Here is a 56,836-nt window from a genome sequence, read left to right as displayed (position 1 = left end):
TTCCCGCGCGCACGGGTGGTGCTCAACGAGATCGCGAAGGACCCGCGGCGGTCGATGATCGTCATCGACCCGGTCATCACCGACACGGCGAAGCTGGCGGACTTCCACCTGCGCGTGCGGCCCGGCACCGACGCGTGGTGTCTTGCCGCCCTCGCCGCGGTGCTGGTGACCGAGGACCTCTGTGATGAGGCGTTCCTGGACGCGCACGTGACGGGCTCGGATGCCGTGCGCGCTGTGCTGCGTGAGGTGCCCATCGCGGACTACGCGCAGGAGTGCGGTGTCGACGAGGAGTTGATCCGGGCCGCCGCCCGCCGGATCGCCGCCGCCGCCAGCGTGTCGGTGTTCGAGGATCTGGGCATTCAGCAGGCGCCCAACAGCACGGTGTGCTCCTACCTCAACAAGATGCTGTGGATCCTCACCGGAAACTTCGCCAAACGCGGTGGACAGCATCTTCACTCGTCGTTCGCGCCGCTGTTCAGCAGCGGAGGTGTCGGACGAACGCCCGTCACGGGAGCGCCCATCATCGCGGGACTGGTCCCGAGCAATGTGGTGCCGCAGGAGATCCTCACCGACCACCCGGACCGGTTCCGCGCGATGATCGTCGAGAGCAGCAATCCGGCCCACTCGGTGGCCGATTCGGCGGCCGTGCGTGAAGCGCTGCAATCGCTGGAGCTACTGGTGGTCATCGATGTCGCGATGACCGAGACGGCGCGCCTCGCCGACTACGTCCTTCCCGCGGCGAGCCAGTTCGAGAAGCCCGAGGCGACGTTCTTCAATCTCGAGTTCCCGCACAACGCCTTCCACCTCCGGCACCCCCTGATGGATCCGCTACCCGGAACCCTGGCCGAGCCGGAGATCTGGGCCCGGCTGGTCCGTGCACTCGGTGTCGTGAGCGACGAGGAACTCCGACCGCTACGCGCCGCTGCCCAACGCGGTCTGGAGGCGTACACCGAGGCCTTCCTCGTCGCGGTCAGTGGCAACCCGGCACTGGGTCGGGTGCTGCCGTTCGTGCTCTACGAGACGTTGGGGCCGAGCCTTCCCGACGGACTGTCCGGGGCCGCGGCGCTGTGGGGGCTAGCCCAGAAGGCGGCGATGACGTATCCCGCCGCGGTGCAGCGTGCCGGGCATGCCGACGGCAACGCGCTGTTCGAGGCCATTCTGAACAGTCGTTCCGGCGTGATGTTCACCGAGCACGAGTATGAGGACGACTTCGCGTTGATCACGCACGCCGATCGCCGTATCGCGCTCGAGATGCCCGATATGTTGGCCGAGGTCGCGGCGCTTCGTACCGCGGCATCGGTCCTGACCACGGGCGAGTTCCCGATGGTGCTCTCGGCCGGCGAGCGCCGCGCCTACACCGCCAACGACATCCTGCGAGACCCGTCCTGGCGCAAGCGCGACACCGACGGTGCGCTACGGATCAGCAGCACCGACGCCGCCATGTTGGGCCTGGTCGACGGGGGTCGGGCCCGAGTCACCACCGCGGGGGGTTCAGCAGTGGCCACCGTCGAGGTGACCGACGTGATGTTGCCGGGTCACGTGTCGCTGCCCAACGGCTACGGCGTGGACCACGTCGACGCAGACGGGCACTCGCACACCCCGGGCGTGGCGCCGAACGCCTTGACGTCAACGGGTTGGCGGGACGCCTATGCCGGGACGCCATGGCACAAGCACGTGCCGGCCAGGATCGAGGCCGTCGCCGAGGCGGTCCTCACGCACTGATCACCGTCAGGGAGCCGGCGCAGGAGACAGCGGGGCCGGAGCCGGCGGCGGGAGCGGTGCACCGGGCGGGGTCGGCGCGGCCTGCGGATCAAGCGGGGCCGCCGGGTTCACCGGGCTGAGGGGAACGTTCGGGCCTGCGGCCTGCTCCGGGTACGGCGTGTTCATTCCGCGCTGCGCCAGGCCCATGATCAGGGCCTCCTTACCGCTGATCTCCTGGCTCTGCACGGCATGCCAGAGATCCTTCAGGTAGCTCACATTGGGACGCTCGTTGCCCTGCGCGGACGGATCCATCGTCGAGCCCGGCGGCAGAGCATCGGGACTGGCCAGGTGTGGGACGCCCTCGGGCTTCGGGATCTCCCCCGCCGCCGGAATTCCCGCCGCCGCCGGACTCTCACCCGCCGCGGTCGACAGAGGCGCCGCCTCTGCCGGCAGTGGTGCCTGCGCTGCGGGTGGGGCCTCGCCGGCGGGCGCGGGCGGCGGCATCGGCGGAATCGGATCGGCGCTCGCCATACCGGAGCCAGCGAGCGCCATCAGCGCGCACGCTGCTCCGCCTACGGCTGCGGTCACAAAACTTGGCATGTTGACGCCCATCACGGTGGCCTCCCGGGAGTTGCGGCTGGGACAGATGTTACCGACGGTAGTTGACGCGTTCTTCCGTTTTCACCGGCCAATCGTTACAGCAGTCCACCGGCCGCGCATCTCAACCCGCACCGCGGGGTGAGGAGAACACGTTTCACTTGCGAGTTTCCCGAACCCTCCTCGGTACCTGTCATCTGTGGTGTAGCAATGAGTTACGCCACTAGATCACGTCGTGTGAGGAGCGTTTTGCAATGGCCACCCCGAACTTGCCAGCCGGTTTCGACTTCACTGATCCCGACATCTACGCCGAGCGACTGCCGGTCGAGGAACTTGCCGAGATGCGCAAGGTTGCGCCCATCTGGTGGAACGAGCAGCCCGACGGTGTCGGCGGATTCGGTGACGGCGGATTCTGGGTGGTGACCAAGCACAAGGACGTCAAAGAAGTGTCGCGCCGAAGCGACGTCTTCTCCAGCCTGGAGAAGACGGCCCTTCCGCGGTACCAGGACGGCACCGTGCAGCAGCAAATCGACACCGGCAAGTTCGTGCTGCTCAACATGGACGCGCCGCACCACACCCATCTGCGCAAGATCATCTCGCGGGCGTTCACCCCACGCGCGATCGAGCGGCTGCGCGACGACCTGCGGGAGCGCGCCAAGGCCATCGTCGAGACGGCCGCGGCGCAGGGTTACGGCGACTTCGTCGAGCAGGTCTCCTGCGAGCTTCCGCTGCAGGCCATCGCCAGCCTGATGGGGGTGCCGCAGGAGGACCGGATGAAGCTCTTCCACTGGTCGAACCAGATGGTCGGCGACATGGATCCCGAGTTCGCCAACAACGACGCGATCTCCGCCTCGGTCGAACTCATCACCTACGGCATGCAGCTTGCGGCCGAGCGCGCCGACGCGCCCGGCGAGGATCTCGTCACGAAACTCGTGCAGGCCGACGTCGACGGGCACAAACTCTCCGACGACGAACTGGGCTTCTTCGTCATCCTGCTGGCGGTCGCGGGCAACGAGACCACCCGCAACTCGATCACCCAGGGCATGATGGCCTTCACCGACTTCCCCGACCAGTGGGAGCTCTTCAAGCGCGAGCGACCCGCCACGACGGCCGATGAGATCGTTCGGTGGGCGACCCCGGTGACGTCGTTCCAACGCACGGCGCTCGAGGACACCGAGCTGGATGGCGTGCCGATCAAGAAGGGCCAGCGGGTCGTGATGTTCTACCGCTCGGCCAACTTCGACGAAGACGTCTTCGACGACCCGTACACCTTCGACATCACGCGGGACCCGAACCCGCACGTCGGTTTCGGCGGCACGGGCGCCCACTACTGCATCGGTGCGAATCTGGCCCGGATGACCATCGACCTGATGTTCAACGCCATCGCCGACGAGATGCCCGACCTGACCCCGCTGGCCAAGCCCGAGCGGCTCCGGTCGGGCTGGCTCAACGGGATCAAGCACTGGCAGGTCGACTACACCGGCGGCCAGGGTTCTAAAGACCCTGTGGCGCAACAGGCTTCGCCGCAACGGGCTTGACACCACCGGGCTTGACACCACCGGGGTAGTCGAATATCGAACGCCAGTAGTCCTCCGGGATATCGGCGCCCGTCCGCAGCACCATGGCCAGTCCGGTCGCCATCGCCAGGCCCAACAGCCCAAGCCACAGTCCGGCGAGCGCGATCACGACCCACAGCGCCGTCGTCACGCCCGGCCACGGCGACACGATGGCCAGTGCGGGCGCGAAGAAGAATCCGAGGCCGATGTACCACGACGACCCCGCGCGGTCGGACTTCAGCACGAACCGCAGCCAGCGCGGAATCTGCGGGACGGTCTGCTGCCGGTGGGACTCCATCATCTGCTCCTGCCGTTGATGCGGACACGTCCAGCCTGCGGCGCCCAGGTAAGGGTGGCAATTACCGCAGAGGTAATGGATGTCGCCGGGGCTCCTGCGCCACACTGACGGAATGACCACCGCCTCCCCCGTCCAGTTCGGCACCCTCGTCCGTGAGTGGCGGCAGCGGCGGCGGCTCAGCCAGCTCGATCTCGCCCTGCAGGCCGACGTGTCGTCGCGGCATGTGAGCTTCATCGAGACCGGGAGATCGGCGCCCAGCCGCGCCATGGTGCTGAGGCTGGCTGAGGCCCTGGACGTCCCCCATCGCGAACAGAATCACCTGCTGCTGGCAGCCGGCCTCGCACCGGAGTTCACCGAACGCTCGCTGGACGATCCCGATATGGCCGCCGTGCGCGAAGGTGTCGATCGGGTACTGCGGGCCTACGACCCGTACCCGTGCCTCGCGGTCGACCGCGGTTGGCACATCGTTGCGGCGAATGCTGGGGTGTCGATGCTGATGCGTGGCGTTGCCGGGCACCTACTGGAAGCTCCCAACGCGCTCCGCATCTCGTTGCACCCAGATGGACTGGCACCCCACATCCGAAATCTCGGGCAGTGGCGCCACCACGTCATCGGCAGGCTGCGCCGAGAGGTGGCGGCCAGTGGCTCCGAGGAGCTGCGTGGCCTGCTCACCGAGATCGAGGCCTACCCGGGCGGATCGGAGGAGACCCGCGATCTGGGTGGCGTCGTCGTGCCGTTGGTGATCGAGCGGCCCGACGGCGCGGTGCTGACCTTCATGAGCACGGTCACGACGTTCGGCACCGCCCTGGATCTGACCGCCGCCGAACTCAGCATCGAGGCGTTCCTACCCGCCGACGAGCAGACCGCCGCGGCACTGCGATAGGCGCGCAACGGTTTTAGTCTGCTGGGGCGCAAATGTTGTCGCTCAGCCCGACCCGCCGCATTCTCGAGACATGACCGCCACCGCCGACGCACCCGCCGCCAACGCCACCTCACCATCGCCCGTTCGGGCGTCGCGGTTGCGCGTGCCCGATCTCGACGAGCTGACCACCCCCGGTGTGCGCGGCTTCTTCTCCCGCCAGCAGCGCGAAGAGGGGTTGACCTCCAACTGGTTTCGCGCGTTGTCACTCAACGAGGCTGACCTCGAGCGGCTCAACGGCTACCTGCTCCCCCTGCTCGGAACCGATGGTCGCGGTGGGCTGTCCACGCGGGAACGCGAGGTGATCGCGACGGTGGTGTCGGGCGAGAACCGGTGCGCCTACTGCCACACCAACCACGCCAACAAACTCGGCAAGCTGGCCGGTGACTGGTCGTTTGGCCAGCGCGTCGCGATCGATCACCACCAGGTCGACGAACTCACCGATCGCGAGCGAGCACTCGGCGACCTGGCCGTTGCAGTCAACAACCATCCGCAGTCGATCCGCGACGCCGACCTGGACCACCTGCGTGATCTCGGTATCGACGATCACCAGATCCTGGAGGGCATCTCGATCGCCGCGTTCATCGGTGCGACCAACCGCATTGGGGTGGCGTTGGCGGTGCCGCCGAACCCCGAGTACACCGGCATCCCCTCCTAGCCGCTGCGAGCCAGCAACTGGTAAGACCACTTGACCTCTGACCGCGCGGGTGGCAGCCTGTCGACATGGCGCTGCAACCCGTCAACCGTCGATCGGTGCCCGAGGACGTCTTCGAGCAGATCGTCAGCGAGGTCCTCAGCGGTGACATGCAGCCCGGCGAGGCATTGCCCAGTGAACGCCGGCTCGCCGAGGTGCTCGGGGTCTCGCGGCCGGCGATCCGGGAGGCACTCAAGCGACTCACCGCCGCAGGCCTCGTCGAGATTCGGCAGGGCGACGCCACCACGGTCCGCGACTTTCGGCGCCACGCCGGACTGGACCTGCTCCCTCGACTGCTGGTGCGCGCCGGCGAGGTCGACGTCGCGGTGGTTCGCAGCATCCTGGAGACCCGCCTGCACAACGGACCGAAGGTCGCCGAGCTCGCGGCACGCCGCCGACCGCCCGAACTGCCCGACATCCTGGACGCGACCATCGCCGCGCTGGACGCCGAACAGGATCCGATCGCGCGGCAGCGTCACGCCCTTGCCTTCTGGGATCACATCGTCGACGGCGCGGACTCGATCGCCTTCCGGTTGATGTACAACACCCTGCGAGCCACCTACGAGCCCGCACTTCCCGCGCTCGCGGCGTTGATGGCCGAGGAGGTCGGACGCCCGGAGAACTACCGCCTGGTGGCCGACGCGATCCGCGCGGGCGATCCCGACACTGCCGAGCGTGCCGCGCGCGCCCTGCTCGAGCCGGCCACCCTGGCCATGCTCGGCGCGATCACCACATTGGAGGATGGCCAATGACGAGCGGACGGCGAGGCTTCACGCTGGCGGACGCGTTCGCCGAGTTCTGGCGACACCCCTCGCCGTGGATGATCGGCGCCACCTGGCTCGTCGCGGTCGCCGCACGCGCCACCGTCGGCGACTGGCAGCCCACCGACGCGCTGGTCCCCCTGGCGATGCTCGCGATGTTCCCGTTCTTCGAATGGATGGTGCACGTCTTCGTACTGCATTGGCGGCCAAGGAGTCTCGGCAGGATAACCGTCGACTCCCTGCTGGCCCGCAAGCATCGCGAGCACCACGTGGACCCCCGCGACGTGCCGCTGATCTTCATCCCGTGGCCCGCGCTGTTGTGGGTCCTGCCCGCAGCGGTCGCGATCGCCCTGTTGGCCTTTCCCCGGCCCGGCCTGGGGTTGACCTTCCTGGTGTCCCTCGCAACGCTCGGCATCGTCTACGAGTGGTGCCACTACCTGATCCACAGCGACTACAAGCCCAAGACCGCGGCCTACCGCGCGGTGTGGCGCAACCACCGCCACCATCACTTCAAGAACGAGCACTACTGGTTCACCGTCACCACCGCGGGCACGGCCGATCGGATGCTGGGCACCTACCCGGATCCATCGACCGTGGCGGCCTCACCGACGGTGAAGAACCTGCACGAGGCTACGCGCGGACGATAATCGGATCCCCGATGCTGACGTTGTCGAAGTACCACGCGGCGTTGTCAGAGCTCAGGTTGATGCACCCGTGGCTCACGTTGGAGTTGCCCTGCGCGCCCGTGGACCACGGCGCACCATGCACGTAGACGCCACCCCATGTCACGCGGACCGCGTTGTAGACCGTGAGCTTGTAACCCTCCGGGTCGCTCAGCGGGATGCCGATGGTGCGTGAGTCCATTACGACCACGCTCTCCTTCCCCAACGCGGAGAAGGTCCCCGTCGGCGTCGGGAACTTGGGCTTGCCCATCGATGCCGGCATCTCGCGGACGACCTGATCATCGATGCTCACGGTGAACGTGTGCGCGTCGATATCGGCCACGCCGACCACCGCCGCACCTGTCTCGAAGCTGGTCTTGGCGCCACCGACGGACACCGCGATCTCCGAGTGGGCGGGCCAGAACTCCTTGGGGGTCCACTGCAGGACGTTGTTGTCGAGCCACGAGAAGGTGCCCGTGGGCGTGTCCGTCGAGGAGAACCCGATGCTGCGCTCGACCGCGGCGCGGTTGGCCACCGGCCCCGCGAAGGTGACAGTCACCGCGGCAGCGACGCCGACGACATCACCGGGGCCCGGTGAGATGTTCGCTACGGGGGTCGGCTGCGGCACCGCCGAGACACCGATACCCGTCGAGGCTCCGAGTAGCAGGGTTGCGGTCCCCGCCACTGCCAGCACACGCGATAGCGCTGTACGCAAGTTCATCCTCCGATGTCTGGTCGGTAACTACATGCTAGATCGCAATCCGAGGATCAAGCGTTAGCCGAGGTTGCGCGCGCCAGACCAACGAGCAAATAGCCCAGACCGAGGAAGCCCGCGGCGAGAAGGCCGACGTTCACCAATACGGACGCCACACCGACACTTCCCGGATCCAGGAAGTAGTACGGCGCTCGCCTGCCGGCGTTGTTGAGGACCAGAAACGCGAGCGCACCGTAGGCCGCCGGGTAGGACAGCCACGCGACCGGTTGCCACCACCGCACCGAATTCTGCCCCCGGCCGACCACCAGCCAGTCGATCACGGCCAGCACCGGAACCGCCACGTGCAGAAGGAAATTGGCGGGCGTGTAGCCCATGCTGTGTCCGGTGAGGAACAGATTCCACACCACCCCCGCGGCGACGACGTAGAGCACGACCGCGCCCCGCAGGCCGGAGCGGGCGTCCGCCCTCGGCGAGCACAGCGTCCACGCGTAGTAGGCCGCGGCAAGGATGTTGGCCTGATAGGTGAAGGTGATCAGGCGCCACGACACACCTGACCGCGACGACGTCTCGACCAGGACGAGTGCCAGCGCGACCGCGAGCACGATGGTCAGTCGGAGCGTGAGGCGAAGGCCCTCCCGGGCCTGCGATGGTGGTGCCAACGGGCGCTCCGGCTACCCGCCGGGCATCACGGTGTACGACGGCGGCAGGGCAGGCGGAGGTGGCGGGTTGTCGTCACCGATCCGGAGCTTGTCGCGGATGCGGGTCAGGATGCCCGGCTTCTTCGTCGGGTAGGGCGCAACGACGGGCGGTGGCATCGCCGGGACCTGGGCGATCACGGGCGCCGGCGCGATCGCGGGCGGTGCGACGACCTCGGGGTACTCGGGTGTGGCGGCGGGAACGTCGCCGATCGGCGCTTCGGGAACGTACGGGGCCTCCGGCGGGGCGACGTCCACGGGCGGCGCCTCCGGAACGACAGGGGCCTCGGGCAGCGGCGGCGGCGCGGCCGGAGCCGATGGCAGCCGAGTCGGCGGCTTCAGGCGTGCGGAGGCCGGGGCTTCCGGAGCACTCACCCTGGCCCGCGGCTCGCTCGCGGCGGCGTTCACGGCATCGGTGCGTGGGGAGAGTTGCAGGCTGACCGCCAGTGACACCGACACCACGAACGTCACGACGCCTGCCACCAACATCGCCGCGGGTCCGACCTGGACCAGGCGACGTGCCAATGTTGTGCGTTGCCCGCCCCGGGCGCCGACTGCACCGAAGGCCTTGAACCCATTGTCGAGATCGGCTGGGCTCTTGAGAGTTTGGGCCGAGGCCAGCGCCGCGCCCCTGGCCAGCGCCAACTCCGCTTCCTCGGGTGCGAAGACGGGAACCGAGAGCGCGAGTTCGAGATCGGGCAGGATCGACGCGAATCCGCCAGCCGATCCGACGATGACGAGCGCATCGGGCTGCCAGTCCGCGCGGGCGAACACGGTGCTCAGCCAGTTGATCAGGTCCACGTCCGAGTCGATGGCGTGGTTGAAGGCGGTCTGTACCGCGCCGTCGCCGCCGTGCACGATCAGCGTCATCGCGGTATGGGGTTCGATGACACACACCGCGGTGGTCTCGTAGCCGATTACCGACGCCATACCGCGCGCCAGCGCTTCGGTGGCCTCCGGCATCCGGACGGGTACGACGGTGTCGTACCCGGCTTCCGACAGTGACCTCAACAGCAGTGCCGCCTCGGGATCGCTGTCCTCGCTCCAGGTCACGCCGATCGAGTGCAGCCGGAGTCCGCGGGCAGCGGCCAGCGCCTCGGTGTGTCGCACGGCGTCGGCGGCCTGCGCGGAGGTCCGGATGGCCCCGTGGCGCACGTCGAACGCATTTCGGTCCACCGTGGCGCCGTCGGCATCCTGCCCTTCCACGAGGACCAGTCCGACGGTCGTGGGAGTCATCGACAACCCGAGTACCGCGTCCACTTGCACACCCTTTACGAACATCGAGGTGGCTGACACCGGACGGAACCTTGAGTCGGCAGGGTTCCAGCCCGGACCACACCGGCGCACGGCAACGGAGGCGCACGCCGAACACGGATATCGCTCACCCTTTGCGGCGACACTACCGGGCCAACGGCCCGACGTGGCAACCTAGCGCCCATGACAGCGGGCAGTCACACCGAGCAACCAGCGCAACGCACCGTATTCGGGCACCCGATAGGCCTGGTCAACCTGTTCGGGGTCGAGTTGTGGGAGCGCTTCTCCTTCTACGGCATGCTCACGATCCTCGGTTACTACCTCTACTACTCGGTCACCGACGGCGGACTCGGGTTACCGCAGAGCACCGGCACGGGGATCGTCGGCGCCTACGGCGGGCTGGTGTACCTGTCCACGGTGCTCGGGGGGTGGGTCGCCGACCGCCTGCTGGGGATGGAACGCACCGTGTTCTACGGCGGGGTGGTGGTCATGGTCGGCCACATCGCGCTGGCCGTCCTGCCCGGGCTCTCCGGTGTCGGGATCGGCCTCGCCCTGGTCGCGCTGGGCTCCGGGGCGCTGAAGGCCAACGCGTCATCGCTGCTTGGCACGCTCTACGACCGGGGTGATGCCCGAGCGGATGGCGGATTCACCCTCTTCTATCTGGGCATCAACCTCGGCGCCTTCGTCGGGCCCCTGATCACAGGGCTTCTGCAGACGCACGTCGGCTTCCACTACGGATTCGGTGCGGCCGCGATCGGCATGGCGTTGGGGCTGGTGCAGTACGTCGTGTTCCGGCGCAACCTGGGCGAGCACGGTCGGGACGTGCCGAATCCACTACCGCACAACAGGATCGCGATGTACCTCGGTGTCGCGGTGGCGGGTCTCGTCGTGATCGCCGCGGTGATCGCCACCGGGCTGGTGACGCTGGCGAACCTGTCTCAGGTGACGACGGGGGTGATCGTGGTGGCGGCCATCGCCTACTTCACGGTCATGCTGTCGAGCCCGAAGGTCGCACCGATAGAGCGCACCCGCGTGCGGGCGTTCATCCCGCTGTTCATCGCCAACGCCGTGTTCTGGTCGCTGTTCCAGCAGATCTTCACCGTCCTCGCGGTGTACTCCGACGAGCGGATGAACTGGTCGATCTTCGGCTGGACGGCGCCATCGAGTTGGGTCGGCTCGATCGAACCGGTGTGGATCATTCTGCTGTCACCGCTGTTCGCGGTGATGTGGACGCGGCTGGGAAACCGGGCTCCCACCACGCCGCGCAAGTTCGCCTACGGCGTCATCGGGATGGGTGCGGCGTTCCTGTTGTTCCTGCCGATGGCAGGCTCCACCGGGCGTGCGGTGCCTGCGCTGCTGGTCTTCGCCATTCTGGGCGTGTTCGCGGTGTCGGAGCTGATGATCTCCCCGATCGGTCTCGCCGTGACCACCCAGCTCGCGCCGCAGGCCTTCCGGGCCCAGATGATGGCGCTCTACTTCTTCTCGGTCGGGTTGGGCACGGCGCTGTCAGGTGTGTTCGCCGGCTACTACGACCCATCGCGCGAGTTCGCGTACTTCGGCATCCTGGGCGCCGTCGCGATTGCCGTGGGACTCGTGGTGTTAGCGCTGTCTGGATGGGTGAGCAGGCTGATGGAGGGCGTGCACTAGGCGGCTCAGCCGGCCAGGATCGCGGCCAGCATGGCGGGCTCGATATTGCCACCGGAGAGAATCGCCACCGTACGACCTGGCGGGGTCGCGGTTGCGCGATACGCCGCCAGCGTGACGGCCCCGCTGGGCTCGCTGACCAGATGCGCGCGCTCGGCCAGTTCGCGGACAGCGGCCCTGATGTCGCTCTCCGACACCGTGATCACGTCGTCGAGCACCCGCTGCAGGTGAGCGAACGTCAGCGCGGAGGGCTGCGACCGCAGACCGTCGGCGATCGTCCGGTTGCGGTCGTCGATCGACCAGTCGACGCGGTGGCCGACACGCAGCCCCTCGGCGGCGTCGGCGGCCAGTTCGGGCTCGACGCCGATCACCCTGGCCTGCGGACACAATGCCCTGATCGCCGTGCCGACACCGGAGGCCAGGCCACCGCCGCTGACGGGGACGAGCACGGTTTCGACGTCGGGCAGGTCCTGCGCGATCTCCAGCCCGATGGTGCCCTGCCCCGCGATGACGTCCGGGTGGTCGAAGGGAGGTATCAGGACGCCGCCTGTCTTGGCGACGACCTCCTCGGCGACTCTCTCGCGTTGCCCTGCCGCGCACAACACGACCTCGGCGCCGTGCCCGCGGGTGGCAGCCACCTTCACGTTCGGGGTCTCCTCCGGCATGACGATGTGAGCCGGGATGGCGTACGCCGCCGCGGCGTAGGCGACCGCCTGGGCGTGATTACCGCTGGAGTACGCGACGACTCCCCTGGCCCGGGTCTGCGCATCGAGTGACCCGATGGCGTTGAACGCGCCCCTGACCTTGAACGCTCCGATTGACTGCAGGTTCTCGGGTTTGATCCACAGCGGCCGGTCCGGGTCGGCCCACGGCGCGGGCACCAGCGGTGTGCGCAGTACCGAACCCCTGATCCGTTCCGCGGCGGCGCCGATGTCTTCCAGCGTGACGAGTTGCACCGGAAGAAGCGTAGCCGCGTCGTCCATTGCCGGGATCGCCCCGACGGGGCATGGTGACTGGCGTGAGTCAACCGTTCTCTCTTCCGGTCGTCCCCCGCTACGCCGAGATCGACCAGCAGGGGGTGGTGTTCAACGGCCACTACCTCACCTGGTTCGACGAGGCGTCGACCGCGTTCTTTGACCACCTCGGCGTGTCATTTCCCGAGCTGGCGTCCGCCGGTTTCGACGTGCAGGTGGTACACGCCGAGATCGACTACCTCGCGCCGGTCCGCTGGCGCGACACCGTGCGTGTATGCGTGGTGTGCGAGGCCGTCGGGACGACGAGTTTCACGTTGGGTTTCGAGGTGTGGCGGTGCGGCGCAGGTGATTCGGCCGAGCGAATCGCCGTCCGCGGGCGCAACGTCTACGTCGTGGTGTCCACACAGGACTGGACCAAGCGAGAGATACCGGACCTTCTGCGTGACGCATTGATTTCCGTTGCGGCCCAACGGCTGACCTCAGGCGGTACCTTCGGTTAATGAGCCACAGGCACGACGACGGGCCGCAACGCGACCTGCCGCCCGGCATGGCCGAACAGCTCGACCTGCCGCATTCGGGGCTGGCCACCTTCGGGCACCGGCCATTCCTCACCGAGACCGCGCAACTCGACTCCTGGCGTCCCGACGTGGCCATCGTGGGTGCACCCTTCGACGTGGCGACGACCAACCGGCCGGGTGCCCGGTTCGGCCCGAGGGCGATCCGTGCCACGGCGTATGAGCCGGGGACCTATCACCTCGATCTGGGGCTGGAGATATTCGACTGGCTCGAGGTCGTCGACTTCGGTGACGCCTTCTGCCCTCACGGCCTTACCGAGGTGTCCCACAACAACATTCGGGAGAGGGTGCACGCCGTAGCCTCGCGTGGCATCGTGCCCGTCGTCCTCGGCGGCGACCACTCCATCACGTGGCCCTCGGCCACCGCGGTTGCCGACGTGCACGGTTACGGCAACGTGGGCATCGTCCACTTCGACGCACACGCCGACACCGCCGACATCATCGACGGCAACCTCGCCAGCCACGGCACGCCCATGCGGCGCCTCATCGAGTCGGGTGCCGTGCCCGGCACGCACTTCGTGCAGGTCGGCCTGCGCGGGTACTGGCCGCCGCAGGACACCTTCGAGTGGATGCTCGAACAAGGCATGGTGTGGCACACCATGCAGGAGATCTGGGAGCGCGGATTCAAGGCCGTCATGGCCGACGCGGTCGGCGAGGCACTCGCCAAGGCCGACAAACTCTATGTGTCGGTGGACATCGACGTCCTCGACCCGGCGCACGCCCCGGGCACCGGCACGCCCGAGCCCGGCGGCATCACCAGTGCCGACCTGCTGCGTATGGTGCGCCAGCTCTGCTACGAGCACGATGTCGCCGGCGTCGACGTCGTCGAGGTCAGCCCCGCCTACGACCATGCCGAACTCACGGTCAACGCCGCGCACCGCGTGGTGTTCGAGGCACTCGCGGGTATGGCGGCGCGCCGCCGGGACGCGGCAGGCGGCACAGCGGGCCCTCCTGCCCGCCCAGGTGCACAATCCTGATGCACCCAGGCGCACAATGAGGCCATGACTGGAACGCTGTACTTCGACGGCGTATGTGGCATGTGCACGCGCGCCGTGAACCGAATTGTCCGGATGAACCGGACGGGCGATCTCGAAATCTGCCCGTTCCAGCAGGCGGGCACAGCCGAACTGCTGGGCGTTTCCGAGGAACGGATGTACGAGTCCTCTTGGTGGCGCGACTCGACGGGTGCGGTGTACGCCGGGGCCGAGGCGATCAACGCTGCGCTGGCCGCCGCATGGGGCACCCGACTTCCGCTGCGGGTCTACCGATTGCCCGGGGTGGGCTGGGTGCAGGAAGCTGTCTACCGGTGGGTCGCCTCGCACCGCTACCGGTTCCCCGGGACCACGCCGTATTGCGAGTCACACCCCGTTGCCTGCTGAAGGCGCTGGTCAGTCCTTGCGCAGCGTGAACTGGCAGATGTCGGTGTAGCCCTCGGTGAAGAGTTCCTCACAGCCGGTGAGGTACTTCATGTACCGGTCGTAGACCTCTTCGGACTGGATGGCGATGGCCTCGTCGCGCCGGGCCTGAAGCGCCGCAGCCCAGATGCCCAACGTGCGGGCGTAGTGCAACCGGAGTGGTTGTACCCGGGTGAGTTCGAAGCCGACCTTGGTCGCGTGCTCCTCGACCTTGGAGGCGTGGGGCAGCTCACCGCCCGGGAAGATCTCATCCATGATGAATTTGAAGAATTTGAGCTTCGTCATGGTCAGAGGCAGCCCGCGTTCGGTGAACTCCGCATCGCTGGGCTTGATGATGGTGTGCAGCATCATCACGCCGCCGCTGGGCAGTGCGGCGTAGGCCATCTTGAAGAAGTCGTCATAGCGCTCGCGACCGAAGTGCTCGAAGGCCCCGATCGACACAATGCGGTCGACGGGCTCGTGGAACTGCTCCCAGCCCTCCAGGAGTACGCGCTTGGTGCGTGGACTGTCCGACTGATCGAGCACGTCCTGCACGTGGGCCTGCTGGTTCTTGCTCAGCGTCAAGCCGACAACGTTGACGTCATACTTCTCGATGGCGCGCTTCAGGGTGGCGCCCCAGCCGCAGCCGATGTCGAGCAGCGTCATGCCCGGCTCGAGTCCCAGCTTGCCCAGTGAGAGGTCGATCTTGGCGAGCTGCGCCTCTTCGAGCGTCATATCGTCGCGTTCGAAGTACGCACAGCTGTACGTCTGCGTCGAATCGAGGAACAGCCGGAAGAAGTCGTCAGACAGGTCGTAATGCGCCTGCACGTCTTCGAACTTTGGCTTCAGGCCTTTTGTGTCGGTCATCGTCTCTTGCAAATCCTAGCCTTCTGGCTCTATGTGCTTGGGCTGCGTCTGTGGCTCCACTCGGCTGGAGAGCCTCCCCCGTACATCAGCGCAGCTTATTTACAGTACCCGAGTTTTCGCGGGCTCAGCGAATTGGACATTCACTTCTCTACCCCACGTCACCATGCCGTAATCACTGAGAGAAGCTACGCCTGCGTTCGAGATGAGGACAGGGCTCCGAGTTTGCTGTGAGACCTTTGCCGCTGATCTGCGTCGTTGCCGAAGTGCCGGGGGTCTGCCCGCCCCGCACGGAGTGTGATCATGAAGTTCACGGATTGCCCGTCCGCTACACGGCGGCGCGGTGCGAACATGGCTAAGCCGCAGGCCACGGTCAGGAGGTGGCTGATGTGCGGGTTTCAGTTCTCCCGGGGCAGCAGTTCGGCGGCGAACCGGTCGATGAACCCATCGATCGAGGCGCCGTCGGCAGGGCGGACGACGAATTTGGTCAGGCCTGCCTTCAGGTAGCCGTCGATGAGGCGGTGCAGCGCGGGCCACCCGTCGGCAACCAGTTCGGCGGGGTCGACGTCGGGTCTGCGTCTGCGTACCGCTGTGATGAGGTCACCGCTGAGTCCGGCCTCGCTGACCGCCAGGTTGATGCCGAAGTGGTCGGGTTCTATCGACCGCCCCGCTTCATCAGCCGCCTCCTCGATCAGCACCCGTCCGCGCTGCGCCTCGTCCGGCGTGAGGAAGCTGCCGAGCCAGCCGTCCGCGAGACGTCCGATGCGCTGGAAGCCCGCGGGCGCCGAGCCGCCAAGCCAGATGTCGAGGCCCGCGGCAGGCCGGGGTTGGACCGCGACCGTCGGCACATCGAAGAACTCCCCCGAGAAGCTCGTACCGTCGGTTTCCAGAGCGGCCCTCAACAACCGCAACGACTCATCGAAGACCGCCGCACGCCGTCCCTCCGGCACGACGAAGGCCGCGCGCTCGGCAGGTAGTGCCGAACGCAGCCCGAACACCGGCAGGACCCGCTTGGGTGCGAGCGCGGCCAACGAGGCCAACTGTTTGGCGACCAGGACCGGATGGCGGCCCGGTAGCACGACGACCGACGTGCCGACCTTGAGTCGCGCGGTTCTGGACAAGGCGAACGCCATGCCGATGAACGGGTCAACCGCTTTGGAGTACACCAACTCCGAGAACCACAGTGAATCGATGCCGAGTGCTTCGAGGCGATCGACGAGTGCGGGCAGGGCCTCGGGTGCGGTGTCGCCGGCCAATCCGACTCCGAAGCGGATCTTCATCACGTGCCCACGTTAACGTCATATCCACTCGGGTCGCGTTGCCCTGTCCGACAATGGGCTCATGCATGCATCCGTGACGGTGCCGATGTCGGCACCCGCGCAGACCATCTGGGAGCTTGTCTCCGACGTCCGGAACACCGGCAGGTTCTCGCCGGAGACCTTCGAAGCCGAGTGGCTCGACGGTGCGACCGGCCCGGCGCTGGGCGCGAAGTTCCGCGGTCACGTCCGGCGCAATGAGATCGGTCCCGTCTACTGGACGACCTGCAGAGTGACAGCCTGTGATCCCGGCCGCGAGTTCGGCTTCGAGGTGCTCGTCGGCGACCGGCCGGTGAACAACTGGCACTACCGGTTCGAGAAGGTGGACGGCGGCACCGATGTCACCGAGTCATTCCGCATGACCGAGGGGCTTTTCACCTCGCTGCTCGGCGTGTTCGGCGGCCAGCTTCGACGACGACGCAACGAGCGCGACATGCGCACCACGTTGCAACGGATCAAGGCCGTCGTCGAAGCCGACGATCCCGCGGTCTAGTTCACTCCGACGCCGAAGATCGGTATCCACTGCCCCAGCACCCAGACTCCCCACTGCCGGTTGCCGTCGTTCCACACCGGATTGGCCCGATAGCCGTAGTAGTCGATGGACTGCGGCAGGGGGCCACCGTTCCAGTGGTAGGGCGGCGGTGGTCCCCAGCCCCACGGCGGTGCTCCGTTGCGGTCGTCCCACCACTCGTGCTTGTTGTTAGCCCACCACGGGCCCTTGTCCCAGCCGTTGTCCCACTTGGGCCCACCGCCGCGGCCGTTGCCGTTGCCATTGCCGTTGTCACACCACGGCCGGCACCAGTCGTCTCCCCCGTGTCCTGGCTTCAGCGGTACCGGAGCCGCCGGCGCGGCGGACGTCACGGGCGCTGCCCCAACGGCCGAGCCCATTGCCAGTCCGCTCGCGATCACGGCGGTCGCCGTCAGCTCAGCGATCCTGCGCATCTTCATTCTCGTCACTCCTACCCGTGACCATCGACGGCGAGTATCACGAGAAGACTTCCCGTGCAATCTGACGTCGACGCGGTCACGGAGATCGGATGTGACCGCCGCGCACAGCTTTTCGTCGCCGCTGCGCAGGTCACCGCGTTGTAGACGTCGTTCGCAAGCTACTGGTTGACCCCCTGCGGCCTGGAGCCCATGCAATGGATGTTGCTGGTGTGGTTGCTGATTCGATGGCAGCACCCCACTGATGATCGTTTGCTACTGGCAGCCAGTGCCATCATCGGGGTGGCGATCATGACCAAGTTCCAGTGATCATGCCCGACCCGTTCTTCAGCGGAGCACGAAGTCACCGGGGTCGACATCGCGCGTCCAGGTCCAGTAGTCCACTAGCCGCCACGGGCTGAGTGTGTACACCTCGCCGAAGCTGTTCTTGTAGAACGAGTGAGTGATGGACGGCTGCGACCACACCATCCTGCTCATCTCGTCCTGGCTGCGCCGAACCCAGTCGTCGCAGCGTTCCTGCCGGGGTTCCATCGACCGGTGGCCACTGGTGATCAGGTGTTCCAAACACGCGGTGATGTAACGCATCTGGCACTCGGAGTGGAATATCAGGCTGCCGCCGCTGGCCAGGTTGGTGCCCGGGCCGTACATGCAGAACAGGTTCGGGTAACCGGGCACCGTGATGCCCAGATAGGCGACGGGACGTTCGCCCCACCGCGTACAGAGGTCATCACCGTCGCGCCCGACGATGGACATCGGCCACATCACCTTGTTGGCATGGAAGCCCGTGGCGTAGACGATGACATCGGCGGGGTGGCGCGTCCCGTCCTCGGTGACCACGGCGTCGGCCTCGATGCGCGCAATCGGCGTTCGTACCAGATCGACGTCCTCACGCGTCAGGGTGCGCAACCAGCTGCCGTTGTCCTGCAGCGTGCGCTTGCCGGTGGCCGGATAGTCCGGCACCACCTTGGCGGCCAGGTCAGCGTCGTCCCCGAGCTGGCTGGTGATCCACTCGGTGAAGACCAGTCGGGTGATCTCGCTGATCTCACTGACCGCACGCTGCGGGTCGGGGTAGTCCGGATCGACCCGCGCGGCGTCCAGCCCCTTGTCACAGCCGGGCCAGAACAGCAGGAACCGGTACCAGCGGCCGTAGAAGGGCAGATGCCGCAATGCCCACTGCACGCCCGGGCCCACCTCGACGTGGTAGTTCGGATTGGGGAACATCCACTGCGCCGTGCGCTGGAACACCGTGAGGTGTTCGGTCTCCTCGGCTATGGCCGGTGCGATCTGGAATCCGCTGGCCCCGGCGCCGATCATCGCGACGCGCTTACCGCGCAGGTCCACCGAGTGATCCCACTCCGCGGAGTGGAAGGCGGGACCGGTGAAGTCGGTCTGGCCGACGATATCGGGGGTCTTGGGCCGGTTCAGCTGGCCCACGGCGCTGATGAGCGCCCGCGCGGACAGGGTGGACGGGTTGCCATCGCCGTCGCGCACCGACAGGGTCCAGGACGCTGCTGCGTCATCCCATGTCGCACCCGTCACTTCCGTGTCGAACCTGATGTGCGGGCCGATGCCGTACCGCGCCGCGACGTCCTCGAAGTACGCCTGAAGTTCGGGTTGCTCGGCGAAGTAGTGCGTCCACCGGTCGGTCGGTTCGAAGCTGTAGCAGTAGAAGTGGTTTCCCACGTCGACGCGGGCACCCGGGTAGGTGTTCTGATACCAGGTTCCGCCCACGCCCGCGTTGCGCTCGAGGATGGTGAACGGGATGCCGGCCTCCTTGAGGCGGATGCCGGCCAGCAACCCGGACTCGCCGCAGCCGATCACGACGACAGGGAACTCGGCGCGCGCTGAGGCATCCGCAGATGCCGGGTCGTCGACGCGGGTGGCCCGCTGATCGACACCGTCGAGCTCCATCTCCTCGAGCAGCATCGGCACGTACTCATCGGGTACGGGCTCGCAGACCAGCCACTCCATCATCTCCTTGAGCAGCTCGGCGCCCACCGGCTCGGGTTCGGGGCAGCCGCGGTCGCGGTAGTCCGCGATCACCCCGACGGCGAGGTCACGCGCGGCGGCCTTGTCCTGCTCGGACATGTATCCCTGTACCTCGTTGAGGAACAGGCCTGCGGGCTTGAGCGCGCCCCGGATCAGCTCCGGATTCCCCGACATGTGCACCAGCGACAGGATCAGCGTCGGAATGCTGACGTCGAGCAGTGCATCGGCGATCTCCTCGTCAGACGTCGTAAAGGGTTGTCCCGCATGTGAGTTCCGCACCCCAAGGTGCTATCACGGCGCGGCACTGCGACGCAGGGTATCGGAGGAATGGCCCACCGCGGTTGATGTGCCCCCGGGCGGGGTACTGATCTTGAATGAGCGAGCGCGATGATGCGTACGGTCCGCAGCGACGTCCCCCGGGCGTCGACGACGACACCATCGCGGCGGTCGGGAAGGTGTCGGAGGCGCTGGAGTACGTCGAGCGCGCGCGTGGCCATCTGTATTCGTTTCACCAGCTCATCGGCCATGCCGACCTGGTACTCGGGAACGCTTGCGACGAGCTCCGGGCAGCAGGACACGGCGCGATCGCCGACCGCATCGAGACGGAACTCGTCGGGCTCAACGTGCTGCACGGACGCTGGACGTTCCAGATCATGGAGGAGTTCGACGACGGGTACTGGTCGGAGTTCCGCCGTCACGAACGCGCCGTGCGCGACGAACTACAGCAGGGCCTGCGCCACGCGTACGAGGCCGATATGAAGGAGCGCAGGCGCACCCACGGCCGTGAGGGCCATGAGTCGCGGCCCGGGGACTAGTCGGCCCGGCCGCCCGAAGACTCCTCGCCCTCGTCGCCGACGCCCCAGCTTCCGGGCAGCATCGGAAGTGTCGTGCTGTTGCCGAATGGGTCACCGGCCAGCGTGGTCAGTCCGCCGGGGGCGGTGGCCATGGACTTCGTGGCGGTGCCGGTGAGCTGCCCGGCGGCGCTGGTGACTCCAAGGCTCCCCGCGCCCTGACCCGATGCGGTGGTGGCTGCCGGCTTTGCCTCACCGGACGGCGTCGGGATGTCATCGTCGATGGTCATGAACTCGTAGCGATAGCCGCGTTCCTTGGCGGCAGCGCCGCGCCGCTTGCGCGCCTTCGACTTCGCTCGGCTAGAGGCCAACGCGGCCGCGCCGACCGCGGCGGCCGCTCTGTTCGGGGCGTGCGCCACCGCTCCCGCGCTGTTGTGCATCGGCGGGCCAAAGCCGAAGCCGGGCCCATCGCCGCGGATCGCGTACCCCACACCCTCGGCGCCAGCGGGCACGGGTGTCGGCGCCGGTGCCGGTGCTGCTGCGCTGGCCGTGGGCGCAGGCGCTGCAGGCGCGGCGGCACTCGCCGCACTCGCCGGTGTACCTGGCATCGCAACCGCACTCGGCTGGTCGGCGGGGCTGGCAACGACCGGCGCGGGTTCATCGATCGGAATGTTGTAGGCCTGGGCCATCCCGGCCAACCCAAGAGCCAGCGGGAGGGCCACCCCGGCCGCAGCGCCCGCGACCGCGGCGTAGATCGGCGTGCCCATCACGGCGAAGGTCGCCGCGTAGGCGAAGACGTACATCAGCGGTAGCCAGGTGACCATCGCGGTCGACGGGCTCGTCGCGAAGTCGACGATGATCTGATAGATGGTGCCGATCGGATTGGTCACCAACTGTTTGAGCGCCCGGTACATGCTGAGGAAGTGCTCGGAGCCTGACAGCAGCTCCTCGATCGGATCCGCGAAGGCCAGCGCCGAAGCCGATTCCGCGGCGCTCACCTGCGCCCTCGACTGCATCGCCGTCGCCGAAGCGGTGCCCGCCTCGCCGACACCGGGTGCGAGCAGCAGAGGCGACGGTGCGGTCTGCGGCGCTGATGCCAGCGCTACCCCGGTGATGGCCTGGTAGACGCTCATGGTCGTGGCGGCCTGCACCCACATCCGGGCGTAGTCGGCCTCGTTGAGCGCGATCGGGATCGTGTTGATGCCCAGGAAGTTGGTCGCCACCAGCACGCCGCGAGTGGTGTGGTTGGCGGCCAGCTCGGCGAGGGTGGGCATGGTCGCCAAGGCTGCGGAGTAGGACGCGGCCGCCGCCTCGATCTGGAGTGCCACGCCGGCGCTGTTGGCGCTCGCCTGAGTGAGCCAGGTCAGGTAGGGCGTGTGTGCCGCGAAATACCGGTCAGCGCTGGGCCCTGTCCAGGATCCGCCGAGCACGGTGCCCACCAGTGCGCTGAGTTCAGCGGCCGCCGCGGCGTACTGGGCGCTCAATGAGCTCCATGCGCCGGCGGCTGCAAGGAGCGGTCCAGCACCTGGCCCCCCACTGAGCAGCGTCGAGTGCACCTCTGGAGGCAGCGCCATCCACACGGGAGCGGTCATCGGCGTTTTGTCCGGGCAGCCGCACACCGGGCCCGGCACATCCTTTCTTAACTTTGCCTAGCCTAACTTAATTTATCCAAGGGTAACCTAACTGCGGGACAAAATTGACGGCCACCATGTTTTGGCCGGTGCACCGACACTCGGCCACCTCGGCCAGTCCGCGAGCCGGTAACGCCGGGCGGGTCTAATCTCGGCGGGAGCATGTTCTCGACGATGAGGTGATGCGATATGGGTGTCGTGCAGAGGGTCAATGGAGCGGTGCCGCCCGACGTGCCGCTCTCCGATATCAACCTCGGGTCGTGGGACTTCTGGGCCCTCGATGACGATATTCGCGACGGTGCCTTCGCCACACTGCGCCGCGAGGCGCCAGTGTCGGCTCACCCCGAGTTCGTCCAGGATGGTTTCGAGCCGGGCCGCGGCCACTGGGCCGTCACGCGGTATGACGACGTGTTCCACGCCAGCAGGCACCCCGAGTTGTTCAGCTCGGCGCTCGGCATCACCATCGGCGATCAGACCCCGGAACTCGCCGAGTACTTCGGATCCATGATCGCGATGGACGACCCACGCCACACCCGGTTGCGCAACATCGTCCGCAGTGCCTTCACCCCGAGGGTGCTCACCCTCATCGAGGACTCGGTGCGGGACCGAGCCCGACGCCTGGTCGCGAAGATGCTGGCCGACCATCCCGACGGCAACGCCGAACTCGTCACCGAACTCGCCGGCCCACTGCCCCTGCAGATCATCTGCGACATGATGGGGATCCCCGAGTCGGACCATCAGCGGATCTTCCACTGGACCAACGTCATTCTGGGATTCGGCGACCCTGACATCACGTCCGACTTCGACGAGTTCTTCGGCGTCGCGATGGATATCGGAGCCTACGCCTCGGCACTGGCCGACGACCGCCGAAGCAACGCCGGCGACGACCTGACCACCGCCCTGGTGCAGGCCGAACTGGACGGTGAGCGACTCACCTCCAGCGAGGTCGCATCCTTCTTCATCCTGTTGGTCGTGGCGGGCAATGAGACCACCCGCAATGCGATCAGCCACGGGGTACTGGCGTTGAGCAGGTTCACCGATCAGCGCGACGCGTGGTGGCAGGACTACGAGGGCATGGCGCCGACCGCCGTCGAGGAGATCGTGCGCTGGGCGTCACCGGTGAGCTACATGCGCCGAACCGTCACGCGCGATCTCGAACTCGGCGGAGTCGATCTCAGTGCCGGTGACAAGGTCACGCTGTGGTACGGATCGGCCAACCGCGACGAGTCAAAGTTCGCCGATCCGTGGACATTCGACCTGCGGCGGCACCCGAACCCGCATGTCGGCTTCGGCGGCGGCGGAGCTCACTTCTGCCTGGGCGCGAACCTGGCCCGCCGCGAGATCACCGTCGCCTTCGAGGAACTACACCGGCAGATCCCGGACCTGGTTGCCACCGAGGAACCCGACCGTCTGCAGTCGGCCTTCATCCACGGCATCAAACGACTACCCGTGGCCTGGACCCCGCGGAGCTAGCCAGGGCCTGCGCCGCAACGGGTCTCGCCTCGGGGCCTACCGAACGGAGCGCCGAGGTTGGCGGTGGGAGGTGTGCTCCACCCGATCCTCGGGCCGAACGTCGGCCGGGGCAGTCTCCTCGGATGTGGCCGTCTCCTCGGATGTGGTCGTCCGCGGATCCAGCGCATCGGCACGTTCACGGCGTTCATCGAGCTGCTCACGGGCGGAGTCGACCTCGACGCGGTGACTTGCGGCACGCTCCTGCAGTCGCGCGGCCTCGGCAGCCTTGGCCTCGGATTCGGCCTGCGCCGCGCGTGCCTTGGCCTCGGTCTCGGCGGTGATGGCCTCACGCCGCTGTAAACGCTCGTCGCCCTCACTCACCTCCGCGCGGATTCGGTCGGCCTGCACGCGCCTTCTCCGCTGGGTCGCCGCACGCGCGATGAACGCGACGGCCAGAACAGCCAGTACGGCGACGACGGCAATGATGATCCAGCCGGTGGTCGTCATGACGACTCCTTCAATCGGTAGTACGTCAGCTGAATTGACGTACGCGCTGATTGAGCGGATGCCCGTCGGCGCCGATCCTCAAACTCCGGGTCCGCCGCCACGCTCACCGCGCGCCGAGACTGCGGGGAGATCGCGGTTTGGTCCGAAACCGCGATCTCCCCGCGGTCTCGGCGGTGTTCAGCTGGGCCAGAGCTCAGAAGTAGCCGTTGGCCGGCGGCCAGGTGCCATTGACCAGGTAGTCCCCCGTCGCGTGCGACTTGTAGGCGAGCGGGTTGTGGCTGGCCAGGGTGCGCGCATTGCGCCAGTGCCGGTCCAGATTGAGTGTCCGCGCGGTGGCCGATGCGCCGCCGGTGTCGAACAACCGTTGCGCGCCCGACAACGTCAGGCGCTCCGCGATCAGTTGTGCCTTCGCGATGACGACCGCCAGGTCGGCCAGAGCAGCGGCATCGTCCTGGCGTCCGGCGTCGGTGAGGTCGTCGATCGCGTCGGCCGCCACGAGCACCAGAGCCTCCGCCGCCGCGGCGTTGGCGGCGATCTCGCCGACGGCCTCCAGCACGAACGGATCCTGTGCCGCCGTCGCGGCCACCGAGTGCGCCGCCGGTCGCGCCCGCTCACGGACGTAGGCCACCGCGTCGTCAGCGGTCGCGTGCGCGATGCCCGCCGCCACGGCAGCCAGATACAGCTGCAGGAAGCCGGTGCTGTGGCCCAGGTGCGCACCGTCCGAGATCGTGGTGACCTCGTCGGGGTGCACCGCAACATCGTCGAATCGGGTTCCGCCGCTGGCGGTGAGGCGCTGACCGAAACCGTCCCAGTCATCGAACAACTCGACGCCGACGCGGTCCGTCGGCACGACCGCCTGCAGGTCGCGGCCACCGGAGTCAATGGCGGACACCGCGATGACGTCGGCGAAGAGCGTTCCGGTGGAGTAGAACTTGTGGCCATTGAGGCGCAGCACGCCCGCCGCGTCGGCGATGAGCGTCGTGTCCGCACTCGATGGCGCCTTGCCGTTGAGGTCGGTGATCGCGTTGCCGAACACGGTTCCCGCATTGATGACCGGAAACCACTGCACCCGTTCGTGTTCGGTTGCCCGGTTGCTCAGCAGACGCTCGGCGAAGCCATAGTGCGCGCGCAGCGACTGCGCGACATTCGAGCTGCCTCTCGCAATCTGAATCACGGTGTAGAGCACGTCGCGAACTCGTCCTCCGGGACCGCCGTACCGTCCGGGAACCCGCAGATCGAGCAGGCCTGCGCGGCGGATTCGCTCGACGGCGCCGTACTGCAGGACGCGTTCCCGCTCGGCGATGGCATCCGCACGACGCAACTCCGCGACGATCTCTGGCAAGCGGGCCAGGCGGTCGGCGGTCGTGCCGCGCAGCGGTTCGTCGGAGAACGCGGGCCGCGCCGCGACGGAGTCGAGTGTCATGGTCGGTCTCTCCTCACCGAAAGCGGGAATGATTCGTTCGCCCGCCTCACGATCGCGTTAGGTAGCGCTGACGTTCCCAGTCGCTGACGTGGCCGTTGTACTCGATCCACTCACTGCTGGCGATCGCCGCGAAGTCATGTACCGACGCGACGCCCAGGATGTCGGCGATTGTGTCGTCCCGGGTGGCCAGGGCGACGGCCACACCCAGAGATTCAGGCAGCGGAGTCCCACTGCCGTACAGGTTTCCGCCCTCGGCCAACGGTGGCCTCCTGGCCGCCTCAAGCCCGGCGACCACAGCTGCGAGTGCCGACGCGGTCAGCCAGTAGGGGTTGGCATCCGAGCCGCCCGTCCGCAGCTCGATGCGATTGCCCTCGGGTGTCGACTCGATCAGTGACCGCACTGCGGCGCTGCGGTTGTCGCGACTCCAGGTGACGGTGGCGGGCGCAAACGAGTCGGGCACGAACCGGCGGTAGGCGTTCACCGAGTGTGCACCGAACAGGGTTATTGACGGCAGATGTTCGAGCAGGCCGGCGATCGCGTGCAGGGCGACGTCGTTCTCGTTGCCATCGTCGGACGCGAACGCGGGCTGACCGTCCCGCCACAGCGAGATGTGCAGGTGTGCAGAACTTCCCGAATGCTCGGAGAAGGGTTTGGGCATGAAGCTGGCGATCTTGCCGTGCCTGCGCGCCACCTCCTTGGCGGCGTACTTCAGCCGCGCACTGTCGTCGGCGGCCTCCAGCGCATCGGTGTAGATCAGATTGGTCTCGACCTGACCCGGCCCGTACTCGGTCTGGATGCCCTCGAGCCTGGTGAATGCGCCCAGGGTCTCGTGCAGGTCGGTCAGGATCGGGTCGAGGGCATTGGCGTTCTCCAGCGAGTAGGCGTGAATGTCCTCCTGGAACGGCGACCCGTCCGGATTCAGCAGGTAGAACTCGAGTTCCACCCCGACCTTGGCGGTGTAGCCCAGCGCCAGTAGTCGGGCCAGCACCCGTTTGAGCACGCCGCGCGGATCCAGCGGTGAGGGTTGCCGGTCGTGCCGCACGACATCGGACACGACGTGGCCGACGCCGGGACGCCACGGCAGCGGCCGGAACGTCGCGAGATCGGGCACTGCCAGCACGTCGGGATAACCGCTGTCCCAGTTGGTCAGCCGCAGCGAGTCGATGACCGTGCCGTCGGTGTTCCAGCCCAGCGCGGCCTCGCAGAACGCGAACCCGCTGCTCCTGGCACGCTCGAGGAATCCCCGCGCCGGGATTCGCTTGCCCGCGGCGTGACCGAACGCGTCACTCCACGCCACTTCGATCTCGCCCAGAGAACCGTCCTCGATCCCCCGCAGCAATTCGAGTTCGGGGGCCGTCGCCGCGGATCGTCCGTCGATGATCTGTGTCATCAGGCGGCCTGGTCTGAGTTGTCCGGGACCCGGGCACCGATGACGAAGCCCGCGACGAATGCGACGGCGAGCAGGCCCACGATGATCCACGCGAGCACGCTGGATCCACCGACCAGATCGCTGAGGTTGGCCAGGATCAGTCCGAGGGCGGCGACGAGGCCGATCAGACCCAGCGCCGGCGCGATGCGAACGCGCCACTGGGAGTGGCCCTTTCGATCACGGGCGAAGAACACCAGCACCGCGACGCTGGTCGTGACCATCAGGATGATGACGCCGACCGTGGTCACACCGGCGAACCAGGTGTAGAACTGCGCCGCGGGGTCGAGTCCGAACACCACCGCGGCCAGGATGCCGACCGCGACGACGCCGGAGATCCACAGTGACGCCCGGTGCGGCGAGCCGTGCCGGTGATGCGGCCGACTCAGCCTCGCCGGCAGGACGTCGCGCGCCGACAGCGCGAAGACGTACCGCGACGCGACGTTGTGGAACGCGAGGATGCACGCGAACAGGCTGGTGAAGTACAGCACCGTGACGAGGTCTGCGCCCACAACGCCGAGGTAGCGCTGGGCGGTGTCGCCGAGGAATGTCGCGCCCTCGTCGGTGGCCCTGCGGACGGCCTCCTCGTCACCCCAGCCCGAGATGAACGCCCAACTCGTGATGGCGTAGAAGACGCCGATCAGCACCAGTGACACATACGTCGCACGCGGGATGGTGCGCTCGGGGTCGCGTACCTCGTCGCGGAACACCGCGGTCGCCTCGAAGCCGACGTAGCTGATGATGGCGAAGAGCAGGCCGATGCCCAGCGATCCGGACAGGATGGCCTGGGGATCGACTATGCCGGTGGACAATCCGCTGTCGCCACCCTGGACGACGATCACCAGATCGAGGACGGCAACGATCGCGATCTCGGCGGTCAGCAGGATGCCGAGCACCTTGCTCGACAGTTCGATGCTGCGGTAGCCGAGGTAGGTCGTCACCGCGAAGGTGACCAACGCGACCGACCACCACGGCACCGCGGGGCCACCGAACAACTCGACGACGCTCGATCCCGCGAGGCCCAACAGGCCATAGACGCCGGCCTCAAGGGCGACGTAGGTGACGATCGCGACAAAGGCTATGCCGATACCGGTCGGAGCACCCAGTGACGTGCGCACATAGGAGAAGAACGCCCCGGCCTCCTCGACGAAGGGCGTCATCGCGGTGAAACCGACGGCGAACAACAGGAATACGGCGGTGGCCACGATGAAGGTCGCCGGGAAGCCGGTGCCGTTACCCGAGGCGATGCCCAGCGGCACGACACCACCGATCACCCCAAGCGGTGCGGCCGCTGCGACCACCATGAAGACTATGGAGGCGACGCCGAGGCGGCCGCGCAGCTTGCGGTCCGGTCTCTCGGGTATGCCCAAATCATCTGTTGCAGAAATGGTTTCGGACATGCTAGTACCCGCCCTTCATGGCGCCGAGTGCCGGCGACTAGAGGGACGATAGGGCTCAGTGGATAGCCGCGACCATATCTGGAGTCACCGTGATCGAAACGCCGCAGGGGTTACAGCGTGGCGGTCAGCGGGCCCGCGGTCTGGCACAGCGATCGGGGTGGGTTGCCCGTCGACGCGCAGCCGCGACCCGTCGACACATAGGTGGCACCGGGCCGGTACGGACCGTAGTAGACCTGCGCGGTGCCGGGCCCCGCGGTGGAGGCGCACTGCTGTACCGCGGAACTGCCCTCCAACTGCACACAGGCGACCGAGGACGTCGGCTCGGCCGCGACCGAGCAACCGGCCGGGTTCACCGACGCCGTCACCATCGGGGTGCCCGACACATCCACCACACGCGGCGGGGTCAGCGCGAACGAGCAGGGCGGTGATTCCGGCTCGGCCGTGGCGGGTGCGGACGCGGTCACCATTGCGAACGCCGTGGCCAAAACCGCCCCGAGCACGCTCGCCAACGTCACGTCAGCCCGTCGAACCATCCTCGAATCCTAGGTCACCGCAGGACCCGTTCGTCGTCGATGGACGGGACTAGCCGACGTACCGGGTGAACCAATCCTGCAGACGCTGCCACGCATCAGCGGCCGCCGCCGGGTCGTACCGCGGCCCCGTGTCGTTGAAGAACGCGTGGTCGGCGCCCGGCTCCATGACCAGCTCGTGCGCCAGACCGGCCCTGGTGAGCGCCTGCTCCGCCGCGTCCCTCGTCGCGTTGACCCGGGCGTCCTTCTCGCCGTAGAAGCCCAGCACCGCGACATCGCGGGAGCCGCTGAAGTCAGCGCCATCGGGCAGCGGGCCGTAGAACGGGACAGCCGCCGAGAGCCGGGGCTCACCGGATGCGAGCAGCTGCCAGACCAGGCCACCGCCCATACAGAAGCCGACCGCGGCGAGTTTGACGCCCGGCGCCCGCCGGGCCACCTCGGCGACACCGGACTTCAGATTGGCCACGAACTCCGCGGGCGGGATCGTGCTCAGCGCCGCGGTCGCCTCGGCGGGGTCGGTGAAGGTGGCGGTCCCACCCCGGGCCGACAGCAGGTCGATGGCCAGGGCCGAGTACCCGATCCCCGCCAGCCGCCCTGCGATCGACCGTGCCCAGTCGGTGAGGCCCTTGTTCTCGTGGATGATGAGCACGCCGCCCCGGGGATTCTGTGCCGCTGCCCAGACACCCTGCAGGTCACCCTGAGGTCCGGCCCAGGTGATGGGTTCACCTGCGACCGCGGTGTCCGCACCGGGTGGCGAAGCACCGCCGGGCGCGGTCGTCGGGCTCGTGGCGGTGTCACTGGTCGGGGCTGTGGCCTGCTCGCGTGGCTGCCCGCACGCGGTGATCAGCGCGGTGGCCGCGGCGGTGCCGACACCGATCAGCGCGAGGCGCCGCAGCGCCTCCCGCCTGGACAGCAGGCCGTCAACGTGATCGGTGGCGATCTCCTCGGCGATGTACCGCTGCAGCGGGGTCACCATCGCGAGTATGCCCGCGTATGCCGAAGTGCCGCTGGCGAAGCGCCACACCACCAATACTGGGTGGATGTCGCAGCGCGTTCCACCAGACCTCCGGGGCCGCGTCGCCGTGGTCGCAGGCGCCACCCGTGGCGCAGGCCGGGGTATCGCCGCTGCTCTCGGTGAGGCCGGAGCGACGGTGATCTGCACCGGGCGCAGCAGTGTGTCGGGCCTGCTGCGGTCGGACTACGACCGGCCCGAGACCATCGAGGAGACCGCCCAGTTGGTCACCGACCTCGGCGGTGTCGGCATCGCGATCGCCGTCGATCATCTCGAGCCCGACCAGGTGCGCGCGCTGGCCGACCGGGTGCGCACGGACTACGGCGCCATCGACGTACTGGTCAACTCCATATGGGGCGCGGAGGTACTCAAGGGGTCGCCGTCATCGTGGAACCGGCCGCTGTGGGAGCACGACCTCGCCGACGGACTGCGCATCCTGCGCCTGGGCATCGACACCCACCTGATCACCTCCCACTGCCTGCTGCCGCTGCTGGTGTCGCGACCCGGCGGTCTGCTGGTCGAGGTGACCGACGGTACGGCGGAGTTCAACGCGAATCACTACCGCATCTCGGCGTTCTACGACCTGGCGAAGGTCGCCGCGAACCGGCTGGCGTTCAGCCAGGGGCACGACCTGGCGCCGTACGGGGCGACGGCGGTCTCGGTGACCCCGGGGTGGCTGCGGTCGGAGATGATGCTGGACAACTATGGCGTCACCGAGAGCGACTGGCAGGCGGCGATGGACCCGGAGCGCACCGACGGCCACTCGGTCGCACCGCCGGCCTTCGCGGAATCGGAGACGCCTCGATACCTGGGCCGCGGTGTCGCCGCGATCGCCGCGGACCCCGACCGTGCCCGCTGGAACCTGCGGTCGGTGAGCTCGGCAGAACTGGCGCGCGAGTATCGCTTCACCGATACCGACGGGCGTATGCCCGACGCCTGGGCCGTCCAGTAGACAAATTTCAGAATCTGTTCACGATTTCGTTGACACCGCTGGCCGGGGACGGTTCTATGACGGGGTGACCTACGACACGATCATCCGCAACGGCCGCTGGTTCGATGGAACCGGCGCCGCGTCAGCGGTGCGCAATCTCGGTATCCGCGACGGTCACGTCGTGGCGATCACCACCGATGAACTCGACTCGACGGGCTGCCTGCAGGTGTTCGACGCGACCGGCAAGTGGGTGCTGCCCGGGATGCTCGACATCCACACCCACTACGACGTCGAGGTGCTCAACGGTCCCGCTCTGGCCGAGTCGCTGCGACACGGCGTCACCACCGTGATGCTCGGTTCGTGCTCGCTGTCGACCATTCACGTCGACGGCACCGAGGCAGGCGATCTGTTCGGCCGGGTGGAGGCCATTCCGCGCGAGCACGTCATCGGCGCGGTCGACGGCAACAAGACGTGGACCACCTGTGACGAGTACATCGAGGCACTCGAGGCGCGCCCGCTGGGCCCGAACCTCGCCGCATTCATCGGCCACTCCGACATGCGAACCGCAGTGATGGGCCTGGACCGGGCCACCCGCAAGGACGATCGGCCAACCCGGCAGGAACTGGCGCGCATGGAGGAGATGCTCGGCGAGGCTCTCCGGGCGGGCTTCGTCGGTATGTCGTCGATGCAACTGCTGTTCGACAAGATCGACGGCGAAGTCTGCCGTTCGCGCACGCTGCCGTCCACCTACGCCAAGCCCCGCGAGCTGCGCAGGCTGAAGTCGCTGCTGCGGCGGGCGGGCCGGGTCATGCAGTCCGGGCCGGACATCTCCAACCCGCTCAACCTGGCGTCTCAGGTGGCGCAGTCGCTCGGCATCCTCCGCAATCCGCTCAAGACGAGCCTGTTGTCGGCGGCCGACGTGAAGTCCAACCCCTACGCGATCCTCATGATGGGCCCGCTGGCGCGTGCGGTGAACCTGTTCGGCGGCAACTTCCGGTGGCAGCACCTGCCCGTGCCGTTCGAGGTCTACGCCGACGGTATCGACCTGGTGGTGTTCGAGGAGTTCGGCGCGGGTGCCGCCGCGCTGCATCTGGCCGAGGAGGTGGAACGCAACGAATTGATGCGCGACGAGGCCTACCGGCGTCAGTTCCGCAAGGACTACGAGAACAAGCTCGGCGTGCGGGTCTGGCAGCGCGACTTCTACGACGCCGACATCGTGGCCTGCCCCGACGCGTCGGTGGTCGGCAAGACCTTCGGCGAGGTCGCCGACGCGCGCGGACTGCATCCGGTCGACGCGTTCCTCGATCTGGTCCTCGAGCACGGCACGGATCTGCGGTGGCGCACCACGATCTCCAATCACCGGCCCAAGGTGCTCAAGAAGCTGGCGCGCGACCCCGGTATCCAGATGGGCTTCTCCGACGCCGGCGCCCACCTGCGGAACATGGCCTTCTACAACATGGGTCTGCGGCTGCTGCGGCACGTCCACGACGCGCAGCGGGCGGGCACGCCGTTCATGACCGTCGAGGCCGCGGTGCACAGGCTCACCGGCGAACTCGCCGACTGGTACCGCCTGGACGCGGGGCACCTGCGCGTCGGCGACCGCGCCGATATCGCCATCATCGACCCCGAGCGCCTCGACCACTCCCTCGACGGCTACGCGGAGGATTCCGTCGACCAGTACGGCGGCCTGTCCCGAATGGTCAACCGCAACGATGAGACCGTCACGGCGGTGTTCGTCGGTGGGCGAGCCGTTTTCGTCGCCGGTCAGGCCACCGATCTAGTTGGCAAGCAGCGCACGGGCCGCTTCCTGCGCGCCGCCCACAACTCCCCCGCACTCCCCAAGCAGAAAGACGAGTTCGCCAGTGTCAGTTGAGGATACAGTTCTTGGAATGTGGAAGGCGCTGTCGGCGCGGGACTGGGAGAGCCTCAAGGGCTTCCTCTCCGACGACTGCATCTATCTCGACGTGCCGGTGGGGCCCGCGGCGGCCGCCAAGGGACCCGATGACATCGTCAAGCGGCTCAAGATCGGCCTCGAGCCGCTTGCGTCCTACGAGAACTTCGACGGCCTGCTCGTCGACAACGGTCACGATGCGATGTACGAGCATCATGAGGAATGGCATTGGAGCACAGGTGAATCCGCGGTCCTGAAGTTCGTCACCGTGCACCGGGTCGAGAACGACAAGATCACGGTGTGGAAGGACTACTGGGATATGGGCGCCCTGGCCAACCATGCTCCCCCGACATGGCTTGAGGACTTCGCGAATGCCGACATGTCCTGGGTGTACGACGCAACCGGTGAGGTCTAACCGGGAGCATATGCTGGCGGTATGAGCGCTTCGCCGCTGCCGCCAGGGCCACCCCTGCCCAGGCTGGTGCAGGCCGGACTCATGCTGAGGTTCTGGCCGCGGTTCGTCGCGGGATGCCGACGTCGTTACGGCAAGGTTTTCACGCTGCGGATCGCCGGGATCGGAACGCTGGTCTACGTCGATGATCCAGCCGACCTCAAGACGGTCTTCGCAGGAGATCCGCGCATCTTCCATGCAGGCGAGGCGAACTCGATGCTGGCCGGGCTGCTCGGATCCAGCTCCGTGCTCGTCGTCGACGACGATGTGCACCGCGAACGGCGCAAGCTCGTGATGGCGCCGTTTCACCGTGACGCCGTGGCACGCCAAGCAGGGGTGATGGCCGAACTCGCGACCGAGAACATCACATCCTGGCCGATCGGTGCCGAGTTCGCGGTGGCACCGCACATGTCACGGCTCACGCTCGAGGTGATTCTGCGAACGGTCATCGGCGCGAGCGATCCAGTGCGGCTGGCCGAGTTACGCGCCGTCATGCCCAAACTGCTCACGTTGAGCGCCTGGCAGACGTTGGCGGTCGCCAACCCGAAGTTGCAGCGGCGCCGACCCTGGCGAGCGGTGCGCGGGCATATCGCCGAGGCCGATCGCCTGTTGTACGCCGAGATCGCCGACCGGCGGGCCGATCCCCACCTCGGCGAGCGCACCGATGCCCTGGCCGTGATGATCCGTTCGGGGGCGTTGACCGACCAGGAACTGCGCGATCAGCTCATGACGCTGTTGGTGGCGGGGCACGACACCACCGCCACCGCGTTGTCGTGGACGCTGGAGCGGCTCACCCGTCACCCCGATGTCCTGGCAAGGGCGGTGCGGGCGGCACACGCCAGCGCGGCAGGAGATCCCGCGGGCGACGAGTACCTCGACGCCGTGGGCAGAGAGGTCCTCCGAATCCGGCCGGTGGTCTTCGACGTCGGCCGGGTGCTGCAGGCACCGACGGTCATCGCCGGATATCGTTTGCCCGCAGGGGTGATGGTGGCCCCGGGTATCGGGCTCGTCCACGCCAACGCCGAGTTGTATCCCGATCCGGAGCGCTTCGATCCCGACCGCATGCTGGGCGCCACGCTCGGTCCGACCACGTGGCTACCGTTCGGTGGCGGCAACCGCCGCTGCCTCGGTGCGACCTTCGCGCTGGCCGAACTGCGGATCGTGTTGCGCGAGGTGCTTCGTCGAGTGGAGTTCGCGACGACGGCGGCGGCCGGCGAGCGGCAGCGCGTCAAGGCGGTGATCCTGGTACCGCACCGCGGTGCCCGCGTCACGGTTCGGGCGATCCACGAGGTCGGCTCAGTCCAGGCCGTAGACCCGTCGAGCGTTTGTGGACGCGATCAACTCAACCACCCGCATGGCATCGCCCAGTGACCACTCGTCGGCCCGCACGAACTCCGTGACCACGTCCCGGATGCCGTTGCGCCACAGGCGTGCACCGAGATAGTGCAGTTCCGGCGGGCCGTATCCGTCCGACGAGTACAGAATCTTGTGGAACGGGGCCAGCTCGAGCAGGCGGCCGATGAAGTCCCTGGCCCGCGCTCCGAGGAAATTGATCGACAGGCCGCCGTCGAGGTACACGTTGTTGAACGCCTGAGCCAGATAGCCCGCCTCGCGTTCGAACGGATAGCAGTGCAGCAGCATGACCGGGGTGTCGCCCGCTGCGCACAGGAAGTCGCGTAGGTGAAGCGGATTCGCGTGCGCCAGATCGCAGTCCCGGTCCCCGAACCCGACGTGAAACTGCAGTGGCTTGCCCAGCCGTAGGGCTTGATGCAGGCCAAAACGCAGTAGCACCCGGTCGGTGAGGCGGGCGCCACCCTCGTCGCGCCAGCGTGCGGCGGCCTCGCGCACGCTGGCCGCCGACGGATCCGACAGGTCTCCGACGAACCCGCCGCGGTAGGCCAGGATCGACTTCGTCGCGATCGCCGCCACGCCGCGCGTGTGCAGCAGTTCCTCGAACACCGCGGCGTAGTCACCGCTCATGTGGGCGGCGTCCTGCGCGAGCGTCTCGAGCCGCAGCACTTCGTGTGCGCGCCCACCCGAGACCTCCGACACCAGCACGGGTTCCGCGGGGCCCACCGAGAGTCCGGTGTCGACAAGCCAATCCGACACCCCCGCCGCGCCCAGGAACACGCGCGCCAACTCGAGGTCGTCGTACCCGCGGCGATGGTCCCAGTAGGTGTCCGCATCGACGTGGCGCGCCAGCCCCAGCAGAGGGGCGCAGTGGGCGCGCAGCGCGAATCCGAGCTGCGTGTCGAACGCGGACCCGCAGCCGGCGGTGGGATTGGCGTTGCCCTCGCTGAGGCCGCTCTCGAATCGGCTGCGGTCGCCGGGTTCCAGCCAGAAGCCGTGCACATGATGGTCGATCAACCGCAGGGATTCGATGTGGTCTGCCAGCACGTGATCAGATGAACGAATCATCTACACACTCCAGGACATCCGGAATCTGGCCGCCAGCTCGTCGTCGGTGAGGTCGGCGTATGTGTCGTGCTCATACCGCCGCACCGCGACGATCGCGTCAACCGCGGAGCTCCCGAGAATGCCTCGGACGAGCTCGGATCCGGCGAGTGCGTCGATCACCTCGATCTGATCACTAGGGAGCGCCGTCATGCCAACGGCTTCCCGCTCCGCCGCGCTCAGCAGCGACGGGTTGACGGTGACCTCGGGCGGCAGCGAGAGATTGCGCGCAATACCGTCGAGGGCGAGCCCGAGGATGGCTGCCGTGGCGAAGTACGGATTCGCCGACGGGTCGACGGCCTTCACCTCAACGTTGGCGCCATGGGGATTCGCATCACCACCGGCGACGAACCGCATGGCGGCTTCCCGGTTCTCGGTGCCCCAGCAGACGTGTGCCCCCGACCAGAGGCCTGGCCGCATCCGGAGGCCGGACAGGATCGAGCCACTCAGCACGCCCTGGGCGGCGGGCAGACCCGCCAGCAGCCCGGCGATTGCCGATGCACCGGCCGGCGTCATACCCCTTGGCCCAGCACCTCCCGAGAAGATGGGCACGCCGTCTGTGGTGAGCGAGAGATGTTGGTGAGCACCGGATCCGACGCTGCCGGCGAACGGAACCGGAGAGAGGCTGGCTCGCACACCGTACTTACGGGCCACTCGTCCGATCACGATACGCATCGCCACCAGTTGGTCGGCGGCCGCGACGGGCGCGAGCGGCGCCAGCGAGATCTCGAACTGATTGACGCCGTACTCGGGATGGAGTTGTTCGAGCACAATGCCAGACGCGGCGGCCGCCTCGATCACATCGCGGACGAAACCCTCGTGTTCCAGCACCCCGGCCAGGCCGTACTGCGCCCACATCGTGGACGGCAGCCGGGCACCGTCGGGCCCAACCAGGACGAATTCGATCTCGTGGCCGACGAGCGCTTCGAACCCGGCCGCGGTGAGTCGCTGCTGGACACGGTGCAGGGCGCCACGGCTGCACAGCGGATCTGGTGAGCCGTCCTGGTGGAAGAAATTCCCTGGCGCCCAGGCCAATCCGTTGCCGAGCACGCGCACGGCATCGGGATCGATGCGGACCCGCAGATCGCCGACCACGCCGATGGCGTCACCGGTGACCACGCCGAGCTGGTCTATCGCGAACACGTGCCACACGGGGCTCGCGCCGAGCCCGGGCTGCACGAATGCCGCCGATCGGGCCAACGGCACTGTCTTTGCGTGGATCAGGCCGGCGGGGTTGACCACCGTCCCTACCAGCGCGAGGACTCCGTCGGCTGCAAGCTGCGCGATGGCCGCCATGGCAGCCATTCTGCACCGCCGCCGGTTGAGCTACAGCGTGATCTTGCAGCTCTGACCGATATCCAGCGTGCGCAGCATCCGGCCCATGCCCAGCCACATCGCGCACGACAGGGCCAGATCGGTGATCAGTTCGTCGCTGAAGTGCTGGTGAGCGCGGTCCCAGAAGTCCTCATCGTCGCGCAGACCGGTGTGATCAGAGGCGAAGCGCTCGGCGAACTCGGCGGCGACGCGCTCGGCGTCGCTGTACCCGGGCCAGGTTCGCCACACTCCGGCGTTGTCGTACAGATCCTCGTCGACACCCGCGGCGATGCCCTCGGAGTCCCGGGTGTTCTGGCAGACGACGCATTCGTTGTTCAGCGCGATGACCATGCGCGCGAGCTCACGCACCCGCATGGGCAACCGATTCTGGTTGTAGACAGCGTGTGTGTAACCGGCCATCGCGGTACCGATGTCAGGTGAGCGCGTCACCCATGCCACTGCGTCGTCGTCGGCGAAGTCTCCGATTCGGCTCATGGCGAAAGAGTACGCCCGATGGCCTATTTCTGGAACACGTTCTAGTTATTTCTCCTCAGCGCGCCGTGGTCAACTCTCTGCGGTCGTCGGTCCAGTCGCGTTGTAGCAGCATGCGATGGGCGATGTGCTCCAGTGCGGCGTCCACCGCGTCGCGATCCGGTATGCCCTCGAAGGTCGGCGACTGGGCGAGTTTGTCGACGATGCGTCCGACGATTCCCGCCGACAACGCCTCCACGTGTTTCGCGCCAGCCTGCGTGAGCCACAACTTGCCACCCGTACCGAGCGCCAGCCCATCGTGGATGACGCCCTCGAACGTGGGCTCGATGACCTCGAGGGGCACCCGGAGCCGTTCGGCGATATCGCTCAGGGTCGCCGATCCGAAGACCTGGTTCTGTCGATAGATCTGCAGCAGGGCCCACAGTTGTGCGACGTCGAGTTCGCATCCGGGCTCACGGGCCAGGCTGCGCAGACGGATCTCGGGCGAGTCGCGGAACATCCGCCCGACCGCGACTTCGAGGATCTTCTCCGGCGAGTCGGCGCCTGGCATGCCGAAGCCCTCACCGAGGTCAGTCGCCGCCGCGGCCTCCATCTCCCGCAGCGGGATCTCCTTGAGGAACAGCGAGACGATGAATCCGACGACGGCCACCGGCGCCGCGCACAGGAACACCGTGCCCAGCGCGTTGGCGTAGGCCTCGACGATGGGCGCAGCCATCTCCGGCGGGAGCGCGTGCAGCGCCTTCGGCGACTCCGCCGCGGCCTGTGGCGCGCCGCCCGCGACCAGTGCCGGGCCGATCCGGCTCGCCAGGAAGTTGGCGAACAGGGAGCCGAATATCGCTGCGCCGAAAGAGCTTCCGATGGTGCGGAAGAACGTGACACCCGACGTCGCGACACCAAGATCGGTGAAGGTTGACGTACTCTGCACCACCAGCACGAGCACCTGCATGCACAGGCCGATACCGGTGCCAAGCGCGAACAGGTACAGCGACTGCTGCCAGGCCGGCGTCGTCGCGTTCATCTGGGACAGCAGCACGAATGCCACCGCCATGATGGCCGTTCCCGCCACCGGGAACACCTTGTACCTGCCGGTCCGACCGACGATGTTGCCGCTGCCGATCGATGTCAGCAGCATCCCGACCACCATCGGCAGGGTGCGCAGACCCGACTCGGTCGCCGATACCCCGTCGACGAACTGCATGAAGGTCGGCAGGAAGGTCAGCGCACCGAGCATCGCGAAACCGACGATGAACGCGAGAATGCAGCAGACCGTGAAGACCGGGCTGCCGAACAGGCGGATGGGCAGGATCGGCTCGGGTGTGCGCATCTCAACCCGGACGAAGACGGCCAGCGCGACGATGGAGCCGGCGAACAGGCCGATGATCACCGGAGAGGTCCAGGCGTACTCACCGCCACCCCAGCTGGTGGCCAACGTGAGCCCCGAGGCGGCGATCCCGATGAGGACGATGCCCGCGTAGTCGATCACCGGCTTGGCGGCCTTCGCCAGCGACGGAATCGCCAGCGCGCCGACAATGAGGACGACGATCGCCACCGGAACGTTGATCCAGAAGGCCCAGCGCCAGGTCAGATGGTCGGTGAAGAACCCGCCGAGCAGCGGGCCGATCACGGTGGTGACGCCGAAAACCGCGCCGAGTGCACCCTGGTAGCGACCACGATCGCGTAGCGGGATGACCTCGCCGATCACCGCCATCGCGGTCACCATGATGGCGCCGCCGCCGATACCCTGCAGCGCACGCGCGGCGACGAGCATCGACATCGACCCGGCCAGTCCGCACAGCACCGAGCCGACCAGGAAGCACACCACCGAGACCTCGAAGACGATCTTGCGACCGAACAAGTCGCCGAGCTTTCCGACGACGACGGTGGCGATGGTCGAGGCGAGCAGGTAGCTGGTCACCACCCACGCTTGATGGCCGGCGCCGCCGAGATCGGCGACTACGGTCGGAAGTGCGGTGGCGACGATCGTCTGGTCCAGTGCCGCGAGCAGCATGCCGAGCAGGACCGCGACGAATATGAGGTTGCGTCGCTGCGGACTGAGGAGCGCGGCCGCGGACTCGGGGTCCGCGACCGCACTCGGTGCGGAACTCGTCATGAAAGCCTCTCGAACGTCGTTGCTGGCGCTCAGAGCGCCCACCACGATATCGTTAGATAGGCTACAAAAGTTACAGCGCTACTTCGGCGGACGTGAGACGCACTGCGCCGAGTACAGCTCCACACCGAGCTTGTCCATCAGCTCTAGCTGGGTCTCGAGGTAATCGACGTGACTCTCCTCGTCGGCGACAATCGACTCGAAGAGGTTCGCAGTGGTGGGGTCTTCCTTGGAGCGGCACAGCGTGATCGCGGGCTTGAGGCGCTCAAGGACCTCGTACTCGATCGCCAGGTCGGCCTCGAACTGCTCGCGGAGCGTCTGCCCGACCCGCAGCGAGAAGAGCCGCTGGTAGTTCGGCAGCCCATCGAGAAGCAGAATTCGATCGGTAATCGCCTCGGCGTGACGCATTTCATCGAATGATTCCGCGCGGGTATGACTCGCTAATTCGGTGAAGCCCCAATTGTCCTGCATCTTGGAATGCAGAAAGTATTGATTGATGGCGGTGAGTTCGCTCGTCAATTGCTCATTGAGCAGTTTCAGAATTTCTGGATCGCCTTGCATGATCGCTCCTTGGGCAGCGGACTGGCCGACCGCGTGTCATGGGTTGTTCGTGGCTGTCGAACACTCCCCAACTTAGTCCAGGAGGCCGTCGTCGGCGATCGAAACTTGGCACCCCTCGGCGTGTCCGGTCCCCCGTTTACCCATGTCTTTGGTGAGGCGAACCTTATCTGGCCACCTATGATGGACTGGCTGCCCTTAGTAAGGTTAGACTGCACTAACATACTGGCAGCGGGGCTCCGCCGTACGGCTGAGCGCCTTCGATTACGAGGCGGAAGTGATGAGCGATCAGCGTATTCAATCGCTCATTTCGGCTGCGACTCGTCGACCCGAAGGCGTTCGTGAATCGACGAATTACCGTGCCGGCCACAATCCCGCCCCGTCCCATTCCCGGCTAATTGTCTCGACCTCAATTCACCGGGTTGAACCAACGGTCAGCCATTCGGGGGCGAGCCCCGCAGCGATCGCATTTCTGCGTTACGCGCCGAAAGCCGCACTCGCGTGATTGCCGTACCGGGGCGGGTGCTCTGATGTTCGTCTGCCTCTGTAACGGTGTGACCAGTCAGGTGGTCGCCGACCTCGCCGCATCCGGCGCGTGCACCTCCAAGCAGATCGCCGAGGCGTGCGGTGCGGGTTCCGACTGCGGGCGCTGCCGCCGTACCGTCCGCGCCATCATTGATGCAGTTCAGGTGCAGGGCTGTCCCAGGCAGGCCGCGTTGGCCTGCTCCCGCCGCGCAGTCGGGTAGGTCAGTCCGAGCCCTTGCGCCGGCCGGAGAACTCCGATAGCGCATCGACGTTGGCGGATGCGCCGAGCAAGACCTCGAACAACGCGTACTCGCGTGCCGCTGCTGCGGTGATCTCGGCGCGAGTGGGGTCAACGATCGTCTGCTTCACCGCCATGAGGCTGGGAATCGACCGGGAGGCAAGGACTTCCGCGTGCCTGCCCGCCTCGCCCAGTAGATCGTCGGGCTCGCACACCTTCCACGCGAGCCCCATCCGCAGGGCCTCCTCCGCGTGCACCCATTCCGAGGACATCAACATCCAGGCCGCGTTCTGCCTGCCGATCAGCTGCGGCAGCAGATATGACGACGCCGCCTCCGGTGCCACGCCGAGGCTGGTGAACGGGCACTTGAGGCGTGCGGTCGAGGACATGAAGACGAGGTCCGCGTAGCCGAGGATCGTCGCCCCGATACCGACGCCGAGACCATTGACCGCCAGGATCAGCGGCTTGCGCAGCGCCGTGAGCGTCCTGATCAGCCCCGGAAACCCATGCTCGCCCTGCTGGAAGTCCGGGTCGGTGATTCGCGCCTGCATCTCGAGCAGGTCGTTGCCTGCGGAGAACGCCCGGCCGGCGCCGGTCAACAGGATCACCGCGACCGACGGATCCTCGTCGGCCGCCAGCAACGCGATGGTGGTCGCGTCGTAGAGCGCCTCGTTGAAGGCGTTGAGCGCCTCGGGCCGATTCAGGGTCAGGGTGCGGACGCCGTTGGCGTCACCGGTCTGCACGAGCACGTCTGAAGCGTAAGGGTCAACCATTGCTGTAGACCCGCGTGGGTGCGATCAAGACGACGGTGCGTCGCTGTTCGGCCATCACCCTGTCGTACTCGTTCCAGTCGTCGTGCGTGCCGCCCGCGGCGGTGAAGACGTCGCGCAGCAGCACGCGCAGACCGTCGTCGGTCAACCACGGTCTCGGGTCGTCGGGGCCGGCGAGTTCGGCGGTGCCCTCGACGGTCGCCCAACGCCAGCCGTCGCGGAACGTCACGGCAAGCTGCGGTCGCGACCGCAGATTGGCGAGCTTGACCCGGCCGTAGGTGACGAACGCCAGGCTGGGCTGGCCCGTCGTGGGATGAGTCAGGACCCCTGCGTTGATGAGTGAGGACTGGATGGTCTGGTCAGCCCGCAGCGTCGCCACGACGGCAAGACCCTGGTCGGCGGCTGCGAGCGCGACGGCGTCGGAAAGCGTTGTCATGTAACGACCTCTGGGGCGAAGGGGCTGCGCAGGAGGTAGCGGCTGGTGGGCACGCAGTCGACCTGCTCGTTGGCCCCGAACGCCGACGTGCTCGCCACCATCCGGTTCATCCGGTCACCGAGATCGGCGTCGTCGGCCGCGCCGAAGAACGCGTGCAGATCCCTGGTGGCCTCGATCGGAAAGTTCTCCTCCACGATGGCGGAGACGAGCGGCGCACCGGGAGTGAGCGCCCGCACGACGGTGTTCTGGGTGTAGCCGAAGGTGGACTGCGTCGCGATCGCGACCGGGGTGTGATCGACATGCCAACGGGTGAGCCAGGTTTGCGGGTCGAGGTGCTCCGGACGTCGCAACAGCGCCACATTGGCCAGCCCCTCGGTCCGCGCTCCGATGACGTCCGGAGGAGGCATTGGCACCGACTCAGTCACCAGATAGGCGGCACTGAGCTCGCACTCGCGCTCGAGCAGGGACAGCGCCGTTCGGGACGCCTCGCCGTAGTACTGCTGCGTCCACAGGCTCACGACCGCGACGACGGGCGGGTCGAGCGTCGTCAGCGTCATCAACGAATCCCGCACCGCGCCGTCGCGCACATTCACCGCGACACCCGGCAGACCGAGGGACAGCAGCTCCTCCCCGACCTGCGAACGCAATCTCGTGCACCACGACTCATCGGCCACCGAACGGCGAAGTGTGACCATCAACTTTTCCACTCGTTGAACCTACCCAGACGTGGCACCCGGATCGCAGCGTCTCGGTGGAGTAGAAATGGTCTCGTGATCAAGGGCCTGGCCCGGAGGCAGTACCTGACGGACCCCGGCGCGGTGATCCGCAGTCTGCTGGGTGTCCTCGTGGTGGCCGCAGTCGGTCTGTCCACAGTGGGTGCCGCCGGGGCAACGGCCGCCGCCGGCGCGGCTGCGATCGCCGGTGCGACCGCGCTTCGGGACAGCCCACGCGGCAGGATCCCGATGGTCATCGGCGTCTCGCTCGCGTTGGGCGTCGCGGTGCTGCTTGGTGCAGCGACATCGGCGCACTCGGTGCTGTTCGCGGTCGTCGTCGCCGTGTGGTGCTTCTGGGCCGGCATGACGTGGGCCGCAGGCTCGAACCCGGGGCTGATCGCGGCTGCGGCGAGCGGCCTTCTGGTCATCTCGCCGCCGATCACACCGTCCTGGACGGCAATGGGAGGCACCGCCGCTCTCGCCGTGGCGGGGGGCGTGGCGCAGGCCGCGCTCATCGCGATCTGGCCGAGACGGCGATGGCGGATCCAGCGCGAGGCGCTGACTCGCGCGTATGTGTCCCTGGCGGTCGACGCTCGCCGCCTCGCCGAGGACCCCACAGCCCAGTTCACCGAGGAACCACTGCAGGGTTTGCGCGATGCGTTCGCCCTCACCGACAGGCAGGCCAGCCACCACCCGGTTGCGTACCGCGCCTGGTACCGGTTGCCCGAACGGATCGCGGCGACCATGACAGCGATCGCTCGACGGACGACGGATGGCGACGCCCGAACTCGGATCCTGACGGCCGCCGGTGAGGTGTTGGACGCCGTCGCGCGGCCCAAGCAGATCGGCTCTGCCGAGGACGCCATCACTAGGTTTGAGTCAGTGGCCGCCGAGACGGGTGAGTCTGAACCGATACTCGTGGAACGACTCTCCGACCAACTGCGCGAGGCCGCGACACTTCGATTCAACGAGTTCGGGCCGCGACCCAACGAGCTGGCGCAGTTGCCGCGCTCGCACTTCTTCGGGGTGCTCGCCAACACGATCGCCATGGCCCGGGGACAGCTCACCAAGGAGTCACCGGTACTGCGGCACGCCGTACGCCTCGCGGTGGCCGCCGGTTGCGGCGTCGCGATCGCGCGTTTCGCGGAGGTGGCGCATGGTTATTGGATCCCGCTGACCGTGGTGATGGTGCTGCGCCCCGAGACCGCGCACACCTACACGCGCTGTGTGGGACGCGTCGGCGGCAACGTGATCGGCGTCGTGGTCGCCACGGTCATCGCCCTGATGTTGCATCCGACCGGGATGGCCGCAGCCACGCTTGCGGTGGCCCTGCTCGGCGTCGCCTACCTGGTATCGGCAATCGGCTATCTGGCGGTGAGCGCGGCACTGGCCGCCGCCATCGTGTTCCTCATCGACATCGCCGGGGTGGACGGGCTTGCCTCGGTCAGCGACCGCGTCGCCGCGACATTGATCGGCGGCATGCTGGCGGTGCTCGCGCACGTGGTGCTGCCGGATCAGGCCGCCGTCCGGCTGCAGCAGCGGGCCAGCGAACTACTCAAGGCCGAGATCGATTACGCGGCAACGGTGATCGGGGCATCGGTGCACGATGGGTCCGATGCCGTCGTTGCGGCGGCGTGGGAGCGCGCATACCGGGCCAGGGCTGCGTTCGAGGCTGCGGCGGCCGTCGGCGCCATGGACGAGCGGCACCTGCGCAGGTGGCTGCGTGAGTATCGCGCCGGGCTCAACGCCGTGACTGCGGCGTGCGCAGCGCTCGAGGAGAGCCTGCCCCCGCATCGTCCCGCCGAGTTCAGTCACGACCTGATCAACACCGTGGACGAGTATGTCGCTGCCCTGCGCGGCGACCCGCAGACCGCGGGTTCGACGTGGACGGTCGATGTCGCCGCGCTGACGGTGGCCACCGATCGTGCGCGTGCCGAGCTAGCGGCCGCCGATGATGCGTGGGCACGGATTCTGGCGGCCGAGATCGAGACCGTGACCGATCAACTGGTGGTGATCGCGGCGAGTACGCCCAGCGCGCCCTGATCGCGCGGGGACAGCGGTCAGCGGGCCCACTTCGGCGTGATGAAAAGCCCCTCGGCCTCCACGGTGACGCCGTCGGCGTCCGAGAGCTGGCCGACTGCGTAGGTCTTGATGCCCTCTGTGCGAACGATTCTCGCCTCGGCGTGCAGATCGCCGAGTGGGGTGGTGCGGAGGTAGCGCATCGAGATGGTGCCGGTGAGGCGCGGCGATGCCCCGTCGCTGGCCGCCTCACCCAGCAGGTGGTCGAGGACCAGTGCCGAGATCCCGCCGTGGACATGCCCGGGCGGGCCCTCGTAGGGGCCGCCCAGGTGGAAGTCGCAGAACACCGAACCGTCGGATGCGCGGTGAATCACCAGCGGCGGCGCGATCGGATTACGCAGCCCGATCACCGGGTTCCCCCAGGGCATCAGGCCATTCTCCGAAATCCGCACACCGTAGGGGCCGTCGATCTGGCGGTCGCGCAGCCTGGCGGTGGCCGCCTCGATCTCGGCCTTCGCGGTCGCGACGGTATCGGCGTCGACCTCGGTGCGAATGGTGGCGTCGATGAGCTCGCGGACCGACTCGGCCAGTGGTCCATAGATACCGCGGAGGCGTTCGACCTCTGCCGCACTGAGGTTGTCAACGGTGAACTCAACCATGGCTGCACTAGAACACGTTCTAGCAGTGGTGTCGAATCACGGCTGCGCGACCGGCATGCGGCTGGATGCCGAGGCGAATCCCAGCCAGGTGTGCCGGTTACCCGCCCAGCACCACCCCACCTTCGGCGCATGACGCCGGACGGCGCCGTCGCGACCGGTGCCGTTGCTGATCCAGATCGCCGGCGTTCGGGTGTCGAGTGCGCCGGTGGGCTTGCGCTTGCGTGAGCCGATGGTCATGTAGCAGTGCCCGCGCTCAAGGACATCGGGGCGCTGCAGCAGCCAGTGCAGGCCCTCGGTCAGCGTGAGGGCGGTCCGGCCTGCCGAGGCGATGGCGGGTGCCGCCTCGTCCGGGCTCCAGTTGGCCATGTCATCGCCCCGATCGAGATCGTCGACCAGATACAGCGGCGAATCAGGTAGCGGCGCCACCGAGGTGAACTCGTCGACATCGGTCATGTCGGCGACCACGAACCCAGGCTTATCGTCGTGGCGCACCAGCGGCGCGAGGGCCGAGGCTGGCACCAGATCGGGGTGTACGACGAGTAGCGGCGCCCGTCCCCCAACGGGTTTGGCAGCGGCGCGCAGCCGGTCCGCCGACCATCCCATGAGGCGGTGCACCCCGAGATCAATGAGTCGATTCGCTTGAGTCGGCAGGTCCGGCAGGGTTGCTCGCACGGTGATCACCAGCCCGCAACGAAGCGAGACCGCGACGAAGTTCCCTCGCCTTCTCTCGTGTGCGGTGAGCGGTGAGTGCTGCGTCACAGCGTGGCGCGACCGGTGGCCGAGATCATCCGCTAGTTCGTGGACAGATGTCTACGAACTTGCCTACGCTCATCCCATGGCCGCACGAACGCACAGCGTGGACCCCCGCGCTGAACGCGTCCGCACCCTGTTGCGGGACGCGGCGTTCGTATTGGCCCATGAACGACCCGTCGACCAGATCACCGTCGCCGATCTGGTGGCGCGTGCCGGGGTCAGCAGGCAGGTCTTCTACCAGCACTTCACCGACCGCGACGATGCGGTCGCCTCGGCGTTCACCGTGACCTTCGCGGCCGCGACCGCCGATATCGACGGCGAGCCTCGGTCACGGATCCTGCGGATCTTCGACCTGGCCGCCGAACACCGCGCGATGTATCACAACGTCGTGCCCAGCGCGGTGACACAACGGGTGGTGGCGGCATTCCGCGCCGAACTCCTGCCCGCCTGCGAGGAGCTGGCCCGCCAGGGCATGCCCGTCGTCGGCTCCATTCCGGGTCTCTCGCCGGAGGCGGTCAGTCGATTCCTCGTCGGCGGCTTCCAGGAGGTTCTGCGGTCCTGGATGGAGGAGTCTCCGGGCTCCGAGCACACCACCGATCTCCGCGGCAGGGTGACCGCTGCGCTCGACACCGTCGACGCACTGCTCACTCGCGCCGCCACCATGAACTGACGAAAGGTCCATCGTGGGCAAGCACCGCACTCCCCCGCGCCCTGCCGCCGAAACGGCGACCGGGACATCTCCGTCGCGTACCGACGTCCGCAACGTGGCGTTGGTCATGGCGGCGCTGGCGGCCGTCGTCATCGCCATGATCGCCAGCTACTCAGGCGCTTTCGCCAAGCCGACGCTGCACCATCTGTCCGTCGCGGTGGCCGCCCCACAGCAGGTCGTCGACGGCATCCGGGCTCAGGACACCCTCGAGGTCACGCCGGTGACCGATGCGACTGCCGCACGCGACGCGGTCTACGAGCGCACGGCGGATGCGGCATTCGTGGTGAACCCGGACGGGCACATGGACGTCTACGTCGCGGGCGGAGGCGGTCGCAGCGTCGCCAACGCCGCGGAGACCGTCGGTCGGGGCATCGCCCAGAAGGCCGGTCTCACCGCGAGCGTCACCGACGTCGCTCCCAGCACGACCGCCGACCCGCAGGGCACAGTTGTGTTCTACGCCGTCATCTTCCTGTCGATCGGCGCGTCGGTGGGTGCCACGCTGCTCGGCCGCATGATGGGCGGTGTGCACGCGCCGTCAACGCTGGTGTGGCGCACACTCAGCCTCGTCGCGTTCGCGGCGTTGCTCGCCGGGGGTGTCACGCTCTACACCGACGTCGTACTCGGCGCGCTCACCGGGCACACCTGGTCGGTGTTCGGTGCACTGTTCCTCTACGCCATGGCCGTCGGCGGCGCCGTCACCGGTGTCGCAGCCGCATTCGGGACGGTTGCATCCGCCGTGCTGACGATGTTCCTGGTGATCGTCGGCAACGCAGCGGCAGCGGGCCCCGTCGGCAAGCCGCTGCTGTCGGGCTTCTACACCGCGCTCAACGCCGTCGTGCCGCAGGGCTCCGGAGTCGCACTGTTGCGCAGCGTCCAGTACTTCGGCGGCAACGGCGCGATGACACCGCTGGTCACGCTCCTTTGCTGGGCAGCCGTCGGATGCCTGCTCGCCGGCGGTTCCGCCGTAGTCCGATCGGGCGCGCTGCGGTCAGCGCTGAATTATCGTGCGACTCATGACGATCACAGCAGCACCGATCGAGATGGAGCCGTACTACGACCTCGGGTCGCATCACCGACCGGTTGACACCACCTCACCCGAGGCGCAGGTGTGGTTCGACCGCGGCATGGTCTGGGCGTACGCGTTCAACCACGAGGAGTCGATCCGGTGTTTCGAGCGTGCCCTGGCGCTGGACCCCGGCCTGGCCATTGCGCGCTGGGGCATCGCGTATGCGGTCGGCCCGAACTACAACAAGGCCTGGGAGGCCTTCGACCCCGTCGACCTGGCCGACTCGTTGGCCCGGGCACGCGACGAGCTGGATCAGGCCAGCAGGGGCCGGGCCACAGCGCTCGAACTCGAGCTGATCGAGGCGCTGTCGGCCCGCTTCCCCACCGCTGATCCCGCCGACGCCGCCGCGCTCACCGCGGGGCACGCCGGCTACGCCGAGGCCATGGTGACGCTGGCTGCGGCCCATCCCGACGACATCGACGTCCAGACGCTAGCGGCCGACGCACTGCTCAACGTCACCGCATGGGCGTTGTGGGACACCGGGACCGGCGATCCCGCCCCGGGTTCCCGGGTGGTCGAGGCGGTACGGATCCTGGACGCTGCGCTTGCCACCCCGGCAGGTCGCGAACATCCCGGCATCCTGCATCTCTACCTGCACGCGATGGAGATGTCGGCGCACCCGGAGCACGCGCTACCCGCCGCCGACCTGCTGCGCGGTCTGGTCCCCGACGCGGGTCATCTGCAGCACATGCCGAGCCACATCGACGTGCTGTGCGGCGACTATCGCAGCTCGATCATCGCGAATCAGATTGCAGTGAAAGCGGATCGGCGGTTCGTCGAACGGGAGGGGCCGCTGAACTTCTACTCGCTGTACCGCGCACACGATCTTCACTTCGTGGTCTACTCGGCGATGTTCGAGGGTCAGTTCCGGCTCGCCCTGCAGGCCGCCGACGAACTCGCGGCACAGCTGACGCCTGAGCTGCTGGCCGTCGAGTCACCGCCGATGGCCGACTGGCTGGAGGCATTCGTGGGATTGCGGATTCACGTTCTGGTTCGGTTCGGCAAGTGGGACGAGCTGATCGCCGAACCCCTCCCCCTCGACGAGGCCCTGTACTGCACCACCACCGCGATCGTCCGGTACGGCCGCGGCGTCGCCCACGCCGCCAAGGGGGACATGGCCAAGGCGTGGGCCGAACGGGAGGCCTTCGCCGCCGCCTATGCGCGTGTCCCGGACAGCCGTTACCTGTTCAACAACACCAGCCGGGACATCCTGGCGGTCGCCGCGGCCATGCTGGACGGTGAGATCGCCTACCGGGAAGGCGATTTCGATGCGGCGTTCGCGTCATTGCGCCGGGCCACAGCGCTCGACGACCACCTCCCGTACGACGAACCGTGGGGCTGGATGACCCCAACGAGACATGCCCTCGGCGCGCTGCTTCTCGAGCAGGGGCACGTCGAGGAGGCCGCCCGCGTCTACGCCGAGGATCTCGGGCTGGATCCGACGCTGGCGCGGTGCTGTCAGCACCCGGGCAACGTGTGGAGCCTGCACGGCTACCACGAATGCCTGCGACGGCTGGGCCGCGACGACGAGGCGATCATCATCGAACGGCAGCTTGAGGTGGCGGCCGCTCGCGCCGACACGCCGATCCGGGCCTCGTGCGCCTGCCGGCTGGAAGTCGCCGACGGCTGCTGCTGAGCCCTCGCCGGCCCGAGTGCCCGCGTAGACTCACCCGCTGTGGCCATCGGCGATGACGATCTCAAGCGGCTGCGACGCTGTGTCGATCTCGCCCGCATCGCCCTTGAGGCGGGCGACGAACCGTTCGGCTCGATTCTGGTGGACGCCGAGGGGCGAATCCTCTTCGAGGATCACAACCGGGTGCAGGGCGGTGACGCCACCCGCCACCCCGAGTTCGAGATCGCCCGCTGGGCGGCAAGCCACCTGACCCCGACACAGCGGGCGAGCGCGACCGTCTACACCTCAGGTGAACACTGCCCGATGTGCTCGGCCGCGCACGCCTGGGTGGGCCTCGGACGCATCGTCTACGCGACCGGCTCGGCGCAGCTCACCCAGTGGCTCGCCGAGTGGGGATCGGATCCGTCCCCCGTTGCACCGCTGCCGATTTCGGCGGTGGCCCCAGGCGTGGTCGCCGAAGGCCCGGTCGCCGAGTACGCCGCGGAGATGAAGTCCCTGTATGCGGCGAAGTTCGCGCGATGACAGGGTCTTCGCGCGAGCGCTCATCCGCTACGGGGCCGGGGTGGGTCGAGCACGCGATCTGGTGGCAGGTCTATCCACTGGGCTTCGTCGGCGCCTTCCCCGCTGATCAGCCGCCAACGCCCGACGAGCACCGGCTACGCCGCGTCGTCGACTGGTACGACCATGCCCTGGAGCTGGGAGCCTCCGGTATCGCGCTTGGCCCGATCTTCGCCTCGCGCACGCACGGCTATGACACCACCGACCACTACCGGATCGACCCCCGCCTCGGCGATGACGCCGACTTCGACTACCTCGTCACCGAGGCGCACCGACGCGGCCTGCGGATCCTGCTCGACGGCGTGTTCAACCATGTCGGCACCGACTTCACCCGCTACCAGGATGCCGTCAGCGGCGGGGACGGCGCGTGGTTCCGCAAGCGGCGCAACGACTTCGTCACCTTCGAGGGTCACGATGGTCTGATCACGCTCAATCACGACAACCCGGAGGTCACCGACTACGTCGTCGACGTCATGTCGCACTGGTTGCGCCGCGGCGCCGACGGCTGGCGACTGGATGCGGCCTATGCGGTGCCCGATGCATTCTGGGCGCGCGTGCTGCCGCGGGTTCGCGCGGAGTTCGGTGACGCCTGGTTCGTGGGCGAGGTCATTCACGGTGACTACGCCGGTACCGTCTCGGCGGCGACGTTCGACTCGGTCACGCAGTACGAGCTGTGGAAGGCGATCTGGAGCAGCCTGAACGACGCCAACTTCCACGAACTCGACCACGCCCTGCGTCGGCACGCCGAGTTCCTCGACACCTTCGTTCCCATGACGTTCATCGGCAACCACGACGTCACCCGCATCGCCAGCCAGGTCGAGGACCCGCGCCACGCCGCACACGCCCTGGTCGTACTTCTCACCACCGGTGGCACACCGAGCATCTACGCGGGCGACGAGTGGGGCTACCGCGGTGTCAAGGAGGAGCGGTTCGGCGGTGACGACGCCGTACGCCCGGAGTTCCCCGCACGCCCGCAGGACGCAGAGCACCTGGGCGAGGACGCCTTCCGCTTGCACCAGCACCTCATCGGCCTGCGCCGCAGACATCCGTGGTTGCACAAGGCGCGAACAACGGCCCTGTCGCTGACCAACAGCCGATACGTGTACCGGACGAGTTCGGCGGCCGAATCGCTGGTGGTGGCATTGAACCTCGACGACGCACCCCTGCAGATGTCGCTGTCGGAGATCGGCCTTGGCAGTGCCCGCATCCTCGCCGGCTCCGGCGCACCTCCCGAGGACATCGTCGAGTCGCTCGACGTCGAACCGCACGGGTGGGCGATCCTGGCCCCCTGATGCGACATCACAGTATTGACGATGTTCGCGGGTTCTCGCCGACTTAGGCCAGATCAGGGGATCTTGCGAGCTAGTGTTTGCAATCGATGACAACCTCGAACGACGATGTCCACCAGATCGAGACACCCGACTCGACCACCACCGCGAAGCGGAGTCGTCGCCGGCTGTTGTCGAGGGTGAGCATTCAGTCCAAGCTCCTCGTCATGCTCCTGGTGACGAGCGTCCTGTCGGCCGCCGTCGTGGGGGCCATCGGCTACCAGTCGGGCCGTAATTCCTTGCGTGCTGCGGTCTTCGACAACTTGACCGAGACCCGGCAAGCCCAGAGTCGGCAACTGAAGGCATCTATTCAGGACCTGAAGGACTCGCTGGTGGTCTACTCACGCGGCTCCACCGCGACTCAGGCCATCGAGGCGTTCACGAGGGGATTCGACCAACTCGGTGCGGCCCCCATCAATCCGGCACAGCAGCAGTCGCTCGTCGACTACTACACCAACCAGTTCGTGAAGGACAAGAAGGTCGAGACCGGCGACGAGTTGGACGTCGACGCACTGGTGCCGACCTCGAACGCGCAGCGCTACCTCCAGGCCCTCTACACCGCACCGTTCTCGGACTGGGAGGACGCCATCAACTTCGACGACGCCCGCGACGGCAGCGCGTGGTCTGCCGCCAACGCCCAGTTCAACGACTTCTTCCGCGAGATCGTCACGCGGTTCGAATTCGAGGACGCGCTACTGCTCGACACCCGGGGCAATGTCGTCTACAGCGCCTACAAGGCGGTGGATCTCGGCACGAATGTCTACACCGGTCCGTTCAAGGGCGGCAACCTCACCGCGGCATACCGGGACGCGCTCGACTCGAACATCGTCGACCACGTCAGCATCACCGACTTCGGCGACTATCCACCGGCCGACGAGCCGACGGCATGGTTCACCTCACCCGTCGGTCCACAGGGCAATGTCGAGGGCGTACTGGCTCTGCAGTTTCCGATCTCGAAGATCAATCGTCTGATGACGATGGACCGGCGCTGGGAGGAGTCGGGCATGGGCAAGACTGGTGAGACGTTCATCGTCGGGCCCGATGATCTGATGAGATCTGACTCCCGGTTGTTCATCGAGGATCCCGAGGCCTACAAGCGCGACGTGGTCGATGCGGGCACCGCACCCGACATCGCCGAGGAAGCGATCAACAGAGGCGGCACCACGCTGGTTCAGCCGGTGCCCACCGAAGCGACCCAACTGGCGCAGCGGGGGCAACGCGGCACGTTGATCGCCGAGGACTACCTCGGCCACGAGACCCTGCAAGCCTATGCACCCGCCGACATTCCCGGACTGCGCTGGAACGTCATCGCCAAGATCGACACCGCGGAGGCGTTCGCGCCGGTCTCGGCGTTCACCCGCAAGCTGGTGTTGTCCACCGTGGCCATGATCTTCGCGGTGTGCATCGCGTCGATGCTGCTCGCGCGGTTGTTCGTGCGTCCGATCCGCCGTCTCGAGAGCGGCGCGCAGCAGATCAGCTCAGGTGACTACGGGGCAACGGTTCCGGTGACGTCCCGCGACGAGTTCGGCGACCTGACTCACGCTTTCAACGATATGAGCCGCAATCTCGCGATCAAGGAGGATCTGCTCAACGAGCAACGCCGCGAGAACGACCGGCTGCTGCTGTCGTTGATGCCCGAGAATGTCGTCGCGCGGTATCGCGATGGTGAGGAGACCATCTCGCAGGACCACCAGGACGTAACGGTGCTCTTCGCCGACATCGTCGGACTCGACGAGCTGTCGGCAGACCTGACGTCTGACGAGTCCCTGGCCATCGTGAACCGGCTCGTTCGCCAGTTCGACTCCGCCGCGGAGACCCTTGGCATCGAACGGGTCCGGACGTTGCACAACGGCTACCTGGCGAGCTGCGGGCTCAACGTGCCACGCATCGACAATGTGCGGCGCACGGTCGACTTCGCCATCGAGATGCAGCGGATCGTCGACCGGTTCAACGGTGAGTCGGGCCATGGATTGAAGCTGCGCGCCGGTATCGACACCGGCACCGTGAGCAGTGGGCTGGTCGGTCGGTCCAGCCTTGCCTACGACATGTGGGGCGCGGCAGTCGATCTCGCCTATCAGGTGCAGAGTGGAGCGGCTCAGCCCGGCGTGTATGTCACATCGGATGTCTACGACGCGATGCGCGACAGCCGCAGCTTCGCAGCTGCGGGTGAGGTCACCGTCGCCGGTGAGACCCAACGGATCTGGCGACTCACGGAGCGCCACCAGTGACCAGCGTCGTGGATGCCTCCTGGTTCTACTGGGCTTTGGGTGTGGCGATCGGCCTGCCGATCGCGTTGGTACTGCTCACCGAAGTGCGCGCGGCACTCACCCGCCGCGGCAGCGCGCTGGCCAAACCCGTCGGTTTGGTACGCAACTACATCCTGCCGCTCGCGGCGCTGCTGACGCTCCTCGTGAAGGCGACCGAGGTGTCGGCCGAAGCCACCCCGGTGCGCATCGTCTCCACGGTGCTGGGCTTCGTGGTGCTCGTGCTGGTGCTGTCCGGGCTCAACGCCACACTGTTCCAGGGCGCACCGGAGGGGTCCTGGCGCAAACGGATTCCGTCGATCTTCCTCGATGTGGCACGGTTCCTTGTCATCGCAATCGGGCTCGCGATCATCTTCTCCTACATCTGGGGCGCCAACGTTGGCGGACTCTTCACCGCGCTCGGCATCACGTCGATCGTCCTCGGCTTGACGCTGCAGAACTCCGTAGGCCAGATCATCTCGGGCCTACTGCTGCTCTTCGAGCAGCCGTTCCAAATCGGCGACTGGGTCGACACACCGTCGGCACGTGGCCGCGTGGTGGAGGTCAACTGGCGTGCCACCCACATCGACACCGGCAGCGGCCTGCAGATCATCCCTAACTCCGTGTTGGCCGGCGCTTCGTTCGCCAACCTGAGCAGGCCGCCCGGCGAGCACTCCATCTCGGTGGTCACCGAGTTCGACCAGAACGATCCCCCCGACGATGTGTGCCGACTGCTGGTCCGGGTGGCTTCAGGGCTGCCTCAGCTGCGTCCGGGAGCCTCACCATCTAGTTCGGTGGCCGGTGCCGGCCAGTACAAGACGTCGATTCCGGTGCACTCCCCAGCCGACGGCGGCGCCGCCCGAGCGACGTTCCTGCGGTGGGTCTGGTACGCATCACGACGCGCAGAACTGAGTCTGGACGGCGTATCCGACGACTTCGCGACGCCGGAGCGGTTGGAGAAGTCGTTACGGGTGATCGCTCCGACCCTGCGGCTCAGCCACACCGATCAGCAGGAGCTGCTCCCCCACGCGCGCATCACCCGGTATGGCGCCGAGGAGAGTCTTCAGGTCCGCGGTCAGGTGCCGACCCACATGTCCTTCATCGTCAACGGCCGCGTGCGGCTGATCGCCACGACCGAGGACGGCGGGTTCGTCCCGGTGCGCATCGTGGACGAAGGCGACTTCATCGGGTCGACCGCGTTGACACGCGAGCCCGTGGCGTCGTCTGCGTTCGCCGTCGACGAGGTCACGGTGCTTCAGGTCGAACGTGAGCACATGGAGCAATTGGTACTGGGCAAACCCCTTCTCCTGCAGGAGATCGGACGCACCATCGAGGAACGCCAGCAAGAGGTGCAGCGTGCGCTGGCGGCCGCGGCGGAGTGAGTGGTCGGCGTGAAACGGCGAATCCCACGACCACGTGACCTGACCCCGCTGATCGGGTTCCGCAAGCCACGTCTGGATGCGACAGCCAGATGGTTGGCGGCGGCGCTCACGATCGCCGACCTTCGCCAGATCGCCCAACGGCGCACGCCCAGAGCGGCGTTCGACTATACCGACGGCGCCGCCGAGGACGAGCTGTCGCTGGCCCGTGCCAGACAGGCGTTCAGCGATATCGAGTTTCATCCGACGATCCTGCGCAACGTCGCCGAAATCGACACCAGCCGTGACGTATTGGGCGGTCGCGTCGCACTGCCGTTCGGCATCGCACCGACGGGGTTCACTCGGTTGATGCACACTGAGGGGGAGATCGCGGGTGCCCACGCGGCGGCCCGAGCGGGTATCCCGTTCTCACTGTCCACGTTGGGGACGGCATCGATCGAGGACGTCGCGGCCGCGAATCCAGATGGCCGCAACTGGTTTCAGCTGTACATGTGGAAGGACAGGGACCGCTCGATGGCCCTTGTCGAGCGTGCCGCAGCCGCGGGGTACGACACGCTGCTCGTCACGGTCGATGTTCCGGTCGCCGGCGCACGGCTGCGCGATACACGAAACGGTATGTCGATACCCCCGACGTTGACGTTGCGCACGGTGGCCGATGCGATACCGCACCCGCGGTGGTGGATCGACCTGCTGACCACCGAACCCCTGTCGTTCGCCTCGCTGGACCGGCTGCCGGGAACCGTTGCGGAGTACCTGGACAGCGCTTTCGATCCCACGATGACGTTCGAGGATCTCGCCTGGATAAAGGACCAGTGGCCGAATCGATTGGTGGTCAAGGGCATTCAGACTCTCGACGACGCGAGAGCGGTGGTCGACCTCGGCGTCGACGGTATCGTGCTGTCGAATCACGGTGGGCGTCAGCTCGACCGCGCACCGGTGCCGTTTCATCTGCTGCCGAGCGTCGCGCGGGAGGTCGGCAGCTCCTGTGAGGTTTTGCTGGACACCGGAGTGATGTCTGGGGCCGATATCGTCGCGGCCATTGCGCTCGGCGCCCGCTTCACGCTGGTTGGGCGCGCCTACCTGTACGGCTTGATGGCCGGCGGCGAGGCTGGTGTGGACCGTGCCATCGAGATTCTGTCCTCGCAGGTCAGCAGGACAATGCGGCTTCTTGGCGTGACCTCGTTGGACGAGTTGGAGCCACGCCACGTCACTCAGCTGCACCGCGTGACACGCGGCGCGTCGCCCGGCCAGCCCTAGTCACAACAATCACTTCATTCACACAGGTCACACGCTAGATCCGCTCCTGGGGTCTCGGCGCCGAGTCGGAATCGTTAGCCAACCGCGATGTCATTTCTCGGTGTTGGCACCCGGAACGGATTACATCGACGTGATTCACTGACGCTCACAAGGCAACGGCGATTGCCTTATGCGACAGAAGGAGAGGCAGGTCGGTGACCGTTATGAAGTACGTCAGAAAGATTCGTGGAGCGTGGTTGCGACGGCTGGCGGTGCTCGCAGTCACAGCAGCTGTGCTACCCGCACTGATTGGCTTCGCGGGGGGTTCGGCAACGGCAGGAGCATTCTCGCGGCCGGGGCTCCCGGTGGAGTACCTCGACGTGTTCTCCCCGTCGATGAACCGCAATATCCGGGTGCAGTTCCAGGGTGGCGGCCCGCATGCCGTCTACCTGTTGGACGGTCTGCGCGCACAGGACGACTTCAACGGCTGGGACATCAACACCCCGGCGTTCGAGTGGTACTACGAGTCCGGTCTCTCGACGGTGATGCCCGTCGGTGGTCAGTCCAGCTTCTACACCGACTGGTACCGGCCGTCGCAGGGCAACGGCCAGGACTACACCTACAAGTGGGAGACGTTCCTGACCCAGG

55 protein-coding genes (2 of these 55 running past the window's edge) are annotated in these 56,836 nt (G+C 67.2%); 28 read left to right on the top strand and 27 right to left on the bottom strand.

The window, feature by feature from the left end; genetic code table 11:
* A protein-coding gene (locus ACZY0X_RS13000; RefSeq protein WP_463770947.1) for a molybdopterin-dependent oxidoreductase crosses the window boundary here: on the top strand, positions 1–1,722 show its 3' portion. The gene continues 525 nt to the left of window position 1, outside the view; 1,722 of the gene's 2,247 nt are visible here — the last part of the coding sequence; its start codon lies off the left edge, out of view; its stop codon occupies positions 1,720–1,722.
* A 6-nt stretch (positions 1,723–1,728) separates the two neighbouring features.
* Here ACZY0X_RS13000 and ACZY0X_RS12995 read toward each other — a convergent pair whose 3' ends face one another.
* Entirely contained in the window at positions 1,729–2,289 is a 561-nt protein-coding gene (locus tag ACZY0X_RS12995; RefSeq protein ID WP_463770946.1) for a hypothetical protein, read from the bottom strand.
* A gap of 263 nt (positions 2,290–2,552) precedes the next feature.
* Here ACZY0X_RS12995 and ACZY0X_RS12990 point away from each other — a divergent pair, with 263 nt between their 5' ends.
* Entirely contained in the window at positions 2,553–3,836 is a 1,284-nt protein-coding gene (locus tag ACZY0X_RS12990; protein ID WP_463770944.1) for a cytochrome P450, read from the top strand.
* On the opposite strand, the gene ACZY0X_RS12985 is transcribed toward ACZY0X_RS12990, so the two are convergent.
* Complete coding sequence (locus tag ACZY0X_RS12985) at positions 3,793–4,152, bottom strand: hypothetical protein (RefSeq protein WP_463770942.1); 360 nt, start codon at positions 4,150–4,152, stop codon at positions 3,793–3,795. The two genes, ACZY0X_RS12990 and ACZY0X_RS12985, sit on opposite strands and share 44 nt — an antisense overlap.
* 112 nt (positions 4,153–4,264) lie before the next feature.
* Here ACZY0X_RS12985 and ACZY0X_RS12980 point away from each other — a divergent pair, with 112 nt between their 5' ends.
* The 4 genes from ACZY0X_RS12980 to ACZY0X_RS12965 all read left to right on the top strand — a co-directional run bounded on the left by ACZY0X_RS12980 (position 4,265) and on the right by ACZY0X_RS12965 (position 7,173).
* Positions 4,265–5,035 carry a helix-turn-helix domain-containing protein gene (locus tag ACZY0X_RS12980; protein WP_463770940.1) on the top strand — a complete coding sequence of 257 codons (771 nt, stop codon included), beginning with the start codon at positions 4,265–4,267 and terminating at the stop codon, positions 5,033–5,035.
* Between the two features lie 70 nt (positions 5,036–5,105).
* Positions 5,106–5,729 carry a peroxidase-related enzyme gene (locus ACZY0X_RS12975; RefSeq protein ID WP_463770939.1) on the top strand — a complete coding sequence of 208 codons (624 nt, stop codon included), beginning with the start codon at positions 5,106–5,108 and terminating at the stop codon, positions 5,727–5,729.
* 65 nt (positions 5,730–5,794) lie between these two features.
* Positions 5,795–6,517, top strand: coding sequence for a FadR/GntR family transcriptional regulator (locus tag ACZY0X_RS12970; RefSeq protein WP_463770937.1), 723 nt, complete (start codon positions 5,795–5,797; stop codon positions 6,515–6,517).
* The gene (locus ACZY0X_RS12965) at positions 6,514–7,173 is read left to right on the top strand and encodes a sterol desaturase family protein (RefSeq protein ID WP_463770935.1); all 660 of its coding nucleotides are present in this window, start codon (positions 6,514–6,516) and stop codon (positions 7,171–7,173) included. Before ACZY0X_RS12970 ends, ACZY0X_RS12965 begins: the two co-directional genes overlap by 4 nt.
* Here the strand turns inward: ACZY0X_RS12965 and ACZY0X_RS12960 are convergent.
* Genes ACZY0X_RS12960 through ACZY0X_RS12950 form a run of 3 tightly spaced genes read right to left on the bottom strand, consistent with a single transcriptional unit; the run spans position 7,157 to position 9,894 of the window.
* Positions 7,157–7,909: a L,D-transpeptidase gene (locus ACZY0X_RS12960; protein WP_463770934.1), complete on the bottom strand. Its 753-nt coding sequence runs from the start codon at positions 7,907–7,909 to the stop codon at positions 7,157–7,159. The genes ACZY0X_RS12965 and ACZY0X_RS12960 overlap by 17 nt on opposite strands.
* A gap of 47 nt (positions 7,910–7,956) precedes the next feature.
* Positions 7,957–8,562, bottom strand: a complete 606-nt coding sequence (locus ACZY0X_RS12955) for a Pr6Pr family membrane protein (protein WP_463770933.1) — start codon at positions 8,560–8,562, stop codon at positions 7,957–7,959.
* Positions 8,563–8,574: 12 nt separating this feature from the next.
* Entirely contained in the window at positions 8,575–9,894 is a 1,320-nt protein-coding gene (locus tag ACZY0X_RS12950; protein WP_463770931.1) for a DUF7159 family protein, read from the bottom strand.
* A gap of 141 nt (positions 9,895–10,035) precedes the next feature.
* Here ACZY0X_RS12950 and ACZY0X_RS12945 point away from each other — a divergent pair, with 141 nt between their 5' ends.
* Complete coding sequence (locus ACZY0X_RS12945; RefSeq protein WP_463770930.1) at positions 10,036–11,499, top strand: peptide MFS transporter; 1,464 nt, start codon at positions 10,036–10,038, stop codon at positions 11,497–11,499.
* Positions 11,500–11,504: 5 nt separating this feature from the next.
* Here ACZY0X_RS12945 and ACZY0X_RS12940 read toward each other — a convergent pair whose 3' ends face one another.
* Complete coding sequence (locus tag ACZY0X_RS12940) at positions 11,505–12,452, bottom strand: threonine ammonia-lyase (protein WP_463770929.1); 948 nt, start codon at positions 12,450–12,452, stop codon at positions 11,505–11,507.
* A gap of 62 nt (positions 12,453–12,514) precedes the next feature.
* On the opposite strand from ACZY0X_RS12940, the gene ACZY0X_RS12935 reads away from it, so the two are divergent.
* The 3 genes from ACZY0X_RS12935 to ACZY0X_RS12925 are packed head-to-tail and all read left to right on the top strand — an operon-like array spanning position 12,515 to position 14,424.
* Entirely contained in the window at positions 12,515–12,970 is a 456-nt protein-coding gene (locus tag ACZY0X_RS12935; protein WP_463770927.1) for an acyl-CoA thioesterase, read from the top strand.
* The gene (speB, locus tag ACZY0X_RS12930) at positions 12,970–14,022 is read left to right on the top strand and encodes an agmatinase (protein WP_463770926.1); all 1,053 of its coding nucleotides are present in this window, start codon (positions 12,970–12,972) and stop codon (positions 14,020–14,022) included. The genes ACZY0X_RS12935 and speB overlap by 1 nt, the downstream gene beginning before the upstream one ends.
* Positions 14,023–14,046: 24 nt before the next feature.
* Positions 14,047–14,424 carry a thiol-disulfide oxidoreductase DCC family protein gene (locus tag ACZY0X_RS12925; RefSeq protein ID WP_463770924.1) on the top strand — a complete coding sequence of 126 codons (378 nt, stop codon included), beginning with the start codon at positions 14,047–14,049 and terminating at the stop codon, positions 14,422–14,424.
* A gap of 9 nt (positions 14,425–14,433) precedes the next feature.
* Here ACZY0X_RS12925 and ACZY0X_RS12920 read toward each other — a convergent pair whose 3' ends face one another.
* Both ACZY0X_RS12920 and ACZY0X_RS12915 read right to left on the bottom strand, forming a co-directional pair.
* Positions 14,434–15,306, bottom strand: a complete 873-nt coding sequence (locus ACZY0X_RS12920) for a cyclopropane mycolic acid synthase family methyltransferase (protein ID WP_463770923.1) — start codon at positions 15,304–15,306, stop codon at positions 14,434–14,436.
* 395 nt (positions 15,307–15,701) lie between these two features.
* Positions 15,702–16,583, bottom strand: a complete 882-nt coding sequence (locus ACZY0X_RS12915) for a TIGR03854 family LLM class F420-dependent oxidoreductase (protein ID WP_463770922.1) — start codon at positions 16,581–16,583, stop codon at positions 15,702–15,704.
* Between the two features lie 61 nt (positions 16,584–16,644).
* Here ACZY0X_RS12915 and ACZY0X_RS12910 point away from each other — a divergent pair, with 61 nt between their 5' ends.
* Positions 16,645–17,112, top strand: coding sequence for an SRPBCC family protein (locus tag ACZY0X_RS12910; RefSeq protein WP_463770920.1), 468 nt, complete (start codon positions 16,645–16,647; stop codon positions 17,110–17,112).
* Here the strand turns inward: ACZY0X_RS12910 and ACZY0X_RS12905 are convergent.
* Complete coding sequence (locus ACZY0X_RS12905) at positions 17,109–17,567, bottom strand: hypothetical protein (protein WP_463770919.1); 459 nt, start codon at positions 17,565–17,567, stop codon at positions 17,109–17,111. The genes ACZY0X_RS12910 and ACZY0X_RS12905 overlap by 4 nt on opposite strands.
* Before the next feature lie 324 nt (positions 17,568–17,891).
* On the bottom strand, positions 17,892–19,832 hold the full coding sequence (locus ACZY0X_RS12900) for a flavin-containing monooxygenase (RefSeq protein WP_463770917.1): 1,941 nt from the start codon (positions 19,830–19,832) through the stop codon (positions 17,892–17,894).
* 95 nt (positions 19,833–19,927) lie between these two features.
* Here ACZY0X_RS12900 and ACZY0X_RS12895 point away from each other — a divergent pair, with 95 nt between their 5' ends.
* Positions 19,928–20,368: a hypothetical protein gene (locus ACZY0X_RS12895; protein WP_463770915.1), complete on the top strand. Its 441-nt coding sequence runs from the start codon at positions 19,928–19,930 to the stop codon at positions 20,366–20,368.
* On the opposite strand, the gene ACZY0X_RS12890 is transcribed toward ACZY0X_RS12895, so the two are convergent.
* Positions 20,365–21,936: a PPE domain-containing protein gene (locus tag ACZY0X_RS12890; RefSeq protein ID WP_463770914.1), complete on the bottom strand. Its 1,572-nt coding sequence runs from the start codon at positions 21,934–21,936 to the stop codon at positions 20,365–20,367. The genes ACZY0X_RS12895 and ACZY0X_RS12890 overlap by 4 nt on opposite strands.
* A 228-nt stretch (positions 21,937–22,164) precedes the next feature.
* Between ACZY0X_RS12890 and ACZY0X_RS12885 the strand changes: the two genes are divergently transcribed.
* On the top strand, positions 22,165–23,448 hold the full coding sequence (locus ACZY0X_RS12885) for a cytochrome P450 (protein ID WP_463770912.1): 1,284 nt from the start codon (positions 22,165–22,167) through the stop codon (positions 23,446–23,448).
* Between the two features lie 36 nt (positions 23,449–23,484).
* Here the strand turns inward: ACZY0X_RS12885 and ACZY0X_RS12880 are convergent, their stop codons facing one another.
* The 6 genes from ACZY0X_RS12880 to ACZY0X_RS12855 all read right to left on the bottom strand — a co-directional run bounded on the left by ACZY0X_RS12880 (position 23,485) and on the right by ACZY0X_RS12855 (position 29,686).
* Positions 23,485–23,934 (bottom strand): hypothetical protein, encoded by a 450-nt coding sequence (locus ACZY0X_RS12880; RefSeq protein ID WP_463770910.1) that lies wholly within the window; start codon positions 23,932–23,934, stop codon positions 23,485–23,487.
* A 193-nt stretch (positions 23,935–24,127) separates the two neighbouring features.
* Positions 24,128–25,357, bottom strand: a complete 1,230-nt coding sequence (locus tag ACZY0X_RS12875; RefSeq protein WP_463770909.1) for an acyl-CoA dehydrogenase family protein — start codon at positions 25,355–25,357, stop codon at positions 24,128–24,130.
* Between the two features lie 46 nt (positions 25,358–25,403).
* Complete coding sequence (locus ACZY0X_RS12870) at positions 25,404–26,747, bottom strand: glutamine synthetase family protein (protein WP_463770907.1); 1,344 nt, start codon at positions 26,745–26,747, stop codon at positions 25,404–25,406.
* Positions 26,747–28,183 (bottom strand): APC family permease, encoded by a 1,437-nt coding sequence (locus ACZY0X_RS12865; RefSeq protein WP_463770906.1) that lies wholly within the window; start codon positions 28,181–28,183, stop codon positions 26,747–26,749. The genes ACZY0X_RS12870 and ACZY0X_RS12865 overlap by 1 nt, the downstream gene beginning before the upstream one ends.
* A gap of 110 nt (positions 28,184–28,293) precedes the next feature.
* Positions 28,294–28,716 carry a hypothetical protein gene (locus ACZY0X_RS12860; protein WP_463770904.1) on the bottom strand — a complete coding sequence of 141 codons (423 nt, stop codon included), beginning with the start codon at positions 28,714–28,716 and terminating at the stop codon, positions 28,294–28,296.
* Positions 28,717–28,765: 49 nt separating this feature from the next.
* Positions 28,766–29,686: a dienelactone hydrolase family protein gene (locus tag ACZY0X_RS12855; protein WP_463771569.1), complete on the bottom strand. Its 921-nt coding sequence runs from the start codon at positions 29,684–29,686 to the stop codon at positions 28,766–28,768.
* Positions 29,687–29,753: 67 nt separating this feature from the next.
* Between ACZY0X_RS12855 and ACZY0X_RS12850 the strand changes: the two genes are divergently transcribed.
* The 4 genes from ACZY0X_RS12850 to ACZY0X_RS12835 all read left to right on the top strand — a co-directional run bounded on the left by ACZY0X_RS12850 (position 29,754) and on the right by ACZY0X_RS12835 (position 34,369).
* Positions 29,754–30,677: an SDR family oxidoreductase gene (locus ACZY0X_RS12850; protein ID WP_463770903.1), complete on the top strand. Its 924-nt coding sequence runs from the start codon at positions 29,754–29,756 to the stop codon at positions 30,675–30,677.
* Between the two features lie 64 nt (positions 30,678–30,741).
* Positions 30,742–32,529, top strand: a complete 1,788-nt coding sequence (locus ACZY0X_RS12845) for an N-acyl-D-amino-acid deacylase family protein (protein WP_463770901.1) — start codon at positions 30,742–30,744, stop codon at positions 32,527–32,529.
* Positions 32,530–32,545: 16 nt separating this feature from the next.
* Positions 32,546–32,962 (top strand): nuclear transport factor 2 family protein, encoded by a 417-nt coding sequence (locus ACZY0X_RS12840; RefSeq protein ID WP_463770900.1) that lies wholly within the window; start codon positions 32,546–32,548, stop codon positions 32,960–32,962.
* 21 nt (positions 32,963–32,983) lie between these two features.
* Positions 32,984–34,369, top strand: coding sequence for a cytochrome P450 (locus ACZY0X_RS12835; protein WP_463770899.1), 1,386 nt, complete (start codon positions 32,984–32,986; stop codon positions 34,367–34,369).
* Here ACZY0X_RS12835 and ACZY0X_RS12830 read toward each other — a convergent pair.
* From ACZY0X_RS12830 to bfr, 5 genes are all read right to left on the bottom strand, one after another.
* On the bottom strand, positions 34,295–35,416 hold the full coding sequence (locus ACZY0X_RS12830; RefSeq protein ID WP_463770898.1) for an amidohydrolase family protein: 1,122 nt from the start codon (positions 35,414–35,416) through the stop codon (positions 34,295–34,297). The two genes, ACZY0X_RS12835 and ACZY0X_RS12830, sit on opposite strands and share 75 nt — an antisense overlap.
* Entirely contained in the window at positions 35,417–36,757 is a 1,341-nt protein-coding gene (locus ACZY0X_RS12825) for a type I glutamate--ammonia ligase (protein ID WP_463770896.1), read from the bottom strand.
* Between the two features lie 21 nt (positions 36,758–36,778).
* On the bottom strand, positions 36,779–37,261 hold the full coding sequence (locus tag ACZY0X_RS12820; protein ID WP_241405183.1) for a carboxymuconolactone decarboxylase family protein: 483 nt from the start codon (positions 37,259–37,261) through the stop codon (positions 36,779–36,781).
* 55 nt (positions 37,262–37,316) lie between these two features.
* On the bottom strand, positions 37,317–39,368 hold the full coding sequence (locus ACZY0X_RS12815; protein WP_463770894.1) for an MDR family MFS transporter: 2,052 nt from the start codon (positions 39,366–39,368) through the stop codon (positions 37,317–37,319).
* A 78-nt stretch (positions 39,369–39,446) separates the two neighbouring features.
* A complete protein-coding gene (gene bfr / locus ACZY0X_RS12810; protein ID WP_241405181.1) occupies positions 39,447–39,926 on the bottom strand; it encodes a bacterioferritin in 480 nt (159 codons plus the stop codon).
* 527 nt (positions 39,927–40,453) lie between these two features.
* On the opposite strand from bfr, the gene ACZY0X_RS12805 reads away from it, so the two are divergent.
* Positions 40,454–40,669 (top strand): (2Fe-2S)-binding protein, encoded by a 216-nt coding sequence (locus ACZY0X_RS12805; RefSeq protein ID WP_241405180.1) that lies wholly within the window; start codon positions 40,454–40,456, stop codon positions 40,667–40,669.
* Between the two features lies 1 nt (position 40,670).
* On the opposite strand, the gene ACZY0X_RS12800 is transcribed toward ACZY0X_RS12805, so the two are convergent.
* The 3 genes from ACZY0X_RS12800 to ACZY0X_RS12790 are packed head-to-tail and all read right to left on the bottom strand — an operon-like array spanning position 40,671 to position 42,599.
* Complete coding sequence (locus tag ACZY0X_RS12800; protein ID WP_241405179.1) at positions 40,671–41,459, bottom strand: enoyl-CoA hydratase/isomerase family protein; 789 nt, start codon at positions 41,457–41,459, stop codon at positions 40,671–40,673.
* Complete coding sequence (locus tag ACZY0X_RS12795; RefSeq protein ID WP_463770893.1) at positions 41,452–41,892, bottom strand: TIGR03618 family F420-dependent PPOX class oxidoreductase; 441 nt, start codon at positions 41,890–41,892, stop codon at positions 41,452–41,454. The genes ACZY0X_RS12800 and ACZY0X_RS12795 overlap by 8 nt, the downstream gene beginning before the upstream one ends.
* Complete coding sequence (locus ACZY0X_RS12790) at positions 41,889–42,599, bottom strand: EthD domain-containing protein (protein WP_463770891.1); 711 nt, start codon at positions 42,597–42,599, stop codon at positions 41,889–41,891. Before ACZY0X_RS12790 ends, ACZY0X_RS12795 begins: the two co-directional genes overlap by 4 nt.
* 63 nt (positions 42,600–42,662) lie before the next feature.
* On the opposite strand from ACZY0X_RS12790, the gene ACZY0X_RS12785 reads away from it, so the two are divergent.
* The gene (locus ACZY0X_RS12785; RefSeq protein ID WP_463770890.1) at positions 42,663–44,648 is read left to right on the top strand and encodes an FUSC family protein; all 1,986 of its coding nucleotides are present in this window, start codon (positions 42,663–42,665) and stop codon (positions 44,646–44,648) included.
* A 17-nt stretch (positions 44,649–44,665) separates the two neighbouring features.
* Here the strand turns inward: ACZY0X_RS12785 and ACZY0X_RS12780 are convergent, their stop codons facing one another.
* Positions 44,666–45,283, bottom strand: coding sequence for a PaaI family thioesterase (locus ACZY0X_RS12780; protein WP_463770889.1), 618 nt, complete (start codon positions 45,281–45,283; stop codon positions 44,666–44,668).
* A gap of 36 nt (positions 45,284–45,319) precedes the next feature.
* Positions 45,320–45,955, bottom strand: a complete 636-nt coding sequence (locus tag ACZY0X_RS12775) for a DUF5701 family protein (protein ID WP_463770887.1) — start codon at positions 45,953–45,955, stop codon at positions 45,320–45,322.
* Positions 45,956–46,118: 163 nt separating this feature from the next.
* Here ACZY0X_RS12775 and ACZY0X_RS12770 point away from each other — a divergent pair, with 163 nt between their 5' ends.
* From ACZY0X_RS12770 to ACZY0X_RS12730, 9 genes are all read left to right on the top strand, one after another.
* Entirely contained in the window at positions 46,119–46,706 is a 588-nt protein-coding gene (locus ACZY0X_RS12770; protein ID WP_463770886.1) for a TetR/AcrR family transcriptional regulator, read from the top strand.
* Positions 46,707–46,719: 13 nt separating this feature from the next.
* Complete coding sequence (locus tag ACZY0X_RS12765) at positions 46,720–47,829, top strand: ABC transporter permease (RefSeq protein WP_463770884.1); 1,110 nt, start codon at positions 46,720–46,722, stop codon at positions 47,827–47,829.
* Positions 47,759–49,447, top strand: a complete 1,689-nt coding sequence (locus ACZY0X_RS12760) for a tetratricopeptide repeat protein (RefSeq protein ID WP_463770883.1) — start codon at positions 47,759–47,761, stop codon at positions 49,445–49,447. The genes ACZY0X_RS12765 and ACZY0X_RS12760 overlap by 71 nt, the downstream gene beginning before the upstream one ends.
* 39 nt (positions 49,448–49,486) lie before the next feature.
* A complete protein-coding gene (locus tag ACZY0X_RS12755; RefSeq protein WP_463770881.1) occupies positions 49,487–49,966 on the top strand; it encodes a nucleoside deaminase in 480 nt (159 codons plus the stop codon).
* Entirely contained in the window at positions 49,963–51,294 is a 1,332-nt protein-coding gene (locus ACZY0X_RS12750; RefSeq protein WP_463770880.1) for an alpha-amylase family protein, read from the top strand. Before ACZY0X_RS12755 ends, ACZY0X_RS12750 begins: the two co-directional genes overlap by 4 nt.
* A gap of 86 nt (positions 51,295–51,380) precedes the next feature.
* Complete coding sequence (locus ACZY0X_RS12745) at positions 51,381–53,558, top strand: adenylate/guanylate cyclase domain-containing protein (RefSeq protein ID WP_463770879.1); 2,178 nt, start codon at positions 51,381–51,383, stop codon at positions 53,556–53,558.
* Positions 53,555–54,955, top strand: coding sequence for a mechanosensitive ion channel domain-containing protein (locus ACZY0X_RS12740; protein ID WP_463770877.1), 1,401 nt, complete (start codon positions 53,555–53,557; stop codon positions 54,953–54,955). Before ACZY0X_RS12745 ends, ACZY0X_RS12740 begins: the two co-directional genes overlap by 4 nt.
* Complete coding sequence (locus ACZY0X_RS12735; protein ID WP_463770876.1) at positions 54,956–56,209, top strand: alpha-hydroxy acid oxidase; 1,254 nt, start codon at positions 54,956–54,958, stop codon at positions 56,207–56,209.
* 203 nt (positions 56,210–56,412) lie between these two features.
* A protein-coding gene (locus ACZY0X_RS12730; RefSeq protein WP_463771567.1) for an esterase family protein crosses the window boundary here: on the top strand, positions 56,413–56,836 show its 5' portion. Its footprint extends 572 nt past the window's final position; only the first 424 of its 996 coding nucleotides appear in the window; the start codon lies at positions 56,413–56,415; the stop codon falls past the right edge of the window.

This window comes from Mycobacterium sp. IDUB_39, assembly GCF_055419205.1.
Note: the sequence above shows the minus strand (reverse complement) of the source record. Positions and strands in the feature narration are given on the sequence as shown.

Bases quoted from the DNA above. Each gene is read 5' to 3' on its own strand.
- ACZY0X_RS12965 (WP_463770935.1), top strand. From the start codon at position 6,514: ATGACGAGCGGACGGCGAGGCTTCACGCTGGCGGACGCGTTCGCCGAG.
- ACZY0X_RS12925 (WP_463770924.1), top strand. From the start codon at position 14,047: ATGACTGGAACGCTGTACTTCGACGGCGTATGTGGCATGTGCACGCGC.
- ACZY0X_RS12830 (WP_463770898.1), bottom strand. From the start codon at position 35,416: ATGATTCGTTCATCTGATCACGTGCTGGCAGACCACATCGAATCCCTG.
- ACZY0X_RS12985 (WP_463770942.1), bottom strand. From the start codon at position 4,152: ATGGAGTCCCACCGGCAGCAGACCGTCCCGCAGATTCCGCGCTGGCTG.
- ACZY0X_RS12875 (WP_463770909.1), bottom strand. From the start codon at position 25,357: ATGACACTCGACTCCGTCGCGGCGCGGCCCGCGTTCTCCGACGAACCG.
- ACZY0X_RS12750 (WP_463770880.1), top strand. From the start codon at position 49,963: ATGACAGGGTCTTCGCGCGAGCGCTCATCCGCTACGGGGCCGGGGTGG.
- ACZY0X_RS12780 (WP_463770889.1), bottom strand. From the start codon at position 45,283: ATGGTTGAGTTCACCGTTGACAACCTCAGTGCGGCAGAGGTCGAACGC.
- ACZY0X_RS12825 (WP_463770896.1), bottom strand. From the start codon at position 36,757: ATGGCTGCCATGGCGGCCATCGCGCAGCTTGCAGCCGACGGAGTCCTC.
- ACZY0X_RS12885 (WP_463770912.1), top strand. From the start codon at position 22,165: ATGGGTGTCGTGCAGAGGGTCAATGGAGCGGTGCCGCCCGACGTGCCG.
- ACZY0X_RS12770 (WP_463770886.1), top strand. From the start codon at position 46,119: ATGGCCGCACGAACGCACAGCGTGGACCCCCGCGCTGAACGCGTCCGC.
- ACZY0X_RS12865 (WP_463770906.1), bottom strand. From the start codon at position 28,183: ATGTCCGAAACCATTTCTGCAACAGATGATTTGGGCATACCCGAGAGA.
- bfr (WP_241405181.1), bottom strand. From the start codon at position 39,926: ATGCAAGGCGATCCAGAAATTCTGAAACTGCTCAATGAGCAATTGACG.
- ACZY0X_RS12745 (WP_463770879.1), top strand. From the start codon at position 51,381: ATGACAACCTCGAACGACGATGTCCACCAGATCGAGACACCCGACTCG.
- ACZY0X_RS12815 (WP_463770894.1), bottom strand. From the start codon at position 39,368: ATGACGAGTTCCGCACCGAGTGCGGTCGCGGACCCCGAGTCCGCGGCC.
- ACZY0X_RS12880 (WP_463770910.1), bottom strand. From the start codon at position 23,934: ATGACGACCACCGGCTGGATCATCATTGCCGTCGTCGCCGTACTGGCT.
- ACZY0X_RS12760 (WP_463770883.1), top strand. From the start codon at position 47,759: ATGACGATCACAGCAGCACCGATCGAGATGGAGCCGTACTACGACCTC.
- ACZY0X_RS12895 (WP_463770915.1), top strand. From the start codon at position 19,928: ATGAGCGAGCGCGATGATGCGTACGGTCCGCAGCGACGTCCCCCGGGC.
- ACZY0X_RS12915 (WP_463770922.1), bottom strand. From the start codon at position 16,583: ATGAAGATCCGCTTCGGAGTCGGATTGGCCGGCGACACCGCACCCGAG.
- ACZY0X_RS12890 (WP_463770914.1), bottom strand. From the start codon at position 21,936: ATGACCGCTCCCGTGTGGATGGCGCTGCCTCCAGAGGTGCACTCGACG.
- ACZY0X_RS12860 (WP_463770904.1), bottom strand. From the start codon at position 28,716: ATGGTTCGACGGGCTGACGTGACGTTGGCGAGCGTGCTCGGGGCGGTT.
- ACZY0X_RS12970 (WP_463770937.1), top strand. From the start codon at position 5,795: ATGGCGCTGCAACCCGTCAACCGTCGATCGGTGCCCGAGGACGTCTTC.
- ACZY0X_RS12945 (WP_463770930.1), top strand. From the start codon at position 10,036: ATGACAGCGGGCAGTCACACCGAGCAACCAGCGCAACGCACCGTATTC.
- ACZY0X_RS12980 (WP_463770940.1), top strand. From the start codon at position 4,265: ATGACCACCGCCTCCCCCGTCCAGTTCGGCACCCTCGTCCGTGAGTGG.
- ACZY0X_RS12990 (WP_463770944.1), top strand. From the start codon at position 2,553: ATGGCCACCCCGAACTTGCCAGCCGGTTTCGACTTCACTGATCCCGAC.
- ACZY0X_RS12960 (WP_463770934.1), bottom strand. From the start codon at position 7,909: ATGAACTTGCGTACAGCGCTATCGCGTGTGCTGGCAGTGGCGGGGACC.
- ACZY0X_RS12850 (WP_463770903.1), top strand. From the start codon at position 29,754: ATGTCGCAGCGCGTTCCACCAGACCTCCGGGGCCGCGTCGCCGTGGTC.
- ACZY0X_RS12910 (WP_463770920.1), top strand. From the start codon at position 16,645: ATGCATGCATCCGTGACGGTGCCGATGTCGGCACCCGCGCAGACCATC.
- ACZY0X_RS12975 (WP_463770939.1), top strand. From the start codon at position 5,106: ATGACCGCCACCGCCGACGCACCCGCCGCCAACGCCACCTCACCATCG.
- ACZY0X_RS12805 (WP_241405180.1), top strand. From the start codon at position 40,454: ATGTTCGTCTGCCTCTGTAACGGTGTGACCAGTCAGGTGGTCGCCGAC.
- ACZY0X_RS12820 (WP_241405183.1), bottom strand. From the start codon at position 37,261: ATGAGCCGAATCGGAGACTTCGCCGACGACGACGCAGTGGCATGGGTG.
- ACZY0X_RS12870 (WP_463770907.1), bottom strand. From the start codon at position 26,747: ATGACACAGATCATCGACGGACGATCCGCGGCGACGGCCCCCGAACTC.
- ACZY0X_RS12795 (WP_463770893.1), bottom strand. From the start codon at position 41,892: ATGACAACGCTTTCCGACGCCGTCGCGCTCGCAGCCGCCGACCAGGGT.
- ACZY0X_RS12840 (WP_463770900.1), top strand. From the start codon at position 32,546: ATGTGGAAGGCGCTGTCGGCGCGGGACTGGGAGAGCCTCAAGGGCTTC.
- ACZY0X_RS12800 (WP_241405179.1), bottom strand. From the start codon at position 41,459: ATGGTTGACCCTTACGCTTCAGACGTGCTCGTGCAGACCGGTGACGCC.
- ACZY0X_RS12920 (WP_463770923.1), bottom strand. From the start codon at position 15,306: ATGACCGACACAAAAGGCCTGAAGCCAAAGTTCGAAGACGTGCAGGCG.
- speB (WP_463770926.1), top strand. From the start codon at position 12,970: ATGAGCCACAGGCACGACGACGGGCCGCAACGCGACCTGCCGCCCGGC.
- ACZY0X_RS12835 (WP_463770899.1), top strand. From the start codon at position 32,984: ATGAGCGCTTCGCCGCTGCCGCCAGGGCCACCCCTGCCCAGGCTGGTG.
- ACZY0X_RS12905 (WP_463770919.1), bottom strand. From the start codon at position 17,567: ATGAAGATGCGCAGGATCGCTGAGCTGACGGCGACCGCCGTGATCGCG.